This is a genomic window from Arthrobacter sp. YAF34, from assembly GCF_052113245.1.
Lineage (GTDB): Bacteria > Actinomycetota > Actinomycetes > Actinomycetales > Micrococcaceae > Arthrobacter.
This window is the reverse complement of record NZ_JBFRCV010000003.1, coordinates 170,265-226,488: the sequence shown is the minus strand read 5'-3', so window position 1 is coordinate 226,488 and position 56,224 is coordinate 170,265. Positions and strand designations below refer to the sequence as shown.

At 68.4% G+C, this 56,224-nt stretch carries 53 protein-coding genes and 2 tRNA genes (2 of these 55 only partly in view); 34 read left to right on the top strand and 21 right to left on the bottom strand.

What is annotated here, in order from left to right; all coding sequences use genetic code 11:
• Positions 1-932, top strand: the 3' portion of a protein-coding gene (locus AB4Y72_RS05525; protein ID WP_441425139.1) for an AMP-binding protein. 745 nt of this gene lie to the left of the window's left edge; 932 of the gene's 1,677 nt are visible here — the last part of the coding sequence; the start codon falls outside the window, past its left edge; its stop codon occupies positions 930-932.
• 169 nt (positions 933-1,101) lie between these two features.
• Here the strand turns inward: AB4Y72_RS05525 and AB4Y72_RS05520 are convergent, their stop codons facing one another.
• Entirely contained in the window at positions 1,102-2,082 is a 981-nt protein-coding gene (locus tag AB4Y72_RS05520) for a DNA-3-methyladenine glycosylase family protein (protein ID WP_441425138.1), read from the bottom strand.
• Positions 2,083-2,280: 198 nt separating this feature from the next.
• Between AB4Y72_RS05520 and AB4Y72_RS05515 the strand changes: the two genes are divergently transcribed.
• On the top strand, positions 2,281-2,718 hold the full coding sequence (locus tag AB4Y72_RS05515) for a VOC family protein (protein ID WP_441425137.1): 438 nt from the start codon (positions 2,281-2,283) through the stop codon (positions 2,716-2,718).
• 34 nt (positions 2,719-2,752) lie between these two features.
• Here the strand turns inward: AB4Y72_RS05515 and AB4Y72_RS05510 are convergent, their stop codons facing one another.
• Entirely contained in the window at positions 2,753-3,886 is a 1,134-nt protein-coding gene (locus tag AB4Y72_RS05510; RefSeq protein WP_441425233.1) for an SLC13 family permease, read from the bottom strand.
• A gap of 130 nt (positions 3,887-4,016) precedes the next feature.
• Between AB4Y72_RS05510 and AB4Y72_RS05505 the strand changes: the two genes are divergently transcribed.
• From AB4Y72_RS05505 to AB4Y72_RS05485, 5 genes are all read left to right on the top strand, one after another.
• Positions 4,017-5,402 carry a cystathionine beta-synthase gene (locus AB4Y72_RS05505; RefSeq protein ID WP_441425136.1) on the top strand — a complete coding sequence of 462 codons (1,386 nt, stop codon included), beginning with the start codon at positions 4,017-4,019 and terminating at the stop codon, positions 5,400-5,402.
• 17 nt (positions 5,403-5,419) lie between these two features.
• Positions 5,420-6,628: a cystathionine gamma-synthase gene (locus AB4Y72_RS05500; protein ID WP_441425135.1), complete on the top strand. Its 1,209-nt coding sequence runs from the start codon at positions 5,420-5,422 to the stop codon at positions 6,626-6,628.
• 78 nt (positions 6,629-6,706) lie between these two features.
• Positions 6,707-7,255: a winged helix-turn-helix transcriptional regulator gene (locus tag AB4Y72_RS05495; RefSeq protein ID WP_441425134.1), complete on the top strand. Its 549-nt coding sequence runs from the start codon at positions 6,707-6,709 to the stop codon at positions 7,253-7,255.
• Between the two features lie 17 nt (positions 7,256-7,272).
• Positions 7,273-8,604, top strand: a complete 1,332-nt coding sequence (locus AB4Y72_RS05490) for an MFS transporter (protein ID WP_441425232.1) — start codon at positions 7,273-7,275, stop codon at positions 8,602-8,604.
• 101 nt (positions 8,605-8,705) lie between these two features.
• Positions 8,706-10,079: a glycosyltransferase 87 family protein gene (locus tag AB4Y72_RS05485; protein WP_441425133.1), complete on the top strand. Its 1,374-nt coding sequence runs from the start codon at positions 8,706-8,708 to the stop codon at positions 10,077-10,079.
• A gap of 19 nt (positions 10,080-10,098) precedes the next feature.
• On the opposite strand, the gene AB4Y72_RS05480 is transcribed toward AB4Y72_RS05485, so the two are convergent.
• Entirely contained in the window at positions 10,099-11,286 is a 1,188-nt protein-coding gene (locus AB4Y72_RS05480; RefSeq protein ID WP_441425132.1) for an acyl-CoA dehydrogenase family protein, read from the bottom strand.
• Between the two features lie 118 nt (positions 11,287-11,404).
• On the opposite strand from AB4Y72_RS05480, the gene AB4Y72_RS05475 reads away from it, so the two are divergent.
• From AB4Y72_RS05475 to AB4Y72_RS05450, 6 genes are all read left to right on the top strand, one after another.
• Positions 11,405-12,058, top strand: coding sequence for an MOSC domain-containing protein (locus AB4Y72_RS05475; protein WP_441425131.1), 654 nt, complete (start codon positions 11,405-11,407; stop codon positions 12,056-12,058).
• 388 nt (positions 12,059-12,446) lie between these two features.
• Positions 12,447-14,576, top strand: a complete 2,130-nt coding sequence (locus tag AB4Y72_RS05470; protein WP_441425130.1) for a DEAD/DEAH box helicase — start codon at positions 12,447-12,449, stop codon at positions 14,574-14,576.
• Positions 14,577-14,810: 234 nt separating this feature from the next.
• Positions 14,811-14,882 (top strand) — tRNA-Thr (locus AB4Y72_RS05465).
• A 62-nt stretch (positions 14,883-14,944) separates the two neighbouring features.
• Positions 14,945-15,021 (top strand) — tRNA-Met (locus AB4Y72_RS05460).
• A gap of 267 nt (positions 15,022-15,288) precedes the next feature.
• Entirely contained in the window at positions 15,289-16,107 is an 819-nt protein-coding gene (gene yidC / locus AB4Y72_RS05455) for a membrane protein insertase YidC (protein WP_441425129.1), read from the top strand.
• Positions 16,104-16,763: an NAD(P)H-binding protein gene (locus AB4Y72_RS05450; RefSeq protein WP_441425128.1), complete on the top strand. Its 660-nt coding sequence runs from the start codon at positions 16,104-16,106 to the stop codon at positions 16,761-16,763. Before yidC ends, AB4Y72_RS05450 begins: the two co-directional genes overlap by 4 nt.
• 170 nt (positions 16,764-16,933) lie before the next feature.
• Here the strand turns inward: AB4Y72_RS05450 and AB4Y72_RS05445 are convergent, their stop codons facing one another.
• Both AB4Y72_RS05445 and AB4Y72_RS05440 read right to left on the bottom strand, forming a co-directional pair.
• A complete protein-coding gene (locus AB4Y72_RS05445) occupies positions 16,934-19,768 on the bottom strand; it encodes a M43 family zinc metalloprotease (protein WP_441425127.1) in 2,835 nt (944 codons plus the stop codon).
• A 205-nt stretch (positions 19,769-19,973) separates the two neighbouring features.
• Positions 19,974-21,149: an ROK family protein gene (locus tag AB4Y72_RS05440; RefSeq protein ID WP_441425126.1), complete on the bottom strand. Its 1,176-nt coding sequence runs from the start codon at positions 21,147-21,149 to the stop codon at positions 19,974-19,976.
• A 105-nt stretch (positions 21,150-21,254) separates the two neighbouring features.
• Here AB4Y72_RS05440 and AB4Y72_RS05435 point away from each other — a divergent pair, with 105 nt between their 5' ends.
• The 7 genes from AB4Y72_RS05435 (at position 21,255) to AB4Y72_RS05405 (ending at position 27,824) form a co-directional block, all read left to right on the top strand.
• Complete coding sequence (locus AB4Y72_RS05435) at positions 21,255-22,961, top strand: glycoside hydrolase family 13 protein (protein WP_441425125.1); 1,707 nt, start codon at positions 21,255-21,257, stop codon at positions 22,959-22,961.
• A gap of 35 nt (positions 22,962-22,996) precedes the next feature.
• Positions 22,997-23,947 carry an aldo/keto reductase gene (locus AB4Y72_RS05430; RefSeq protein ID WP_441425231.1) on the top strand — a complete coding sequence of 317 codons (951 nt, stop codon included), beginning with the start codon at positions 22,997-22,999 and terminating at the stop codon, positions 23,945-23,947.
• Positions 23,948-24,108: 161 nt separating this feature from the next.
• Positions 24,109-24,972, top strand: a complete 864-nt coding sequence (locus AB4Y72_RS05425; protein WP_441425124.1) for an HpcH/HpaI aldolase/citrate lyase family protein — start codon at positions 24,109-24,111, stop codon at positions 24,970-24,972.
• Positions 24,973-24,996: 24 nt separating this feature from the next.
• Positions 24,997-25,944, top strand: coding sequence for a DUF2797 domain-containing protein (locus AB4Y72_RS05420; protein WP_441425123.1), 948 nt, complete (start codon positions 24,997-24,999; stop codon positions 25,942-25,944).
• 98 nt (positions 25,945-26,042) lie between these two features.
• The gene (locus tag AB4Y72_RS05415) at positions 26,043-26,498 is read left to right on the top strand and encodes a hypothetical protein (RefSeq protein ID WP_441425122.1); all 456 of its coding nucleotides are present in this window, start codon (positions 26,043-26,045) and stop codon (positions 26,496-26,498) included.
• The gene (locus AB4Y72_RS05410) at positions 26,456-27,505 is read left to right on the top strand and encodes an IS3 family transposase (RefSeq protein WP_441425121.1); all 1,050 of its coding nucleotides are present in this window, start codon (positions 26,456-26,458) and stop codon (positions 27,503-27,505) included. Before AB4Y72_RS05415 ends, AB4Y72_RS05410 begins: the two co-directional genes overlap by 43 nt.
• 94 nt (positions 27,506-27,599) lie before the next feature.
• Positions 27,600-27,824, top strand: coding sequence for a DUF3188 domain-containing protein (locus tag AB4Y72_RS05405; RefSeq protein WP_441425120.1), 225 nt, complete (start codon positions 27,600-27,602; stop codon positions 27,822-27,824).
• Here AB4Y72_RS05405 and AB4Y72_RS05400 read toward each other — a convergent pair.
• Both AB4Y72_RS05400 and AB4Y72_RS05395 read right to left on the bottom strand, forming a co-directional pair.
• Positions 27,814-29,511 (bottom strand): SulP family inorganic anion transporter, encoded by a 1,698-nt coding sequence (locus tag AB4Y72_RS05400; RefSeq protein ID WP_441425119.1) that lies wholly within the window; start codon positions 29,509-29,511, stop codon positions 27,814-27,816. The genes AB4Y72_RS05405 and AB4Y72_RS05400 overlap by 11 nt on opposite strands.
• On the bottom strand, positions 29,508-29,903 hold the full coding sequence (locus AB4Y72_RS05395) for an ArsR/SmtB family transcription factor (RefSeq protein WP_441425118.1): 396 nt from the start codon (positions 29,901-29,903) through the stop codon (positions 29,508-29,510). The genes AB4Y72_RS05400 and AB4Y72_RS05395 overlap by 4 nt, the downstream gene beginning before the upstream one ends.
• A gap of 199 nt (positions 29,904-30,102) precedes the next feature.
• Here AB4Y72_RS05395 and AB4Y72_RS05390 point away from each other — a divergent pair, with 199 nt between their 5' ends.
• The 4 genes from AB4Y72_RS05390 to AB4Y72_RS05375 are packed head-to-tail and all read left to right on the top strand — an operon-like array spanning position 30,103 to position 33,506.
• A complete protein-coding gene (locus tag AB4Y72_RS05390) occupies positions 30,103-30,591 on the top strand; it encodes an FAS1-like dehydratase domain-containing protein (protein ID WP_441425117.1) in 489 nt (162 codons plus the stop codon).
• A 2-nt stretch (positions 30,592-30,593) separates the two neighbouring features.
• A complete protein-coding gene (locus AB4Y72_RS05385) occupies positions 30,594-31,046 on the top strand; it encodes a MaoC family dehydratase (protein WP_441425116.1) in 453 nt (150 codons plus the stop codon).
• Positions 31,047-31,059: 13 nt separating this feature from the next.
• Positions 31,060-32,382: an MFS transporter gene (locus AB4Y72_RS05380; RefSeq protein ID WP_441425115.1), complete on the top strand. Its 1,323-nt coding sequence runs from the start codon at positions 31,060-31,062 to the stop codon at positions 32,380-32,382.
• Positions 32,383-32,438: 56 nt separating this feature from the next.
• Entirely contained in the window at positions 32,439-33,506 is a 1,068-nt protein-coding gene (locus tag AB4Y72_RS05375; RefSeq protein WP_441425114.1) for a UDP-N-acetylmuramate dehydrogenase, read from the top strand.
• 55 nt (positions 33,507-33,561) lie between these two features.
• On the opposite strand, the gene AB4Y72_RS05370 is transcribed toward AB4Y72_RS05375, so the two are convergent.
• On the bottom strand, positions 33,562-34,068 hold the full coding sequence (locus AB4Y72_RS05370; protein WP_441425113.1) for a hypothetical protein: 507 nt from the start codon (positions 34,066-34,068) through the stop codon (positions 33,562-33,564).
• Between the two features lie 91 nt (positions 34,069-34,159).
• Here AB4Y72_RS05370 and AB4Y72_RS05365 point away from each other — a divergent pair, with 91 nt between their 5' ends.
• The gene (locus AB4Y72_RS05365) at positions 34,160-35,263 is read left to right on the top strand and encodes a winged helix DNA-binding domain-containing protein (RefSeq protein ID WP_441425112.1); all 1,104 of its coding nucleotides are present in this window, start codon (positions 34,160-34,162) and stop codon (positions 35,261-35,263) included.
• Positions 35,264-35,313: 50 nt separating this feature from the next.
• On the opposite strand, the gene asd is transcribed toward AB4Y72_RS05365, so the two are convergent.
• The 8 genes from asd to AB4Y72_RS05325 form a co-directional block, all read right to left on the bottom strand.
• Positions 35,314-36,456: an aspartate-semialdehyde dehydrogenase gene (asd, locus tag AB4Y72_RS05360; RefSeq protein WP_441425111.1), complete on the bottom strand. Its 1,143-nt coding sequence runs from the start codon at positions 36,454-36,456 to the stop codon at positions 35,314-35,316.
• Between the two features lie 75 nt (positions 36,457-36,531).
• On the bottom strand, positions 36,532-36,750 hold the full coding sequence (locus AB4Y72_RS05355; RefSeq protein ID WP_441425110.1) for an NF038396 family protein: 219 nt from the start codon (positions 36,748-36,750) through the stop codon (positions 36,532-36,534).
• Positions 36,750-37,343: a dihydrofolate reductase gene (locus tag AB4Y72_RS05350; protein WP_441425109.1), complete on the bottom strand. Its 594-nt coding sequence runs from the start codon at positions 37,341-37,343 to the stop codon at positions 36,750-36,752. Before AB4Y72_RS05350 ends, AB4Y72_RS05355 begins: the two co-directional genes overlap by 1 nt.
• Positions 37,340-38,143: a thymidylate synthase gene (locus AB4Y72_RS05345; protein WP_441425108.1), complete on the bottom strand. Its 804-nt coding sequence runs from the start codon at positions 38,141-38,143 to the stop codon at positions 37,340-37,342. The genes AB4Y72_RS05350 and AB4Y72_RS05345 overlap by 4 nt, the downstream gene beginning before the upstream one ends.
• Positions 38,144-38,255: 112 nt before the next feature.
• Positions 38,256-39,233, bottom strand: a complete 978-nt coding sequence (locus AB4Y72_RS05340) for an NUDIX hydrolase (protein WP_441425107.1) — start codon at positions 39,231-39,233, stop codon at positions 38,256-38,258.
• 11 nt (positions 39,234-39,244) lie between these two features.
• A complete protein-coding gene (locus AB4Y72_RS05335; RefSeq protein ID WP_441425106.1) occupies positions 39,245-41,509 on the bottom strand; it encodes an RNA degradosome polyphosphate kinase in 2,265 nt (754 codons plus the stop codon).
• 127 nt (positions 41,510-41,636) lie between these two features.
• On the bottom strand, positions 41,637-42,623 hold the full coding sequence (gene mshD, locus AB4Y72_RS05330; RefSeq protein WP_441425105.1) for a mycothiol synthase: 987 nt from the start codon (positions 42,621-42,623) through the stop codon (positions 41,637-41,639).
• 287 nt (positions 42,624-42,910) lie between these two features.
• Positions 42,911-43,609 (bottom strand): winged helix-turn-helix transcriptional regulator, encoded by a 699-nt coding sequence (locus AB4Y72_RS05325; RefSeq protein ID WP_441425104.1) that lies wholly within the window; start codon positions 43,607-43,609, stop codon positions 42,911-42,913.
• Positions 43,610-43,854: 245 nt separating this feature from the next.
• Here AB4Y72_RS05325 and AB4Y72_RS05320 point away from each other — a divergent pair, with 245 nt between their 5' ends.
• The 7 genes from AB4Y72_RS05320 (at position 43,855) to AB4Y72_RS05290 (ending at position 50,159) form a co-directional block, all read left to right on the top strand.
• A complete protein-coding gene (locus AB4Y72_RS05320) occupies positions 43,855-44,589 on the top strand; it encodes a permease (protein WP_441425230.1) in 735 nt (244 codons plus the stop codon).
• 173 nt (positions 44,590-44,762) lie between these two features.
• Positions 44,763-45,377, top strand: a complete 615-nt coding sequence (locus AB4Y72_RS05315; RefSeq protein ID WP_441425103.1) for an FABP family protein — start codon at positions 44,763-44,765, stop codon at positions 45,375-45,377.
• A gap of 65 nt (positions 45,378-45,442) precedes the next feature.
• A complete protein-coding gene (locus AB4Y72_RS05310) occupies positions 45,443-46,180 on the top strand; it encodes a flavodoxin family protein (protein ID WP_441425102.1) in 738 nt (245 codons plus the stop codon).
• 126 nt (positions 46,181-46,306) lie between these two features.
• Positions 46,307-47,389, top strand: coding sequence for a CAF17-like 4Fe-4S cluster assembly/insertion protein YgfZ (gene ygfZ, locus AB4Y72_RS05305; protein ID WP_441425101.1), 1,083 nt, complete (start codon positions 46,307-46,309; stop codon positions 47,387-47,389).
• Positions 47,386-47,799, top strand: coding sequence for an ankyrin repeat domain-containing protein (locus AB4Y72_RS05300; RefSeq protein WP_441425100.1), 414 nt, complete (start codon positions 47,386-47,388; stop codon positions 47,797-47,799). Before ygfZ ends, AB4Y72_RS05300 begins: the two co-directional genes overlap by 4 nt.
• Positions 47,800-47,938: 139 nt before the next feature.
• The gene (locus AB4Y72_RS05295) at positions 47,939-48,502 is read left to right on the top strand and encodes a PadR family transcriptional regulator (RefSeq protein ID WP_441425099.1); all 564 of its coding nucleotides are present in this window, start codon (positions 47,939-47,941) and stop codon (positions 48,500-48,502) included.
• A 52-nt stretch (positions 48,503-48,554) separates the two neighbouring features.
• Positions 48,555-50,159: an MFS transporter gene (locus tag AB4Y72_RS05290; protein WP_441425098.1), complete on the top strand. Its 1,605-nt coding sequence runs from the start codon at positions 48,555-48,557 to the stop codon at positions 50,157-50,159.
• A 38-nt stretch (positions 50,160-50,197) separates the two neighbouring features.
• On the opposite strand, the gene AB4Y72_RS05285 is transcribed toward AB4Y72_RS05290, so the two are convergent.
• The 5 genes from AB4Y72_RS05285 to AB4Y72_RS05265 all read right to left on the bottom strand — a co-directional run bounded on the left by AB4Y72_RS05285 (position 50,198) and on the right by AB4Y72_RS05265 (position 54,405).
• Complete coding sequence (locus AB4Y72_RS05285; RefSeq protein ID WP_441425097.1) at positions 50,198-50,908, bottom strand: GNAT family N-acetyltransferase; 711 nt, start codon at positions 50,906-50,908, stop codon at positions 50,198-50,200.
• A gap of 95 nt (positions 50,909-51,003) precedes the next feature.
• Positions 51,004-52,029 (bottom strand): 6-phosphofructokinase, encoded by a 1,026-nt coding sequence (locus tag AB4Y72_RS05280; RefSeq protein ID WP_441425096.1) that lies wholly within the window; start codon positions 52,027-52,029, stop codon positions 51,004-51,006.
• A gap of 197 nt (positions 52,030-52,226) precedes the next feature.
• Positions 52,227-52,481: a PspC domain-containing protein gene (locus AB4Y72_RS05275; protein WP_441425095.1), complete on the bottom strand. Its 255-nt coding sequence runs from the start codon at positions 52,479-52,481 to the stop codon at positions 52,227-52,229.
• 3 nt (positions 52,482-52,484) lie between these two features.
• On the bottom strand, positions 52,485-52,748 hold the full coding sequence (locus AB4Y72_RS05270) for a hypothetical protein (protein WP_441425094.1): 264 nt from the start codon (positions 52,746-52,748) through the stop codon (positions 52,485-52,487).
• A 1-nt stretch (position 52,749) separates the two neighbouring features.
• Complete coding sequence (locus tag AB4Y72_RS05265; protein ID WP_441425093.1) at positions 52,750-54,405, bottom strand: PspC domain-containing protein; 1,656 nt, start codon at positions 54,403-54,405, stop codon at positions 52,750-52,752.
• A gap of 124 nt (positions 54,406-54,529) precedes the next feature.
• Between AB4Y72_RS05265 and AB4Y72_RS05260 the strand changes: the two genes are divergently transcribed.
• Together AB4Y72_RS05260 and AB4Y72_RS05255 are read left to right on the top strand one after the other, a co-directional pair.
• Positions 54,530-55,915 carry a PspC domain-containing protein gene (locus AB4Y72_RS05260; protein WP_441425092.1) on the top strand — a complete coding sequence of 462 codons (1,386 nt, stop codon included), beginning with the start codon at positions 54,530-54,532 and terminating at the stop codon, positions 55,913-55,915.
• A 140-nt stretch (positions 55,916-56,055) separates the two neighbouring features.
• Positions 56,056-56,224: the start of a LuxR C-terminal-related transcriptional regulator gene (locus tag AB4Y72_RS05255; protein WP_441425229.1), read on the top strand. The gene runs 464 nt beyond the window's last position; 169 of the gene's 633 nt are visible here — the first part of the coding sequence; the start codon lies at positions 56,056-56,058; its stop codon lies beyond the right edge, outside the window.

The window sequence follows — 56,224 nt, the reverse complement described above, 5'->3', positions numbered from 1 at the left end:
TGCCCTTCTATCACTGCTTCGGCATGGTGATCGGGAACCTGGCGGCGCTCAGCCACGGCGCCGCCACCATCATCCCCGGCCGGTCGTTCTCGCCGGCCGCGGCCCTGGAGGCCGTGCAGGACTTCGGCGGAACCTCCCTGTACGGGGTGCCCACCATGTTCATCGCCGAGCTCGCGCTGCCGGACTTCGCCTCCTATGACCTCTCGACCCTGCGCACAGGCGTCATGGCCGGATCACTGTGCCCGATCGAGGTGATGAACCGGGTCATCACCGAGATGAACATGGCCGACGTCGCCATTTGCTACGGCATGACGGAGACCTCGCCGGTGTCCACGATGACCCGGAGCGTGGACACCATGGCCCAGCGGACCGAGACGGTGGGCCGGACCATGCCCAACCAGGAGAGCCGGATCGTGGACCCGGCCACAGGGGAGACGCTGGAGCGCGGCGGGATCGGCGAACTCTGCACGCGCGGCTACGCCGTAATGCACGGGTACTGGAACCAGCCGGACAAGACCGCCGAGGCGATCGACGCCGAAGGGTGGATGCATACCGGGGACCTCGCCCGGATGGACGCCGACGGCTACATCGTCATCGAGGGCCGGATCAAGGACATGGTGATCCGCGGCGGCGAGAACGTCTATCCGCGCGAGATCGAGGAATTCCTCTACACCCACCCGGACATCCAGGACGTGCAGGTGATCGGCGTCCCGGACGCCAAGTACGGGGAGGAACTGATGGCCTGCGTCATCCTCAAGCCCGGAGCCGCGCCGCTGGATGCCGCCGGGCTCGCCGAGTTCTGCCGCGGCAGGCTCGCGCACTACAAGATTCCGCGCTACGTGGACGTCCGGGAGAGCTTCCCGATGACCGTCTCCGGCAAGATCCGCAAGGTGGACATGCGCCGGGAGGCCGCGGCCCGGCTGGGGCTCTAAACCGCGTTGCTCCTGGGTGGCGGCGCGGGAGGGGCGTCGCGGCGGCTCCGTCCGGGGGCACTTTGGGCGCAATGTCCGACGCCGGCGCCCTGGTTGGCGGTGTGTCCGCGTCAAAGTGCCCCCGGAGAGCGCCTGGGCCGGGAGGGCGCGGCTTGTTGTGCGCGACGGGTCAGTGGCCGCGGTGGTCCTGGATGGTCATCCGCGGGCCGAAGGTTGGTTTCCGGAAGCCGCTCAGCCCGATCATTCGGACCACCCGCTGCCGGTGCCCTGCCCAGGGCGCCAGCAGCCTGAGCATGCCGGCGTCGTCGGTGCGGCGGCCGGTCAGGGCCGCGCCCACGTAGGCGGCCAGGTGATAGTCTCCCACCGCGATCGAATCCGGGCAGCCGTGCGTGCGCTGCACCACCTCCGCGGCCGTCCACACCCCGATTCCGGGGATGGTCTGCAGCTTCGCCGCGGCCTGCGCGGCGGGGAGGGCGGCGAGCCGTTCCAGTGCCGCGGCCGAGCGCAGCGCCCGCATGATGGTCGCCGAGCGTTGCGGGCCTACCCCGGCCTTATGCCATTCCCAGGACGGAATGTGCAGCCATTTTTCGGCCGTGGGCTGGAGCATCAGGTTGGCCGGTGCCACCGTGCCGGCGCCCGGCGCGGCCGCACCGAAGCGGTACGTCAGGTACCGGTAGCCGCGCCGCGCCTCAATGACGGTGACCTTCTGTTCCAGGATGGTCGGCACCAGCGAGTCGATCATCCGGCCGGTGGCGGGCAGGCGCACGGTGAGGTTTCGCCGGCGGGCCTCCACCACCATCCGGGGCAGTGTGGCGTGGAACGCTGGCTCGTCAAAGGCAGTCCAGTCGTCCTCGCTGCCGAGCATGCGCGGTACGGAACCGACGGCGGCAGCGGCGCCGGGGCCCCAGGCCTGCGCATCAACTGCCGGGTCCGTCCGCGGCCCGGCGGTAGCCAGCCGCAGCGTGGCAGGCCCGTCCGGCGTCGTGAACGCGAACCAAACCCCGTCCGGGGCGCTGCGGACGGACGGATCGCCGTGGCCGCGCAGGAGCGTGCCGACGGTCTGCATCAGGTCGAACGGGCCGCCCGGATGCCACCGCACTGAGGCGTCCGCGGCGGCGGCAACGCCTGTGGGGACGTCAGTGATGGTCATCCGAACATGTTCCCATGTCCGCCTGACCGCGGCCGCATCCATCGCATCCGCACCGCCGCCGCACGGGCCGTAGGACCCTTAACCTTCACCGCCGGCGGGGTTAAACTCCCGCTGGGGCGTGCAGCGTCCACGACCGCCTCGTGGCCCGAATCCCTGTACCCCGAATCCCTGTACTCGAATCTCTGTTAGGAGAGTGTGATGGCTGGTGGAGTAGTACATTTCGAAATCCCGGCAGACGACGAGGGCCGCGCCCGGGAGTTCTACAGTTCGGCGTTCGGCTGGGAAATAAGCTCCGTGCCGGAGATGAGCTACGCCATGATCAAGACGACGCCGACCGACGCGACGGGGATGCCCGCCGTTACGGGCTCGATCAACGGCGGCATGTTCCGCCGCGAAGGTGACCTCAGGTCCCCGGTTGTCACGGTGGACGTTGAGGACATCGACGCGACGTTGGAGACTATCAAGTCCCTGGGCGGCAGCACCGTCTCGCCGCGGCAGGAGATCGGCACCACGGGCTGGGCCGCCTACTTCCGGGACACCGAAGGCAACGTTGTCGGTCTCTGGCAGAACGCCCCGCGCGACGCAGGGGCCGGCGCTGGCGAAGGCGGTGCCGCGGCGAATGACATCGGCGCCTGAGGGCGGCAGCCGAGCACCCCCGGGGGCAGCGGCCTTAGTGCATTCCCGTGGTGAGCCACAGCGCCGCGACCGCCAGCGGGACCGTCAGCACGACGGCGACGACGCCGGCCAGTGCGAAGCCGCCCCAGCGGATCTCCACGTTGAGGGAGCGCAGCCGCTCGTGCCACAGCAGTGTGGCGAGCGAAGCCCACGGGGTCACCAGCGGGCCCAGGTTCACGCCGATCAGCAGGGCCGCCAGCCGGGCGGGGGAGCCGCCCACGGGTTCAAGGGCCAGATAGGCGGGCAGGTTGTTGACGGCGTTGGCCACCACGGTACCCAGCCCGGCGAGCTGCAGGAGGGCCGGCAGGCTCTCGCCCGTTCCGGCGATCCCGGACAGGAAGCGGGTCAGCCCGTTGGCGTGCAGGGTCTCCACCACCATGAACAGGCCGGACGTGAGCATGAGCGGGCGCCACGGAATCATGGACCAGCGCAAAGCCGAGCGGCGCCGCCAGAGGAACAGCAGGAGCAGGGCGGCAGCCGCGGCGATCGCCGGGATCTGCACCGGAACCCCCGAGACAAGCGCCGGCAACAAGACCACCATGACCCCCGAAGCCCCGTACAGCAGCACCCGGTCCCGCACCTTGTGCACCGGCTGCGGGCCGTAGTTGCCGCGCAGATCCTTCCGGAACGCCAGCCACAGCAGCACCAGCGGCACCAAAATTCCTACCAGGGCCGGCGCCCACACCAGTGCGGCGAAACCGGCGGGGCTGAGCTTGAGCCGGTCCTGCGCCAGCAGGTTGGTCAGGTTGGAGACCGGCAGCAGCAGGGAGGCCGTGTTCGCCAGCCACACCGTGGTCAGCGCGAAGGGCAGCGGCGGAATGCGGGCGTGGATGGCCAGCAGCACGACGACGGGAGTCACCAGCACCGCCGTCGTGTCCAGCGACAAGAACACCGTGGAGACGGTGGCGAGGGCGATGACGAGGAGCCACAGCAGCAGGACCCGGCCGCGGCCCAGGGCGGCCAGCCGCTCGGTGACCACCCGGAACAGTCCGGCCTCGTCCACCAGCTCGGTGACCAGCGACATCGCCACCACGAACGCCAGTATCGGCACGGTCCGGGCGGCGAGTTCCTGGAAGGCGGGGACCGGCAGCAGCCCGGACGCCAGCGCCGCGCATCCGGCAAACAGCATGCCCGCGGGCAGCGCATAACTCTGGAACTTCTTCAACCGGGCGATCCACTTCACCGGCTAATCGTCGCACCTCAGGGCCCTGGAGCCGCGCCGACGTGCCCGCCTCCCCGGAGACGGTAACTTTGTACCTATGAAGTACGCGCAGTCCGTTCTGGACCTCATCGGCCACACGCCGCTCGTCAAACTCAACCACGTGACCGACGGCATCGCCGCCACCGTCCTGGTGAAGCTCGAATACCTCAACCCCGGCGGTTCCATCAAGGACCGCATTGCGGCCAAGATGATCGAGGAGGCCGAACAGACAGGCAAGCTCCTGCCCGGCGGCACCATCGTGGAGCCGACGTCGGGCAACACCGGCGTTGGCCTGGCGCTCGTCGCGCAGCAGAAGGGCTACCGGTGCATCTTCGTCGTGCCGGACAAGGTCGGCGAGGACAAACGGGCGGTGCTCCAGGCCTACGGCGCGGAAGTGGTGGTCACGCCCACCGCCGTCCCGCCGGACAGCCCGCAGAGCTACTACGGCGTCTCGGACCGGCTCGTCACCGAGATCCCCGGTGCGTACAAGCCGGACCAGTTCTCCAACCCGGCCGCCCCGGCAAGCCACTATGAATCAACCGGCCCGGAGATCTGGAACGACACGGACGGCCGGGTCACGCACTGCGTGATCGGCGCCGGCACCGGCGGCACGATCACCGGCACCGGCCGGTACCTCAAGGAAGTTTCCGCCGGACGCGACGAGGCCGACGGCGGCGTCGTCAAGATCATCGGCGCGGATCCGGCCGGCTCGGTGTACTCCGGCGGAACCGGACGCCCGTACTTCGTCGAGGGCGTCGGCGAGGACATGTGGCCGGCCAACTACGACAAGTCCGTCCCGGATGACGTCATTGCCGTGACCGACGCCGACTCCTTCGCGATGACCCGCCGGCTTGCCCGCGAGGAGGGCCTGCTGGTGGGCGGGTCGTCCGGCATGGCGGTCGTGGCGGCGCTGCAGGTCGCCGCGGACCTGCCGGCGGACGCCGTCGTCGTGGTGATCCTGCCGGACTCCGGCCGCGGCTACCTGGCCAAGATCTTCAACGACCAGTGGATGCGCTCTTACGGCTTCCTGGCCAGCGGGGACGAAGCTTCCGTCGGCGAGATCCTCAAGGCCAAGACCGGTGAACTCCCGGACCTGGTCCACATCCACCCGAACGAGAGCGTCCGCGATGTCATCAACATCATGAACGAGTTCGGCGTCTCGCACATCCCCGTCCTGTCCCAGGAACCTCCCGTGGTGATGGGCGAAGTGCTCGGCGCCGTGGACGAGCGCACGCTCACGGCCAAGCTTTTCAAGGGCGAGGCCAAGCTCTCGGACAAGATCTCCGAACACATGGAGGCCCGGCTGCCCGTGATCGGCTCGCTCGAATCGATCTCGACCGCCCGGGAACTCCTCTCCGACGCCGACACCCTCATGGTGACCTTTGTCGGCGCTCCGGTGGGCATCCTGACCCGCCACGACCTCCTCGCGTACCTCAGCAACTGACCAGTTCAAGGAGTCCCATGTCTCTGCCAGAAAACTCTTCCCCCGCAACCCCGGGGTTCAACACCCGCGCCGTCCACGCCGGCCAGGCCTTTGAGCCGCGCACCGGCGCGGTGGTGCCGCCGGTGCACTTCTCGTCGACCTACGCGCAGGACGGGATTGGCGGCCTGCGCGCCGGATACGAGTACGGCCGCGGCACCAACCCCACCCGTGACTCGCTGCAGGAGCAGCTGGCCGCGCTGGAGGGCGGGACCGCCGCGTTCTCCTTCAGCTCGGGCCTGGCCGCCGAGGACTCCATGATCCGCGCCCTGACCCGCCCGGGCGACCACATTGTGCTCGGCAACGACGCCTACGGCGGCACCTACCGGCTCATCAGCCGGGTCCTGGGGGAGTGGGGCATCGGCAACACCCCGGTGGACATGTCCGATCTCGACGCGGTCGCGTCGGCCGTCGCAGCCGGGGGATCGGCCGCCGGCGGCGGCAAGACCCGCCTGGTATGGGTGGAGACGCCGTCGAACCCGATGATGAAGATCACCGACATCGAGGCCCTCGCCAAAGTGGCGCACGACGCCGGCGCCCTCCTCGTGGTGGACAACACCTTCGCCTCGCCGTACCTGCAGAACCCGCTCGCCCTCGGCGCCGATGTGGTGGTGCACTCCACCACCAAATACATCGGTGGCCACTCCGACGTGGTCGGCGGTGCGATCGTGGTCAACGACCCGGAGTTGGCGGAGAAGATCGGCTTCGTCCAGTTCGCCGTCGGGGCCGTGTCCGGGCCGATGGACGCCTTCCTCACCACCCGCGGCCTGAAAACCCTTGGCGTGCGCATGGACCGGCACAGCGATAACGCCCAGGCGGTGGCCGAATGGCTGCTCGAACGCCCCGAGGTTGAGGCCGTGCTGTACCCGGGCCTGCCCTCGCACCCGGGCCACGAGCTGGCCAAAAAGCAGATGAAGAAGTTCGGCGGGATGATCTCCGTGCAGTTCAAGGGCGGCGAGGCCGCGGCACGCAAGGTGGCCGAATCGACCTCCGTGTTCACCCTGGCCGAGTCCCTGGGCGGGATCGAATCGCTCATGAACTACCCCTCCGAAATGACGCACGCCTCGGTCAAGGGCACCGAACTGGCGGTCCCGGTCAACCTGATCCGGCTCTCGTGCGGCATCGAGGACGTCGAGGACCTGATCGCGGACCTCGAGGCCGCACTCTCCGGCCTGGAAACCGGCAGCTAAGCTCCGCCCCTCACCCCGGCACACTTATCCCACGCGGCCACCCTAGCTTTCTCTAAGAGAGTCAGCTAGGGTGGCCGCATGGCACTCCGATCCGATTGGTCCCAGCGGACCTGCAGCATGGCCCGCGGCCTCGATGTCCTGGGCGACCCTTGGAGCATGCTCGTCCTGCGCGAGGTCTTCTTCGGCAACGGCCGCTTCGAGGCCATGAAGGTCCGGCTCGGCGCGGCCGATTCCGTGCTCACCAAGCGGCTCGCCGGGCTCGTGGACGCAGGGCTGCTCGCCCGGCGGCCCTACGACGACGGCGGCCGCACCCGCCAGGAGTATGTCCTCACCGCCAAGGGCGAGGACGCCCTGCCGGTGCTCAACGCCGTCGTGATCTGGGCGGAAAAACACCTCCCCGCCCCGTCCGAGCAGGCGCACATGTTCGTCATCCACAACGGCTGCGGGGCAAGGACCTCCTCCGCGGACACCTGCACCGCCTGCGGGGAACGGCTGACGGCCGGGAACACGAGCTGGCACAGCCTCACCCGCACGGCCGACCCCGTCCCCCTTGCCTCGGCCGGCACCGGGACGCGTGTCCCGGGCCGCCCCGTCCCGACCCGCCCCGAGAACGGAACCGCCGCTTGAGCGCCCCCAAAACCACCATGAGCCCCGTGCCGGTCCGCCGCCGGATCCACCCGGCGTGGACCGTGGCCGCCGTCGCCTTCCTCGCACTCGTGGGCGCCGCGGGGTTCCGCGCCGCGCCGGGCGTGCTGATGATCCCGCTGCAGAACGAGTTCGGCTGGTCCACCACCGTGCTCTCCGCCGCGGTCAGCATCAACCTCGTGCTCTTCGGGCTCACGGCACCGTTCGCGGCGGCCCTCATGGAACGCTTCGGCGTCCGCGCCGTCACCGCCGCGGCCCTCATGCTGATCGGCGCCGGCAGCGCCCTGACGGTCCTCGTGAACCAGTCCTGGCAGATCCTGCTGACGTGGGGGCTGCTGATCGGACTCGGCACCGGGTCCATGGCGCTGGTCTTCGCCGCCACCATCGCCAACACGTGGTTCGCCAAGAGCCGCGGCCTGGTGATCGGCATCCTCACCGCCGGCAGCGCCGCGGGGCAGCTCGTGTTCCTGCCCGCCATCGCACTCCTGGCCCAGGACCCGGGCTGGCGGCAGGCCTCGCTCCTCATCGCCGCCGGTGCGCTGGCCGTGGTGCCGCTCGTGCTCAAGTTCCTGAAGAACTCACCTGCCGAGATCGGCGTGCTGCCCTACGGTGCCACGCCGCCCGCCGCCGACGGGACAGCTGCTGGGCCCGACTCTGCCGCGTCTGAATCTGTTGCGCCCGAGGTCGCGGAGCCCCGCCGCAACGCCGCGGTCCGGGCACTGCAGGTCCTCAAACGGGCCAGCAAGGTCCGGACCTTTTGGGCCCTCGTGGCGGGCTTTGCGATTTGCGGCGCCACCACCAACGGGCTGATCGGCACCCACTTCATCCCCTCGGCCCACGACCACGGCATGCCGGAGACCACCGCGGCCGGCCTGCTCGCCGTCGTCGGCCTCTTCGACATCGTCGGCACCATCGCCTCCGGCTGGCTCACGGACCGCTTCAACCCCCGGATCCTGCTCGCCGTGTATTACCAGTTCCGCGGGATCGGGCTGCTGGTCCTGCCGCTGCTGCTCAGCGCCACGGTCCAGCCGAGCATGATCGTTTTCGTGGTCATCTACGGCCTCGACTGGGTCGCGACCGTGCCGCCGACCGCCGCGATCTGCCGCCAGGTGTTCGGGGCCGACGGGAGCGTCGTGTTCGGCTGGGTGTTCGCTGCCCACCAGCTCGGCGCGGCGGCCGCGGCCCTGGCCGCGGGCGCGGTCCGGGACGCCACCGGCCAGTACACCTACGCGTGGTTTGCCGCCGCCGCCATGTGCACCATCGCCGCCGTCATCAGTGCTTCCATCCGCAAGGACGCCCGGAAGCCGCAGGCAGTCCCGGTTCCGGCCTAGCCGTTCTGTAGACTGACCCGACAGCGAGGGCGCGTTTGCGCCGCCCGGACGGAACCGACCAAACGGCCAGCGTCTACACCAGCAGCCCGATTGGGGTAATCATGTCAGTGCTCGAATCCGACGAAAGCCCGGCGCAGCCCGCCCCAATGCCCTCCGTTCCGCAGCCGCCCATCCAGCACCTGCTCCGGCTCTCCGTCCTCGTGGCCATCGCCGGGGTGGCCTGGTTCATCTGGGTGTCGCTCGGCGTCTGGGCCAAGCATGGGCTGGACTTCAGCGTCTACTGGTACGCCGGCAAGATCCTCAACGACGCCGGCGCGGCCCCGTCGGACCTCTACTCGGGAAACGTGGACTGGGCCGGCGGACCGAAGCTGATGTTTACCTACCCGCCGTTCGCCGCCCTGATCTTCGGGCTGCTGGCCCGGTTACCGCAGGCGACGGCCCTGGCCCTGTTCAACGCGGCCGGTGCGGCCGTGGCGATCCTGGCCGCCGTCCGCGCAGTCCGGTACTGGAACGCCAAGACCTCCTGGCGCGCCACCTTCCGGGCTCCCGGCAACTGCTGGGCCGCCGCCGCGCTGGTCCTGGCGGTGCTCAATCTCGGTCCCTGGCGCGAAACGCTGGTGTTCGGCCAAATCAACATCCTGCTCATGGGACTGATCGCCGCGGACCTGCTTGTCCGCAACCCGCGCTGGACGCGCGGGTTCCCCGGCAGCGGCTTCCTGGTGGGCGTCGCCGCAGGCATCAAGCTGACACCCCTGGCTTTCGGACTGTACTTCCTGGTCCGCAAAGATTGGCGCGGACTGCTCAACATGGCTGCCGGCTTCGCCGTCACGGTGGTGATCGGCTGGCTGTTGCGCCCCGCGGAGTCCCTGCAGTTCTGGCTCCGGATGCTGCCGGACACGTCCCGGTTGGGCGGAGCAGGCTATGTGGACAACCTCTCGCTCAAGGGCGCGCTGCTGCACTTCGGTGTTCCCGAGGCGCACGTCACCGTGCCGTGGCTGGTGCTGAGCCTGGCAGTGGCGGCCCTGGGCGCCGCAGTCATCAAGGCCGCCAGCGACCAGGGCGCCCGCGTTGTCGCGGTGTCGGCGACGGCGCTCACCATGCTGCTGATCAGCCCGGTCTCCTGGTCCCACCACTGGGTGTGGGTCGCGGCGGTCTTCCCCGCGTTCGCGTGGACGCTGCGGGAAACCCCCCGCCGCTTTGCCGGGTTGCGCTGGACCATGGGCGGCGTGCTGGGCCTCTCGATCCTGGTGTTCCTGTTCTCGCCGAAGACCATCGGCACAGCCCTGGGTGCGGAAAACCTCGATGTCCAGACGCCCGGGTTGTGGATCATGGCCTCCAGCGCCGGGGTCTTCTGCGCCGTGGCCATCCTGGCGTGCTGGCTCGTTGCCCTGCGGCGGGAGTCCCTGGCGCCGGACCTTGAACTGCTGTCCACGCCCGTTACGGACCGGGACATCCGGGCGGCCTCAGCGCTCTGAGCGTCATCGTGGCCGCGGCCTAGCGGAAGGCGGGGAGCCCCGTAATGTGCTGGCCCAGGATCAGGGTGTGGACCTCGTCGGTGCCCTCGTAGGTGCGGACGGATTCCAGGTTGGCGGCGTGCCGCAGCGGGGAATAGTCCAGCGTGATGCCGTTGCCGCCCAGGACGCTGCGGGCCTCCCGGGCGATGCTGAGCGCTTCCCGGACGTTGTTCAGTTTGCCCAGCGAAATCTGCTCCGGCCGCAGCGCGCCTGCGTCCTTGAGCCGGCCCAGGTGCAGGGCCAGGAGGGTGCCCTTTTGGATTTCCAGGAGCATGTTCACGAGCTTCTCCTGCGTCAGCTGGTACCCGGCCAGCGGCTTGCCGAACTGCAGCCGCTCCTGGGCGTAGGCCAGGGCCGCCTCGTAGGAATCCCGGGCGGCCCCCATCGCACCCCACGCTATCCCGTACCGGGCCTCATTGAGGCAGGAGAACGGGCCGCGCAGCCCCTGCGCCGCCGGCAGCAGGGCCTCCGGGCCCAGCCGCACGCCGTCAAAGGTGATGTCGCACTGGATGGAGGCGCGCATCGACAGCTTCTGCCCGATCGGCGTCGCGGTGACCCCCGGACTGCCTGCCGGGACGAGGAAGCCGCGGACGCCGTCGTCGGTCATGGCCCACACCACCAGCACGTCCGCAACCGACGCGAGTCCGATCCAGCGTTTGGCGCCGTCCAGGACCCAGCCGGCGTCGTCGCCGGAGCCGTCGCGGCGGGCAAAGGTCTTCATCGATGCAGGGTCCGAACCGGCCGTGGGCTCGGTCAGGGCAAAGGCGCCGATCAGTTCGCCGGCGGCCATCCGGGGGAGCCACTCCTGCTTCTGGTCCTCGGAGCCCCACTTGTGGATCGCCGTCATGGCGAGGGAGCCCTGCACGGAGACGAACGTGCGGATGCCGGAATCGCCGGCCTCGAGTTCCATCGCGGCGAGGCCGTATTCGACGGCGGAGCGGCCGGGGCAGCCGTAGCCCTGAAGATGCATGCCGAGCACGCCAAGTTCGCCCAGCTCCGGGGCGAGCTCCAGGGGGAACACGGCGTCCTCGTACCAGCCGGCGATGCCCGGACGGATCCGTTGGTCCGTGAAATCGCGGACGCGCTCGCGCACGGCCAGCTCCTCGGCGCTCAGCAAGGCATCGATCGCCAGGACATCGGACACATCAGAAAGGGCCTCGTTGCTCATGCCAGCATCCTACGGCGGCTCCACCTACACCGCTGCGTCCGCCGCGGGGCCCAGGCTTGCGGGGGACCAGCCCCGGCGGAGCCCGGCCACGCATGCCCTGCAGGCCTACACTGGTGCCATGGAAACCGCATCTGTGCTTGCTGTCTGCCGGGTTCACCAGCTACTCGAGGATCCGGGCAGCGTCGGGGTCACCGCGATTGACAAGCGCCCTGTGGACGGGCCGGTGCGGGTGCACAAACTCGGCCTGCGCGGCGATATCCAGGCGAGCAGGATCCACCACGGCGGCGAAGACCAGGCCCTCTACGCGTATTCGCAGGACGACGCCGACTATTGGGCTGCCGAGCTCGGCCGGGAACTGCCGCCGGGCATCTTCGGCGAAAACCTGCGGATCACGGGTCTCAGCGCCTCCAACGCCGTGATCGGCGAACGCTGGAAGATCGGACTGGACGTCGAGGTGGAGGTCACCTCCCCCCGCATCCCCTGCGCCACGTTCCAGCGGCGGATGGGGGAGCCGCACTGGGTCAAACGGTTCAGCGAGGCCGGCAGGGTGGGCGCCTACCTCCGGGTGGTCCGGACCGGCAGCGTCGAAACCGGAAACAACATTCACCGGATCTTTGTCCCCACGCACGGCGTGACCATCGCGAAGTGGTTCGCCGACCCCACGATGGAGGACATGGAGGCCCTGCGCGACGCCGACGCCGACGGCGAGATCCGCCTCCAGCCCGAGTACCACGAACGTTTCGAGCAACTCCAGCGCCAGTTCGGGGCCTAGGCGTACCGCGCCGGTGTGCGCAAGCTCACCGGCCGCCGTCGGCCCCTCAGCTACCACTGTTCTGATTCATGCCCTACACTTGAAATATCCCCCACTCCGGAAATCCCTTATTCCTGCCCAATTCTTGAGGCAGGACTGGCAAGTGTTGGGGCCCGCAACTGTGATGCGGGCATTTTCATAGGGAGAGCCGGCAAAAGAAAACGCTGTACAGACTGCTGGGATAGCAGCCAAGAGATGCAGCGGGAAGTCCTGCCACGGGATTGCGAAAGCGCCGGACTTCTGTGACCCGCCGGTCAACCGTACGCCCGGCATTTCGTGTCACGCGTACTGCGGCTCCGCTCACCTCGGGTTGTGCCGCTTGGCCCCTATGGATGAGGAAATTTCACCTATGCCCGAAAATCAGAACAACTCCGTCGACACCGAACTCGCCACCGAGAACAGCCAGGCCGACGTCGAGACTTCTGAAACGGCTGCCCCCGCAGCCGGCTACGCCCCGGAATTCACCGAGGCTCCTGCGAACGTTGAAGCGCCGGCCGCCGAGGCCGCCCCGCAGGCTGACACCAAGAATGAAGCCAAGACTGAGGCCGCGTCTGCCCCGTCCAAGGACGAGGACACCGAGGACGAGGGCGTCAAGTTCGTAGACCTCGGCATCGACGGCCGCGTCCTGGCCGCCCTGCAGGACGTCGGCTACGAGAAGCCGTCCCCCATCCAGGCAGCAACCATCCCGCTGCTGCTCGAAGGCCGCGACGTCGTGGGCCTGGCCCAGACCGGTACCGGTAAGACTGCAGCATTCGCAGTACCGGCACTGTCCCGCCTGGCCGAGCTCCACGACCTCAACGGCCCGTCCCGCAAGACCCAGGCCCTGGTGCTGGCTCCCACCCGTGAGCTCGCCCTCCAGGTCGCCGAGGCCTTCACCTCCTACGCCAAGCACATCGACGACTTCACCGTCCTCCCGGTGTACGGCGGCTCCGCCTACGGTCCCCAGCTCGCCGGCCTGCGCCGCGGCGCCCAGGTTGTTGTCGGTACCCCCGGCCGCGTCATCGACCACATCGCCAAGGGGTCCCTCGACCTGTCCGAACTCCAGTACCTCGTGCTGGATGAGGCCGACGAGATGCTCCGCATGGGCTTCGCCGAAGACGTGGAGCAGATCTTCCAGCAGACCCCCGCGGGCCGCCAGGTTGCGCTGTTCTCGGCCACGATGCCGAGCCAGATCCGCCGGCTCTCCAAGCAGTACCTGAACAACCCGGCCGAGGTCCAGGTCAAGTCCAAGACCACCACGGGCGCCAACACCCGCCAGCGCTACCTGCAGGTCATGGGCCCGCACAAGCTTGACGCGCTGACCCGCATCCTCGAGGTCGAAGAGTTCGAGGGCGTCATCGCGTTCGTCCGGACCAAGATGGCCACCGAGGACCTCGCCGACAAGCTGCGCTCGCGCGGCTTCCAGGCCGCCGCGATCAACGGCGACATCCCGCAGCAGCAGCGTGAGCGCACGGTCGAGGCCCTGCGCGACGGCAAAATCGATATCCTGGTCGCCACCGACGTCGCCGCCCGTGGGCTGGACGTGGAGCGCGTCAGCCACGTGGTCAACTACGACATCCCGCACGACACCGAGTCCTACGTCCACCGCATCGGCCGCACCGGCCGTGCGGGCCGTTCCGGAGACGCGATCCTGTTCATGACGCCGCGCGAGAAGTACCTGCTGCGGTCCATTGAGAAGGCCACCCGCCAGCCGGTGGAGCAGATGCACCTGCCCACCGCCGAGACCGTCAACACGCTGCGCCTGGGCAAGTTCGCCGAGCGCATCACGGAGACGCTGGCGTCCGAGGACGTCGCGGCCTTCCGCGACCTCATCGCCTCCTACGAGGAAGAGCACAACGTTCCGGCCGCCGAGATTGCCGCCGCGCTGGCCGTCATGGCCCAGGGCGGACAGCCTCTCCTGGTCAAGGAACTGCCGGCCGCGCCCGAGTTCCAGAAGCGCGAGCGCTCCAAGGACGGCTTCGGCTCCCGCGGGCCGACCCGCACCCTGACTGAGGGCAACGCCACCTACCGGATCGCCGTCGGACGCCGCCAGCGCGTCATGCCGGGTTCCATCGTGGGCGCCATTGCCAACGAAGGCGGCATCTCCTCGGCCCAGATCGGCGGCATCGACATCCGCTCGGACCACTCCCTCGTGGAGCTCCCGGCGGACCTGAGCGCCGATCAGCTGAAGGCCCTGTCCCGCACCCGGATCGGTGGCGAGCTGATCCACCTCGAGCTCGACAACGGCCGCAAGCCCGCCGGTGACCGCGGCGCCTACCAGGGCAACCGCGGCGGCGACCGCGGCGGCTACTCCGGTGGCAGCGGCAACTTCAAGGGCAACGGCGGCTTCAAGCGCGAATTCCGCAAGGGCGACGGCGAGCGGTCTTCCGCTGACCGTGGCGGCCGCTCCTTCAGCGAGCGCTCCGAGCAGCGGAGCTTCGGCGCCGACACCCGCAAGCCCCGCAGCGAAGGCGGCTTCAAGCCCCGCAACAAGTGGTAACCACTAGCACCGTCTGAGAACGGGCCGGCTCTGCTGAGCCGGCCCGTTCCGGTTTAAGCATTCCGCTCACGTGTTCGCTTCGTCACACCCCGCGCGGACTACCCCTCGGGGGTGCCGTTTTAGGCTCCCCGGGGTGCCCCGGAAGCCCGGATTTCCGCCACTTTCAGCGGGTCCGACGTCGTCCGGCTGCCGATTTGTTGGTGGGCGAATCTTCCGGTAGAGTATTTACTCGTTGCCCCCCTAGCTCAGTGGTAGAGCGCGTTCTTGGTAAGAACGAGGTCACCGGATCGATTCCGGTGGGGGGCTCTGAATGAGGGCCTGTGTCAAGGCGGTTTTTGACCGGCTTAGCGCAGGTTTTCCTCATTTATGGCGGTGTAGCTCAGTTGGTTAGAGCGCACGACTCATAATCGTGAGGTCGGGAGATCGAGCCTCCCCACCGCTACCAGACAAGACCCCCGGAATCCTTGAGATTCCGGGGGTCTTTCTGGTTCCCGGACAGGATCGCCTGAGCCGGGTTAGGGGTTAGCGGAGTTAGCGGCCAAAGGGCGGATGCGGTCCGGGGGCACTTTGACACGGACACGCCGCGGACAGCAGGTCCAGGGGCCGGGATCGTGTCCAAAGGCGCCCCGGTCGGCGCACGGCGTTGCCCGGAGCTGCCACGCGAGGCAGTGACAAGCGCCCCCATTCGTCGTAGCTTGGCTGCATCTGACGGATGGGGATAACGGTGGACCTTGTGGGATCGATCTTGGCCCCGTTCAAATGGCTGGTCTCGGCCATCATGGTGGGCTTCCATGACGGGCTCAGTGCGATCGGCATGCCGGCCGCCAGCGGCTGGACCTGGACCTTGTCCATCATCGGGCTGGTGCTGGTCATCCGCGCCGCCCTGATTCCCGTCTTCGTCAAGCAGGTCAACGCCCAGCGCCGGATGCGGCTCCTGCAGCCGGACCTGAAGAAGCTCCAGGAGCAGTACAAGGGCAGGACCGACCCGCCGTCCCGCCAGGCCATGGCGCAGGAACAGATGGCGCTCTACAGGAAGCACGGCACCAACCCGTTCTCGGCCTGCCTGCCCATGCTGATCCAGCTGCCGTTCTTCTTCGCGCTCTTCCAGGTGCTCTCGGGCATCAGCTCGGCCGCCGGCCAAAACCAGGGGATCGGTGCCATGAGCGCCGAACAGGTCAAGCAGTTCGACGAATCCACCATCTTCGGGGCTCCGCTGTCCGCGTCCCTGCTCCACGGCAGCACCGCAGGCGGCGACCAAACGGCCGTGTGGATCCTGTCCATCGCCATGATCCTGGCCATGACGGCCTCGCAGTTCATCACGCAGAAGCTGATCCTGGCCAGGACCTTGTCCGAGGAAACCGTAGCGAATCCGCTCATGGCCCAGCAGAAGGTCATTCTTTATAGTCTGCCGGTCGTCTTCGGCGTCGGCGGCGTCGTCTTCCCTATCGGCGTCCTGATCTACTGGACCACCACCAACCTGTGGACCATGGGGCAGCAGTTCTTCGTCGGGTGGGACAGAATAGGTCCATGACGCGCATCGCAATCATCGGCGGCCACGGCAAAGTGGCTATGGAACTGTCCAGGAACCTCGCAGCGGACGGGCAGGAGGTCACGTCCTTCATCCGCAACCCGGACCACGCGGCCGACGTCGCCGCCTCCGGCGCCACGCCCGCGGTTCTGGACGTGGAGAATTCGACGACGGCGCAGATCGCCCAGGCCCTGCGAAACCACGACGCCGTCGTGTGGTCCGCCGGGGCCGGCGGCGGCAGCCCGGAGCGGACCTACGCCGTGGACCGGGACGCCGCGATCCGCTCCATGGATGCCGCGGCGGAGGCCGGCGTCGGACGCTATGTCATGGTGTCCTACTTCGGTGCGGGGCCCGATCACGGCGTCCCGGCGGACAACGGCTTCTACGCCTACGCGGAAGCCAAGGCCGCCGCGGACGCCTACCTGCGCGGTACGGGTCTTGACTGGACCATCCTGGGCCCGGGGACCCTCACGGACGGACCCGGCAACGGAATGATCGACGTCGACCCCGCCGATACGTCGGAGGGCACCGACACCGCCCGCGCCAACGTCGCCCTGGTGGCGGCTGCCGTCCTCGGGCTGCCCGTCACGATCGGGCGCACCATCGAGTTCCGGGACGGCACGCTGCCGCTCTCCGCTGCCCTGCAGCTCGACGCCTAGCAGTCTTGGCCGGCGCGTTGTCCTAGGGCCCCACCCTGGGGCCACAGTTCATCGTGGGCTGCTGCCGGCCACCGCGGTGGCCGGCAGCAGCGTGGCTCATGCTCCCAGAGTTCCTCGGATTCCCAGGACAGTTGCTGCTCTCACGAGGCCAACCGCATCGGGTTAGACGGTCAGGGGGTTACGACGCTGCCTTGAGCGGCAGACCACGTGATCGTTCCGTTTTGAAAGCGCTGGCTGCAAATGCCGCTGACCGTGGTGCAGTCCTCGGCTGAAGCCGGATAGCCAAGCCGGCCCCTCTCGTACCCAAGGCTGCCCCAGGTGGCGCGAATGGCACCCCAGGTGGCGAAAGCGCCCACGCCCGGCGCCCAGTGGATGGTGCCGCCCTGGAAGGTCTGGTAGCAACCGCCACCCAGGAGGCCGCAGATTTCGTTGCTGGTCGGGTAGCCGAGTTTGCCGTTTTCGTAGTTCAGGCTTGCCCACGTGGCGCGAATGGCGCCCAAGGTGGCGAAGGCCCCGGTGGCGGTTGATCGGTGGATGGTGCCGCCCTGGAACGTCTGGTAGCAGCCGCCCCCCAGGAGGCCGCAGGTTTCGTTGCTGGTCGGGTAGCCGAGTTTGCCGTTTTCGTAGTTCAGGCTTGCCCAGGTGGCGCGAATGGCGCCGGAGGTGGCGAAGGCTCCGGTGGCGGTTGATCGGTGGATGGTGCCGCCCTGGAACGTCTGGTAGCAGCCGCCCCCCACCAGGCCGCAGGTTTCGTTGCTGGTCGGGTAGCCGAGTTTGCCGTTCTCGTAGTTCAGGCTTGCCCACGTGGCGCGAATGGGACCGGAGGTGGCGAAGGCGCCGGTGGTGGTTGATCGGTGGATGGTGCCGCCCTGGAACGTCTGGTAGCAGCCGCCGCCCACCAGGCCACAGATTTCGTTGCTGGTCGGGTAGCCGAGTTTGCCGTTCTCGTAGCTCAGGCTTGCCCACGTGGCGCGAATTGGACCGGAGGTGGCGAAGGCTCCGGTGGTGGTTGATCGGTGGATGGTGCCGCCCTGGAACGTCTGGTAGCAGCCGCCGCCCACCAGGCCGCAGGTTTCGTTACTGGTCGGGTAGCCGAGTTTGCCGTTTTCGTAGCTCAGGCTTGCCCACGTGGCGCGAATTGGACCGGAGGTGGCGAAAGCGCCCACGCCCGGAGCCCAGTGGATGGTGCCGCCTTGGAACGTCTGGTAGCAGCCGCCGTTGACCAAGCCACATGTTTCGTTGCTGGTCGGGTAGCCGAGTTTGCCGTTTTCGTAGCTCAGGTTTGCCCACGTGGTGCGAATGGCGCCCCAAATGGCGAAGGCACCGGTGGCGGGCGACCACTGGATGGTGCCGCCTTGGAACGTCTGGTAGCAGCCGCCGCCCAGCAGGCCGCAGGTTTCCTTGCCAAGCGGGTAGCCGAGTTTGCCGTTTTCGTATCCCAAGGAGCCCCAGGAGGCACGGATCGCACCGACAGTGGCGACTGCGCCGGTGCTAGGCGTCCAGTGGACAGAGCCGCCTTGGAAACTTCTGTAGCACCCGCCAGCCTTTAGGCCGCACGCGACGGCGGAAGTCGGGCTACCCAGCGCAGGTGTGGCTGCAGCGACAGGGGCGATGGCTTTCCCGACTATCGAGAGTAGCGACTCAACCGTAACGCTTGCGGACGTGGAGGTGATCGCGTCAATAGATACCCGAGTGCCGGCGTGGGTGGTGAAGGTCTGCCCCGCTTGCCAGGCCTGGTTGCCACTGTAGTAAGCCGAATAGTATTTCACCGTGTTCGGCGGCAGGGCTATTGACCCGGCGCCCCAAGGCTGCACGATTTTGACGCCTTGGTTGCCGTTGACTGCGGTGGCAGCGTCGTTGCCCACGGGGAGTCGGAGTTCCAGGTAATAGGTCTCGCCGCTTACGGCGTCCGTGAATTTGACGGCCCGGTTGTTGTCCGTTCCGCTCCAGGCCTTGAGGGTGTAGGAGCTTTTCCCGGCCACTGTGCCGACGTTGAGGATCTCCTGACCATTGCCGAAGCCGCCGTATTCCCACATGGGTGAGCTGATAACTGGTTGACTTTGTTGGGAAGCACCCATCAGGTCGAGAGTGTCCCTATATTCCTGCCACGCGCAGTTCGGATCCGCAAACGAGCCGTCCGGGTTGGAAGCAACGTCCACGGCGCCGTCTGTGCAGTTAAGGGCGTTGGCGTGCATAAGTCCGAAGACGTGCCCGAATTCGTGCGTCAGGACGCTGTTGGTCAATGTCGCCGGGAGCGGCATGATGACCCGCCCGCTGAGGCCCTGGTAACTCCAGCCGGCGCCGTACGCGCCGTCGGACAGGGTGGGCGTGGACACGAAGACGACGAGGGCGGTAGTGGGGCTGGGCGTCCACCCGAGTTCCCCGGCGATCGTGTTCATCATGTCCGGGTATCGCTGCGTCGAGGTGGCCTTGCTGGTGCGGCTCTCCACCGTGGCCACGGTCATCGACAGCCGGCCGTTGGACATGGCCTTCCAATAGTTGCTGCTGGTGGTGATGGCAGCCTGTGCCGCTGCCTGCGGGATGGTTGCCTTCTTGTCGGCCAACTGGACCAGGACGAGGCGCACTTTGATGATGCCGGAGCGGGAAAGCGAGAAGGACTCCGTGGTCCGTGCCGTCGCCGAGGCGCCGGCAGGGGTGCCCTTCTTGCCGACCGGGGGCGGGTTCTCGAAAACGAACGGCTCGTCGGAGCCACCCACCGGGAGCGACTCCGCTGTCGTGAGCGGCGGGCTGACGCTGGCAGGGGCGGAGGGGCTTGGCGCCGGCTGGACTGTCTCCGCGACGGGAACCGGAGCAGGGCTGGGAGCCGGGGCCGCCGTGAGGGCCGGCGTCGGGGCTGCCGAAGCTGATGCGGTGGCCGTCGCTGGTGCCGTAGCGGTAGCCGTCGCGGCGGGCGCCGGCGACTGTTCGGCGTGGGCGAGCGCCGTGCCGGTCGCCGGGACCGAGGCCAAGGCAAGGACAAACGCGGCAAATAACGCAGTCTTCATCCGTAAAGAGTTCACGTTTATCTTTCATGAGACGGCCGCCCAGCCGACGTGTCAGCTGAACGGCCGCAAGAGACCAAAGTGAGGTCAGTCTACGGATGGCAGGCCGCAATATCGGGAAACCTGCGCCAAACTTGCGACTCGCGTATCCAATCGTTGCCGAATCTTGAGCAACCGCTCTTGGGAAAAGTAGCCACCCGGCAAGCGCTCAGCCGGCCGGCGCGAGCTCCAGCGCATTCGCCTCGACGTAGTCCAGCGCGTGCCGGACCGCGCCGACCGTGACGATCGCGTCGCCCAGCGGTGAGACCGTCACCCGCGGCGGGGTGGCGGTGAAGCGGGGGAGACACGCCGTGATGCCCGGCAGCAGGGCGCCGGCGGATTCGGCGACGGCGCCGCCGATCACCACCTGCTCGGGGTTGATCAGGCTCGCGATCGAGGCGATGACGCGCGCCATGCGTTCCGACATCCGGTCCAGGATCGCCAGCGCCGCCGCGTCTCCTGCGGCCGCGTCCTCGAAGACGCGCGGCGCGCTTGCGGGGCCGCCCGCGGACGGGCCGCCGCCCGCCGCGGACCACTGCCTGGCCAGGGCCGCGATGCCGTCGCTGGAGCCAACGCCCTCCACCATGTCCAGATAGCCCATCTCGCCGGCAGCCCCGCCGCGACCGTGGAGCAGCCGCCCGGATTCCATCACCCCGGCGCCCAGGCGTTCGCCCGCCAAAAGCACCACCAGATCGTCCACGCCCGCCCCGGAGCCGCGCCAGCGCTCACCGAGCGCGGCCAGGTTGGCGTCATTCTCCAGCAGCACCGTCCAGCCGTGCAGGTCCATCAGTGCCGAGCGTAGTCCGACGTCGAACAGGCTCCAGAACCGCTGGGTCACCAGCACGTTCCCGTCCCGGTCCACCGGTGCGGCGATCCCGGCACCGACGGCCAGGACCCTGGCCGGATCGGTTCCCGCGGCCTCCAGGGCCTGGCGGCAGGCGCGATCAATGACGCCGATGCGCTCCTCCGCAGGGATGTCCGCCGCGCGGAAGCTCTCGCTGGACCGGCCGATGACCGTGCCGCGCAGGTCGGCAACGGCGGCGGTGGTGGTCGCGGCGCCGATGTCGAGGCCCAGCACGAACCCGGCCTCCCGGTTGAAGGCAAACCGCCGGGCCGGGCGGCCCTTCCGCGGACTGCCTGCGTCGGTGCGGGGCTGGTCCAGTTCCACGATCCAGCCGCGGCTCATCAGGTCCTCACACACGGCGATCACCGAGGCGCGGGTCAGTCCGGTCAGGGCCATCAGCTCGGAGCCCGTGGCAACGTCGGCTCCGCGGATGTGCCGCAGCACGGCCTGGGCGTTGACGCGGCGCAGCAGCTGCGGCGTGGCGGCGGCTGCGTGCGGCATCACTTCTTGACCTCTTTCGATCCCGGACCCATAATTGTTCAGGCAATATATTTAGCTTGTATCTAAAATACCAGAAGCTCATTCCCGGCCCCGAAGGATCATCCCTTGTCCAACACCGCCACGCTGGCAACCCTGTCCGGTTCCGACCTCGCCGCCGACCCCAACTGGTGGCGCCAGGCCTCGGTGTACCAGATCTATCCCAGGAGCTTCTCCGACTCCAACGGTGACGGCCTGGGCGACATCAAGGGCGTCACCGCCAAGGTGCCGTACCTGAAGGAACTCGGGATCGACGCCGTCTGGCTCTCCCCGTTCTACCCCTCGGCGCTGGCCGATGGCGGCTACGACGTCGACGATTACCGTGACGTGGACCCCAAGCTGGGCACCCTGGCAGACTTCGATGAGATGTCTGCCGCGCTGCACGCCGCCGGCATCAAGCTGATCGCGGACATCGTCCCCAACCACTCCTCCGACCGGCACGAATGGTTCCGTGAGGCCCTGGCGTCCCCGAAGGGCTCCGCCGCCCGCGAGCGCTACATCTTCCGCGACGGCCAAGGCGAAAACGGCGAGGTCCCGCCGTCGGACTGGGAGTCGGTGTTCGGCGGCCCCGCGTGGGAGCGCATCACCGAACCCGACGGCACTCCCGGGCAGTGGTACATGCACATCTTCGCCAAGGAGCAGCCGGACCTGAACTGGGCCAACCGCGAAATCCGCGACGACTTCCTCAAGACACTCCGGTTCTGGTCCGACCGTGGTGTGGACGGCTTCCGCGTTGACGTCGCCCACGCCCTGACGAAGGACCTCACCGAGCCGCTCATCTCCAAGGTGGAACTGAGCGCGGCCAACACCGGCACAGACGGTTTCGCGGATGGCTCGCACCCGTTCTGGGACCGCGACGAAGTCCACGAGATCTACGCCGAATGGCGTGAGGTCTTCAACGAGTACAACCCGCCGCGCACCGCCGTCGCCGAAGCCTGGGTGCATGAGTCCCGCCGCGCCCGCTACGCCAGCCCGCAGGGCCTGGGCCAGGCGTTCAACTTCGACCTCCTGCAGGCCGACTTCGACGCCGGGGAGTTCCGCGAAATCATCACCCGGAACCTCGCAGACGCCACGGAATCCGGCGCGTCGTCCACATGGGTCTTTTCCAACCACGACGTCGTCCGGCACGCCACCCGCTACGGCCTGCCCAAGGGCGGCGGCAAGCACGCCCAGGGCCAGGACGGCAAGGGCTGGCTGCTGGCCGGCGCCCCGCCCGAAGAGCTCGACGTTGAACTCGGGCTGCGCCGGGCCCGCGCCGCCACCCTCCTGATGCTGGCCCTGCCGGGATCCGCCTACCTGTACCAGGGCGAGGAACTGGGCCTGCAGGAAGTCGCGGAGATCCCCGACGCCGAGCGCCAGGACCCCACCTTCTTCCGGAACAAGGGCGTGGAGATCGGCCGCGACGGCTGCCGCGTGCCGCTGCCGTGGGCCCCGGATGGGGCCTCGTTCGGTTTCGGCGACGGCGGAGCGCACCTGCCGCAGCCGGCCTGGTTCAGCCGCTACGCCGTCGCGGCACAAGACGGCGTGGAAGGGTCCACGCTGGAGCTCTACCGGCAGGCCCTGAAGCTGCGCCGCGAACTGCAGACCTCGGAGGAGCTGCAGTGGCTGGAGTCCGGCGCCGCCGACGTGCTGCGCTTCAGCCGCCCCGGCGGCTGGCAGGCAGTGACCAACTTCGGTGACGCACCCGTTGAGCTGCCCGCCGGTGAGGTGCTGGTCAGCAGCGGGCCGCTCGACGGCGGCATGCTGCCTGCCAACACCACCGTCTGGCTGCGGTGAGCCCCGCAACGACCGCTGCACCCGACGCGGCCGCGGTGACGCTTGGCCAGGAGCTCATCTACGGCTGCATGGGACTGGGCGGCAGCTGGTCGGCGGAGCCGTACTCGGCCGCGGATGTGGACGAGGCGGCTGCCGCCGTCGAAGCGGCCTTGGGCGCAGGCATAACGCTCTTTGACCACGCGGACATCTACCGCAACGGCAAGGCCGAGGCCGTTTTCGGCGAGGTCCTCTCCCGCGTCCCCGGGCTGCGGGAGAAGATCCGGCTGCAGACCAAGTGCGGCATCCGGCTCAACGAGCAGGGCCTGGAGGCGTATTACGACCTCAGCCGGGACGGCATCCTGGAACGGGTGAATGAAAGCCTGGCCCGGCTCCGGACGGACTACGTCGATGTGCTCATGCTGCACCGCCCGGATCCCCTGATGGACCCGGCGGAAGTCGCGTCCGCCGTCGGGCAGCTCATGGCCGAAGGCAAGGTGCGGGCCATTGGCGTGTCCAATATGTCCGGGCCGCAAATCGAGATGCTGCAGGACCGGCTTGAGGCCCCCGTCGTGGCCAACCAGCTCGAAATGAGCCTGCTGAAGCGGGCCTGGCTTGAAAGCACTGTGCTGGTCAACCATGCCGAGGGCACGGACTACAGCTTCCCGCACGGAACGGTTGAGCATTGTGTTCGGCGCGGCATAGGGCTGCAGGCGTATGGCTCGCTGGCCCGCGGTCTGTACACCGGGGCGCCGGCCGCCGAGCCGACGCCGGCGGAGGAGGCGACCGCCGCCCTCGTGGCCGCCCTGGCCGCGGAGAAGGGAACCACGGGGGAGGCGATCGTGCTCGGCTGGCTCATGAAGCACCCGGCCGGGATCGCACCGGTGATCGGCACCGCCAAGCCCGACCGGATCCGCGCCTGCGCCGGTGCCGCCGAGGCGGCCGCCGCCATGACCCGCGCCGAGTGGTATGGCCTCTGGGTGACGGCCAGGGGAAGCAACATCCCCTAGCCTGCATGTCCCCAACCAGTTGGCAGATGAGGCCGTTATGAGCGCTGAAAACGGCTCCTGCTGCCAGCTGGTTGGGCGCGGATGTGATTTTGGTCGTAATGGTCACCCCGGAGGGCCGGATCGCTTAGCCGCAAACGCCTCCGGGCGGATAGCGTAGATGCATGACTTCTACCACCACCGCCGAATCCCTTCGGCCCCAGCGCAACATCCCGGCCGACATTGCCCGCTCCTGGCTGCTGGTCAACGCGATGAAGCCCGAACTCTTTGACCAGTCCGCCGTCTCCCGGGCCGATGCGATCATCCTGGACATCGAAGACGCGGTGGACCCCTCGCAGAAGGACGCCGCCCGCGCCAACGTGGTCAACTGGCTGACCGCCGGAGGCAGCGCGTGGGTCCGGATCAACGACGCCACCAGCCCGTTCTGGGCCGACGACCTCGCCGGGCTGCGCGGCACCCCGGGGCTGCTGGGCATCATGCTGGCCAAGACCGAATCGGCGGACCAGGTCACGGAGAGCTTCCACCGGATGGACGGCAAGACGCCGGTCATTCCCTTGGTCGAGTCCGCCGTCGGCATCGAGGAAGCCAACAACATCGCCAAGGCCCAGGGTGCCTTCCGGCTGGCCTTCGGCTCGGGCGATTTCCGCCGCGACACCGGCATGGCGGCCACCCCGGAGGCCATGGCCTACCCGCGCGCCAAACTGGTGGTGGCCAGCCGCGTCGGGAACCTGCCGGGCCCCATCGACGGCCCCACCGTCGGCACGAACCACCCGATCCTGCGCGAACAGACCGGCATCACCGTGATGATGGGGATGACCGGAAAGCTCTGCCTCGCGATCGACCAGACGCCGGTCATCAACGAGGTCATCAGCCCCACCCCGTCCGACGTCGCCTGGGCCACGGACTTCATGGCCGACTTCGAAGCCAGCGGCCGCGTCATCCGGGACGGCTCGGACCTCCCGCGCCTGGGCCGCGCCGAGAAGATCATGAAGCTCGCGGTAGCCTTTGGGGTGCAGCCGGCCCTGTAGCGGCCCACCATGTGAGGAGACCCCGTGACCGATACCCGTTATCTGGTTCACGGGGTCTTTTGGGACGGTCCTGCACCTGCCGGGCCAGGCGCGGCGTGCGGCGGCGGCCTGCCGGTGATGCGCCTGCAGGATCCCTCCGGGACCGTCACCGACCTGGCGCTCGACGCCGGCACCCGCCTCGGGTTCCGGCTCGCGGCGGCCGGGAAGTTCTGCCTCGGGCACCACAAGGTGCACGGCCCGGCGGACCGGGACCACGTCCTGTGCCCGGCCCGGGCCGCCGCCACCAACGGCAGCCAGTGCGAGCCCTGCTTCGTGCGGGACGACTCCCGGCTGATCCACGACTTCCACCGCGGCGGCCGGGTCCCGCCTGGCCTTCGCGCCTATCTTATGCAGCCGCACTGGCTCTACATTGCCACCTTTGCCGGCGGTGCCAGCAAGGTCGGAACCGCGTCCCAGCTGCGTAAATGGCATCGGCTCGCCGAACAGGGTGCCGTGACCGCCCGCTACGTCGCCCGCGCCGACGACGGCCGCGTGGTCCGCGTCCTGGAGGATCTAGTCACCCGCGAAGCCGGGCTGCCGCAGCAGGTCCGCGCTGCCGCCAAAGCGGCTGCGCTCGTGGCGCCGCTGGCCGCCGTCGAACTCGACACCCGCAACCGGCGGCTGGCCGGGGAGACCCGGGAACTGCTCGCCGGTGCCGGCGGGGAGGGCTTCGAGGTGGTGGATGAGCCGTGGGTCCGGCCGGACCTCGCTGCCGACGCCTGCACCCCGGCCGCCCGGCATGCCTACCCCCACGATCTGGCGGCCGGAGCGCACGGATTCCGGATCGTCTCGCTGAGCGGCAGTGTTGCGCTGGCGGCGCTGGATGGCAGCGAGCTGGAATTCGTGGTGAACCTGGCGCAGCTCAAGGCACGGATCATCGAACTCGGCGACCACGGCTCGGACATCCCGGCCGTGCAGGAAGCCTTGTTCTGACGCTGGAATTGCCCCGCGAGGCGCAAAATACCGGACGCGCCCGGTATTCCCTGTGTGTCAGCCTGTTGTGTGACACCTTCGGCGGGGAAGGAATCCTGATGGAAATTCCGACACGTCCGAGTAAGTTGCATCGGTTCTCTGCTCAGCAGAAGTGGGATTTGCTGCTGGAATACGACAAATGCCTGGACTGGGGTTCCAAGTCTGAATTTTGTCGAAGGGTCCAGGTGAACTCCGGCACGTTCCGTGATTGGCTGGTTGCCCGGGAAGAGGGGCGGCTCCTGCCGCCGGCGGCTCAGGCCGTTTCAGGTGAAAGGAGCCGGTGGATGACAGCGCGTGAGCGGGACGAGCTGAAGCGTCTCAGGACTGAGAACGAGCGGCTGAAGAAGAAGTTGGAGAAGTCGGAAGCCGCGGTGGAGATCCTGGGAAAAGCTGCCGCGCTCCTGGACGCGATGGCCAGGAGCGCGGCAGCAACCGACCCGCACTTGGAGGAACCGGAGCCGGGTCGGCCGGAATGGCTGAACAAACCCGGCGACGGGACCTCCTCTTCGGAGTAATCACGGCGTTGCACGCTGCAGGCTACGGAGTCCGCAGATCCTGCACCCTCCTCGGGCTCTCCCATGAGACCTGGTACCGGCACCGGAGAGGCAATGAGCGCCCTGGCACGATCATCGCTCACCGTGACCGGGCATATCCGAACCGGATCAGCCCCGAGGATGAGGGGAACCTGCTCCGGCGAATCAATGACGAGGAGCATTCCGGTCTCTCAGTCACCCAGGCCGTGAGACGGATGGCTGACGCCGGGGACATCTGTTGCTCGATGGCCTCGGCCCACCGGATCGTCCGCCGTCACGGCCAGAACGGGGACCGGCGTCGTAGATCCGGCGGTGCCGCAACAGGATCCCGTGCGAAGCCCGTATGCCAGGCCACGGCTCCAAACCAGCTGTGGTCCTGGGACATCACCATGCTTCGGGGCCCCGGCAAACAGCAGCTCAAGCTCTACACCATCATTGACGTGTTCTCCCGCAAAGTCATGGGCCACCGGGTCGAGCAGGTCGAGGACTCGGCACTTGCCCAGGACCTCATCCGCAACGCCGTACTGGCGGCCAGTGCCACCCCGCAAGTGCTCCACGCCGACAACGGAGGGCCCATGAGGTCCGCCCGAACCTGGGAACTACTGAGGACACTGGGAATCCGTCCCTCGCATTCCCGCCCGAGAGTCTCCAACGACAACCCCTACAGCGAATCGCTGTTCAAAACCGTGAAGTACTCACTCGAGTTCCCGGAACGCTTCACATCGATCGAGCACGCCAGGACCTTCGCGGACTGGTTCTTCGATGATTACAACCACCACCACCTGCACAGCGGCCTGAACTGGTTCACTCCAGCGTCGGTCCACGACGGCACCGCAGCAGAGGTCCGGGACCGGCGCCAACAGGCGCACGAAGACTACTACCGCCAGCACCCCGAACGCTTCCGCAAACCGCCAGTCATTGCCGGTCCGCCCCAGGAAGCCTGGATCAACCAACCAAACGAAACCCTCAAACTGTCACAGACAGCTTGATCTATTCCGTATTCCGGCGTCGCCAGGCATTTTGCGTGTCGCCAGGAAATTTGCGGCTCGCGGGGCCGCCCGCACGCCCCGGTAGACTGGCACGGTGCTGAATGAATTCTGGGCCACCGCGTCAACCACCTACAAGGTGCTCGTCTTCGGCGCCATGGGCCTGATCGCCGTCGGCATCGTCCTCAACGTGGTGGGCAACAGCACCGGCAACCAGGCTCTCGCCGTGGCCTCGCTCCCCATCATCGGTTTGGGCCTGATCCTGCACCTTGCCGGGGTAGTCGTCCGGGGCCAGACGATCCGGAAGAACCTCAAGCGCTAGCGGCGGCGTTCCGCACCACATGGCTCCGGGCATGCTGCACGGCTCCCGCCAGGGTGGTGAACAGGTGCTTGTGGTGCCGCAGCGAGCGGATGACCCCCACATTGGTCACGAGCGCCAGGTGCTGCGGCTGGACACCTTTGAGCAGGACCGTCACACCGCGCAGCTCGAGCGCGGAGATCACTTCGACCAGCATGTGTGCGCCCGTGGCGTCCAGCATCCGCAGCTGGGACAGCCGAATGATGGCCACCTGGATGTCTTTTACCTGGCTGATCTCCTGGAGGACCCGCTCCGCGGCGCCGAAGAACATGGCACCGTCCAGCCGGAAGATGGCGATGTGCTCGTCCCCAGGGACCGAGGGCCCTGGCAACTCCTCGCGCCGGACCCCACTCAGGGACGCGAAGGTCCGCAACGTGAACACGGCCGCCGCGGCGAGTCCAATCTGGATGGCCACGATGAGGTCGAAGGCAACCGTAATGAGGGCGGTGATCACGAACACCGCGGCATCGGCCCGCGTGGACCGGAGGATCGCGGTCACCGTGTGCCGGGAGACCATGCGCGTGGCCGTAACCATGAGGATGCCGGCCAGCGCCGCCAGGGGGATCCTGCCGACGAGCTCCGCCGCCAGATAGATGATGGCCAGCAGTACCACGGCGTGCACTATCGCGGCCAGCCGCGTCTTGGCTCCGGAGCGGACGTTCACGGCGGTCCGGGCGATCGCGCCGGTGGCGGGCATGCCGCCGAAGAATCCGGCAGCGATCGAGGCCAGCCCCTGGCCGGTGAGCTCCCGGTCCGGGCTGTACGGGCCGGACGGTCGGCCGTCGGGACCGACCATGCCGGAGGCCACCCGGGCCGAGAGCAGGGATTCGATCGCCGCGAGCGTCGCGATGGAGACGGCCGGCATGAGCAGGCCGCCCACGGCCGCCGGATCAATAAGAGGCATGGAGGGCGCCGGCAGCGAGTGCGGAAGTGCGCCGATCCGGGGGATATCCAGCCCCAGCGCCTCTGCCGCGACCGTAGCGAGCAACACCGCGATCAGGCTCGCGGGCAGGGCCTTGTTGAGCCTGGGCAGCAGATACATTACAGCCGCGACGCCCGCCACCACCGCGAGCGTTTGCAGCACGGTCGGCACGGTGGCCTGTGACGCGCTCTCGACGGCCGCCAGGAGGGTGTTGTGGCCCGGCGTTGCCTCGGTGCCCGTGGCCAGCGGAACCTGCTGGAGGAAGATGATGGCGGCAATGCCCAGGGTGAAGCCCTCCACAACCGGCCAAGGGATGAACGCGACGGCCCGGCCCAGCCCGCTGGCCCCCAGGATCATGACGAGCAGCCCCGCCAAGACCGAGAGCAGGGCAACGCTGCCGACGCCGTGGGCGGCGACCACCGGCGCCAGAACCACCACCATGGCGCCGGTTGGACCGGAGACCTGGACATTGGATCCGCCCATGACGGCGGCGACCATCCCGGCCACCACCGCGGTGATGAGTCCGGCCTCCGCCCCCACCCCGGAACTGACGCCGAAGGCCAGCGCCAGTGGGAGCGCCACAATGCCGACCGTGATGCCGGCGAACAGGTCCGTCTTCCAGGCGGAGCGCAGGAGCTCGTAGTCGCGGCGGGAAGGCGCAAACCGGGCGAGGCGTCCCAGGGCCTTGCGGGATGCCCGAGCCGGGCTCGACGCGGGGGCCGCGGTCACGGCGCCGTGCCGTCGAGGTGGCCGGCAGTGTCGAGGTGGCCGGCGGGCAGCCCCTGGGCGATCCGCAGCTGTTCGCTGGAGCTGGCCAGGCTGTCCAGCAGGAAGACCCGGGCAATCGCGAGCAGCTCCGAGATCTTGGGATGGGCCAGCCGGTAGGTCACCACGTTTGCCGACCGGACCGAGGTCACCACCCCGTGCCGCCGCAGCGTTGCCAGGTGCTGGGACAGGTGCGAGGCCTCCAGGCCCGTCTCCGCGAGAAGGTAGCTGACCGGGGCTGCCGTGTCCGGCGCAGCTGCCAGGAGCTCAAGGATCCGGATGCGGGCCGGGTGGGCGAGGGCCTTGAACAGGTTGGCCTTGATTTCATACAGGGGCGTCTGCGCGGGGGAGATCATAGGCGGCCGGTGCTTTCCCGCACGGCGGCCCGGCGGGGACGAGCCGTTGCGTGGATTGATGGAATGATGTTTCTATCATATCGTGCCGGTCAAGGGCCGAGGCGGCCGCAGACCCGGTACCCGCCGGCGCCCGCCCGGCCACAACGCGCGCCCCTGTCATGAATCCGGGCCCCCGCGGCCGTGACGATAGGCTGGAACCATGACTATCAATCCGGATCTGCAGGGGCGCAGCTACCCTGCCGCAGAGGTGTATGACGTCGGCCGCGAGAAGATCCGCGAGTTCGCCCGCGCTGTCAAGGCCACCCACCCCGCCCACTTCGATGTCGCCGCCGCCAAGGCACTGGGCCACGGCGACCTCGTCGCGCCGCCGACGTTCGCCATCATCGTCGCTCAGCGCGCCGACGCGCAGCTGATCGAGGATCCGGCGTCCGGAATCGATCTCTCCCGCGTGGTTCACGCCGACCAGCGGTTCACCCACCACCGCCCGATTGTCGCCGGCGACCGGCTGGTCGCCGAGCTGCACGTCGACGGCGTGCGCGCGATGGGCGGCGGAGCCATGATCACCACACGCTCGGAGATCTTCGCGCTTGCCCCTGGAGCAGACGGCGATTCCGGCGCCGCTGCCGGCGTCCGGGAGCCCGTCGCCACCACCACCTCGTCCATCCTGGTCCGCGGAGAGGGACAGTAGCCATGAGCACAGCATCTTTTGCTCCCAAGTTCGCGGAACTCACGGTCGGCCAGGACATCGGCAGCCGCAGCATCACCGTTACCCGCACCGACCTCGTTAGGTACGCCGGCGCCTCCGGGGACTTCAACCCGATCCACTGGAACGAGGCCTTCGCCACGGCGGTGGGCCTGCCGGGCGTGATCGCCCACGGCATGTTCACCATGGGCGCCGCCGTCCAGCTCGTGACCGACTGGGCCGGCGACCCCGCCGCCGTCGTCGACTTCCAGACCCGCTTCACCAAGCCGGTGCCCGTCGCTGACACCACGGGGACGCCGGAGCCGGGCGCCGTGATCGAGGTCAGCGGGGCCATCGGCGCGCTCGACGCCGACGCCGGCACCGCCCGCGTCGACCTCACGGTCGTCTCGGCTGGCCAGAAGGTCCTGGTCAAGGCCCAGGCCGTCGTCAGGCTGGCGTAGCCAGGACGCTCCTGTGACGGCAAAGGAGACCAAAGACCTCTTCGTCCCGGCCGCCGAGATCACCCACTGGCGGAACGCCGTCGTGGTGGCCTACGCGGCCAGCGGCATCGCGTTTTCCACGTGGGTGTCCCGGCTGCCGGCCATCCGCGACGGACTGGACCTGACTCCCGGCACCATCGGACTGCTCCTGCTCTGCATGACGGCGGGGTCCTTCCTGTCAGTGTCCGCCTCGGGCCTGATTGTCCTGCGGCTCGGCTCCAAGCGCACCATCCGGATCGGCAGCATCATGGTCGGGTTCGGGCTCATGCTCGCGGGCTTCGGTACCACCGTGCTCGCCAGCCCGGTCGCGGTCGCCGCGGGCCTGGTAATCATCGGGCTGGGCACCGCCAGCTGGAACACCGCGTCCAATGTCGAAGGCGCCGCGGTGGAACGGGCCGTCCGGCGGCACATCATGCCCCGGCTGCACGGTTCCTTCAGCCTGGGCACGGTGGCGGGAGCCGGGCTCGGTGCCTGGGCTGCGGCCGCCGGGATCCCCGTCTTCTGGCATCTGGCGGCGGTGGGTCTCCTAGTGGCCGGCTCGGTGACCACCGCCGCGGCGTGGTTCCGGGCGGACATCACGCCGGTCCAGGCGGAGCGGCCCTTCAAGGCCTCCGGGACCGATACCTTTGAAGATCCCTCCACCGGGCCCATTCCCATCGTCCGGCAGACGGACGCCGTCCTCGAACAGCCCCTGGACAACAAACGCCAGATCGCCCAGGCCTGGCGGGACCGGCGCACCCTGCTCCTCGGCGTCCTGGTACTGGGCCTGGCCCTGGCCGAAGGGGCGGCGGGGGACTGGGTGGCACTGGCCCTGGCGGACGGCCATGGCCAGACGGACGCCGCCGGGGCCGCCGGCTACGGACTGTTCGTCACCTTCATGACCGTCGGCCGTTTCGCCGGCACCGTGGTCCTGGACCGTTTCGGCCGCGTCCCGGTGATGCGCTGGTGCGCCGCACTGGCCGTGCTGGGCCTCGGGCTCTTCGTGTTTGCCCCGGTGCCGTGGCTGGCCTACGTTGCCCTGGCCATCTGGGGACTCGGCGCCTCGCTTGGCTTCCCGGTGGGCATGTCCGCCGCCGCGGACGATCCCGTCAAGGCCGCTGCCCGGGTGTCCGTGGTGTCCACGATCGGCTACGGTGCGTTCCTCTGTGGGCCGCCGCTGCTGGGGCTGCTGGCCGAGCACGTCGGCATTCTCCACTCGCTGCTGGCCGTCATGGCGATGCTGATCGTCAGCTTCCTGCTCTCGCCGGCGGCGCGCAAAATCCCCGTGCCCGCGCCCGTGCCGGGACACCACAGATAGCTACGTGCAACCAACGCCGGCTTAGGCGCGCCGATGATCCCAGCTAGGCTGGTCAGGTGACCCAGATTCAGCTCTCCACCCTGACCACCGCCGCCGTCGGCGGCCCCGCCGGCACCTACAGCGAGGCCCGCAGCGAGGCCGAGATCATCGACGCCGTCCGGGCGGCGGACGCGGCCGGCCAGCCGTTGCTGATCCTGGGCGGCGGTTCCAATCTGCTGGTGTCCGACGACGGGTTCCCGGGCGCGGTCCTGAAGATCGCCTCGGAGGGCATCTCTGTCAACGCCGAGGATTCCTGCGGCGGCGTGTCGGTGGTGGTGCAGGCCGGCCACAACTGGGATGCATTTGTCGACCACGCGGTCAGGCACGCGTGGTCCGGCGTCGAGGCGCTCTCCGGGATCCCCGGCGCCACGGGCGCCACGCCCGTGCAGAACGTCGGCGCCTACGGAGCCGACGTGTCCCAGACGATTGCCGCGGTGCGCACCTGGGACCGGGAGCGCAACGCGGTGAAGACCTTCACCAACTCCGAACTCAAGTTCGGCTACCGTGACTCCGTCCTGAAACAGACCACCGTCAACGGCTCGCCGCGCTATGTGGTGCTCACCGTGGAATTCCAGCTCCCGCTCGGCAGGATGAGTGCCCCGGTCCGCTACGCCGAACTCGCGCGGGCGCTCGGAGTCGAGCAGGGGCAACGGGCGTACTCCAATGACGTCCGGCGCGAAGTGCTGCGGCTCCGCGCGTCCAAGGGCATGGTCTGGGACGCGAACGACCGGGACACCTACTCCACGGGGTCCTTCTTCACCAACCCGATCGTGCCGGGCGAGGTTGCGGAGCGGCTGCCGCAGGAGGCCCCGCGGTACCCGGGCGGCGGCGACGGGCTGACCAAGCTTTCGGCGGCCTGGTTGATCGACCAGGCCGGGTTCGCCAAGGGGTTCGGGCTGGACCCGGAGAGTGTCTCGGGCGGCCGGGCGTCGCTATCGACCAAGCACACGCTCGCCATCACCAACCGCGGCGGGGCGAGCACGGCGGACATGCTGGCTGTGGCGCGCGAGGTGCGCCGCGGCGTCGTGGAACGGTTCGGGATTGAACTTCACCCGGAACCGCTGCTGATCGGCGTCGAGCTCTAGGGAAGAACCGGCCTCACAGCCACACGGGGCCCCGGCGGGCGTCCTCGCCCGCCGGCTACCGGCCCGAGTGGCGGGGGGCCACCTTGCTGAAGAGCATGAACGTGAAACCGGAGGCTGCGGCGCCGAGCAGGAAGACCTGGCAGAACGCGACCGACTGAACGCTGGGCCCGCTCTGCAGGACCAGCCCGGCGCACGCAAACGCCACGGCACCGGCCAGGAACGCCAGCGAGCCGAGCAGGAAGGCCTGTACGGTCGCCGGGAACTCGCCGGACTGCTCGAGCCAGAGCTCCTGGCCGCGCGGGCCAGCGGGTCCGGGCTTCACCTTGTCCTGGAGCCGGGCACGCGGCTGCATCGCCGCCGCCGTGACGAACGCGCTCACAGACACCGCCATGCACGTTCCGGCCACCAGCTGCAGCGTACTCATCACGGGCGAAAGCCGGGTTCCGCTGGCAATTGCGACGGCGAGTCCGGCAGCCATGCCGGCGGCGCTGGACGCCCAGCCCAGCAGGGCCAGCTTCCGGCACAGGGGCCGCAGCAGCGGCCACACCCCACTCATAGTCATGCATCAAGGGTAAGGAAGTCCGCTGGACGGCGGCTGGGAACAGCCGGGCAACACCCCGGCAGAGTGTGTACGGGCGTCCTACGATGGCTCCATGGCAGCTATCACAGGCATCCGACTGAGCCCCGGAATCATCGGCAGGCTGCGGCTGGCCGCCCAGGGCTTGCTGGGACCCGGGTTTCCGGGCGTCCCCGAAGCGGTCCGCGGCATGACGGCGATGCAGGCTCAGGACCTGCAGTCCGTGCTCTGGGCGGTGGGCCAGCGGGTGCAGGGCGCCAGCGTTGAGGACGTCCGCATCGCCCTGGACCGGGGCGACGTGGTGCGCTCCTGGCCGATGCGCGGCACCTTGCACCTGCTGGCTCCCGAGGACTTGAAATGGATGCTGTCCATTACCGCAGGCCGGGTGATCCGGGGCCTCGCGGGGCGTCACCGGGAACTCGAAATTGCTGCCGCGGATGTCGACGCGGCCGCGGCAGCCGCGTTGCGGCTGGTCTCCGGGGGAGCCGCCAGCCGTGCGGAGCTGTTTCAGGCCTTCGAACGGGCCGGCCAGTCCACTGCAGGCCAGCGCGGCATCCACTTGCTGGGGGTTCTCTGCCAGCGGGGATGCCTGGTGCAGGGGCCGCTGGCCGGCAACCAGCAGCTGGTCGTGGCCTTCGACGACTGGATCACGGAATCGCGGGCCCTGGACCGCGCGGATGGCATTGCTGAGTGGTTGCTGCGCTATTTCCGCAGCCACGGCCCCGCAACGGAGCGTGATTTCTCCTGGTGGGCCGGCATTCCGCTGACCGATACCCGGGCGGCCCTGGCCCGGGTATCGGGCCAGCTGGCGGAGCTGGAGTTCGGGGGCACCAGCTACTGGCTGTCGCCCGAAACGGCCGCGCTGCTCGACTGCGGCGTCCCCGGCCAGCGCACCGTGCTGGCGCTGCCGGGCTTTGACGAATTCCTGCTCGGTTACGCGGACCGGTCCCTCGTGCTTCCGCCGGAGCACGCGGACAAGATCGTCCCCGGAGGCAATGGGGTGTTCAAGAAAACCATCGTGGCGGGCGGAGCGGTGCTCGGCACCTGGACGGCCCGGGCGGGCGGCCGGCCCCCTGTCGTCGTGCCCCAGCCGTTCGATGCCGTTAACGGGCTGCGGCCCGCCGCCCAAAGGTCCTTTGAGCTGCAGGCCGCAAAATACCGCAGGTACCTTGGTTCCTGACGCGGTTCCTGACGGAGTTTTGAGAAGCTTTGCGAAAGGAGCTTCCGCGCCTAAAGGGTCCCGGTGGCGATCCGCAGCATGCGCCGCAGCGGCTCGGCGGCCCCCCAGAGCAGCTGGTCACCGACCGTGAACGCGCTGATGTACTCGGGGCCCATTTCCATCTTGCGGATGCGGCCCACCGGGATGTCCAGGGTGCCCGACGCCGCCACGGGGGTGAGCTCGGCCATCGAGGCCTCCTTGGTGTTCGGCACCACGCGGGCCCACTCGTTGTCCGCGTCCAGGAGCTTCTCGATCTCGGCCACCGAGAGGTCTTCGCGCAGCTTCAGGGTCAGGGCCTGGGAGTGTGAACGCATCGCGCCGATCCGGATGCACAGGCCGTCCATGATGACCCGGTTATCCGCGGACGTGCCGAGGATCTTATTGGTCTCCGTTCCGGCCTTCCATTCCTCCTTGGACTGGCCGTTGCCGAGGTCCGCGTCGATCCAGGGGATCAGGGAACCGGCGAGGGGAACGCCGAACTGCGTGGCGTCGATGCCGGTCCGCTGGCGTGCCAGGACCTTCCGGTCGATCTCCAGGATGGCCGACGCCGGGTCGCTCAGTTCGCTGCTGACCTCGGCGTTGAGGGTCCCGAACTGGTTCAGCAGTTCACGCATGTGGCGGGCCCCGCCGCCGGAGGCGGCCTGGTACGTCATGGAGGTGCCCCACTCGACGAGGCCGTTCTTGAACAATCCGCCGAGGCCCATCAGCATGCAGGACACGGTGCAGTTGCCGCCGATGTAGTCCTTCACCCCGCCCGAGAGACCGGCGTCGATGACGTCGCGGTTGATCGGGTCCAACACGATGATGGAGTCGTCATTCATGCGCAGGGTCGATGCGGCATCAATCCAGAGGCCGTCCCAGCCCCGGCCGCGCAGCTCGCCGTGGACCCGCTTGGTGTAGTCCCCGCCCTGGGCGGTGACAATAATGGGCAGCTTCGCCAGCGTCTCGACGTCGTACGCGTCCTCAAGCGTGCCGGCCGCGCCCGCGGCGGCACCGGCCACGGCAGGGGCTGCGCCGCCCGCGTTCGAGGTGGAGAAGAAAACCGGGTTGATGCTGGCGAAGTCGCCTTCGTCCTGCATGCGCTGCATCAGGACGGAACCGACCATGCCGCGCCAACCGACCAGGCCGACGGACGGGGAAGCTGCTGTAGTCATGGGCCCAGTTTAGACTTCACCGGTGCCTGGCGGGCAGTCGGTTACGTCACGGGGCCCCGGAGCTTGCAGGGCGCGCTAGTCGCCGCGCGGCTCTGCCAGCAACGCCGCCTTGCGCCGGCGCAGCGCAAAGACCGCCCCGAACGTGAAGACCTGGGTCACTACCACCAGCACGATCGCCCCCACGATCTTGTTGCCGCCCAGGATCATGGTCAGTCCCACGATGGCCGAGAGCAGCGCCAGCAGGGGCAGAAGCATGTACCCCAGGACAAAGAGCGTTTCGGGTTTCCGGAGCACTATTTGGCCTCCGTGCGGCGCCACAAGGTCATGCGGTAGCTGGTGCCGTTGGCCGACGCCAGCCACCCGTTGGCCGGGAGGCTGGCGGAGGCGGTCCAGTCGTAGCCGAGATCCGGCGCGAACGTATCACCTTCCGCGGTTGCGTCGATCGTGGTCACAACCGCGACGTCGGCCAGGTCCAGTGCCTGCGCGAAGATCTCCCCGCCGCCGATGATCCAGACCATCTCGTGGCCGGGGGCGAACTGCGACTCCAGGAGTGCGTCGTCGAGGGACTTGACGGCGATGGCGCCCTCCGCGCCGGGCGTCCCGCCCCAGCCTTCCTGCCGGGTGATGACGATGTTTGTCCGGCCCGGCAGGGGCCGGTACTTATCGGGGAAGGATTCCCAGGTCTTGCGTCCCATGATGACCGGGTGGCCCGTGGTGAGGCTGCTGAAGTGCTTCATGTCCTCGGGCAGGTGCCACGGCATGGCGCCGTCCTTGCCAATGACTCCGGTGCTGGTCTGGGCCCAGACCAGTCCCAGGCCGGTGGTGGAGGCGCGGAGTTGCTCAGTGAAAGCGCCGGGCTGGGCGTCCGGGGTGTTTTCTGTGCTCATACGGCTATCGGGGCCTTAATCGTCGGGTGGTGCTGGTATCCGACCACTTCGAAGTCCTCGAGGGTGTAATCGAAGATGGAATCCGGCTTGCGGGCAATTTTCAGCTGGGGGTAGTCGTAGGGCTCGCGGGCGAGCTGCTTGAGGACCTGGTCCATGTGGTTGTCGTAAATGTGGACGTCCCCGCCGGTCCAGACGAATTCGCCCGGTTCCAGTCCGGTCTGCTGCGCGATCATGCAGGTCAGCAGGGCGTAGGAGGCGATGTTGAACGGTACGCCCAGGAAGGTGTCCGCCGAGCGCTGGTACAGCTGGCAGGAGAGCTTGCCATCTGCCACGTAGAACTGGAAGAACGCATGGCAGGGGGGCAGGGCCATGTCCTTGAGCTCGGCGACGTTCCAGGCCGAGACGATGTGCCGGCGCGAGTCGGGGTTGGACTTCAGGTTCTTGATAAGCTCGGCGATCTGGTCGATGTGGCCGCCGTCGGGCGTGGGCCAGGAGCGCCACTGGACACCGTAGACCGGCCCGAGTTCGCCGTCGGCGTCGGCCCACTCGTCCCAGATCGTCACGCCCTGGTCCCGCATCCACTTGACGTTGGTATCGCCGCGCAGGAACCAGAGCAACTCCACGGCCACGGACTTGAAGTGCACCCGTTTGGTGGTGACGAGCGGGAAGCTCTTGCTCAGGTCAAAGCGGAGCTGGCGACCGAACACGCTGAGCGTGCCGGTTCCGGTGCGGTCCGATTTGTGCGTGCCGTGCTCAAGGACGTCGCGCAACAGGTCTTCGTAGGGCGTAGGAATGCTCACGGTTCCAGTCTAGAGGTCCGGTCCAAGGGCGTTGCAGTGTGAAGGAACAGTTCAGGAAACGCCGGGCCGGTGCGGGATCCCCTGAGGCCAAGGTCCCGCGAGGTTCAGGACCTCAGTCGTCGAAGGGCTTGAACCGCTCCACGGCAACGACTTTCGTCTTGCTGCCGTGGGCCACGTGGCACACGATGATCTCGCCCGGGGCCAGGAACGGGTCCGAGGACGGCAGCAGATCCCGGAGCCGGGAGTTCATGTGTTTGCCGAGTTGCTTCAGGACGGTCGGCAGTGCCGGGCGGTGAGTACAGAGGGCCACGGCCCGCTGCTTGTCGAACAGTCCCTCGACGACGGCGGCCGTCTTCTGGGGGTTGCGGCCGTGCCGGTGCTCCGTGAGGGCCTCGTTGAGCTTCACCTTGGCGTCGGCCGCCTTGGCGTACGGTGCGATGGTGGCCACGCACCGCAGCCACGGGCTTGAGACGATCCGGCCCGGCTTCCACGCCTGCAGGAGCCGTCCCACCGCCTGCGCCTGGCGCATGCCGGTGGCGGCCAGCGGCCGGTCGCCTTCGGCCTTGGTCCACGAAGAACGGGGCTTGGCCTTCGCGTGCCGCACGATCAGCAGCGGCCAGGTCTCGAGTTCCCCGCGGTCGTTGGCGTTCACGAGGTGCTGCAGGGGCTCGATGTCGCTTGGGTTGCTGAGGAGTCGGGCGGCCTTCTCGGGCGCGCACCACATGATGCTGTCCACTTCCCGGCCGTCGGGCAGCAAGGCAGCGCCGTCGGCGTGGACCGCCCAGTAATGGACTACTTTAAGTCCGGCGGGTACGTGGTAGTGGATGGGCGGGAGCGGGATTCCCAACGGAGCGGTGAGCCCTATCTCCTCCTCCACCTCGCGGACGGCGCACTCCGGGATGGTCTCGCCGGGGTCAATCTTGCCCTTCGGCCAGGACCAGTCGTCATACCGCGGGCGGTGAATCAGCAGGACCTCAAGTTGGTCCTTGTTTGCCGAATTGAGGCGCCACGGGATGGCGCCCGCCGCCGTGACGGCGATCTCTTCGCCCGGGTGGTCGGTCTGGTCCGCAACCAGTGCATCACTGCTCACACTCACGGCCCCTACCGCAGGCTGGTGGTGCGTTGACGCGAGCGGGACGCCAGCAACCAGGACTGGACGTCCTCGAGGTTCCGGCCGTCTTCCGCGAGATGGTGCCGGGTCCATTCCCCCTGCTTATCCAGATGCCAGCTGGCGGTTTCCGGATCCATGTAGCGCTTGAGCAGGTCCAGGACGTAGCTCGTGTCGTCGCCGCTCGTGAGCTGGACCAGGGCTTCGACCCTGCGGTCCAGGTTCCGGTGCATCATGTCGGCCGAGCCGATGAAGACCACCGGGTCGCCCGCATTGGCGAAGGCGAAGACACGCGAGTGCTCCAGGAACCGGCCCAGCACCGAGCGCACGGTGATGTTTTCGCTCAGGCCGGGAACGCCGGGCCGCAGCGAGCAGATGCCGCGGACTATGACATCCACGGGCACCCCGGCCTGGGACGCGCGGTACAGGGAATCGATGATGGCCTCATCCACCATCGAATTGACTTTGATCTGGACGCGGGCGGGGATGCCGGCCCTGGCGTTCCTGATCTCGGTTTCGATCCTGTCGATCAGCCCGGACCGGACCGAGCGCGGCGCCACGAGGAGCCTCTTGAACGTGGATTTCGGCGCGTAGCCGGAGAGCTGGTTGAAGAGCTTCGAAAGGTCTTCGCCCACCTGCTCGTTGGACGTGAGCAGGCCCAGGTCTTCGTAGTAGCGGGCCGTGCGCGGGTGGTAGTTGCCGGTGCCGATATGGCAGTAGCGGCGCAGGCCGTCCACTTCCTGGCGGACCACGAGGGAGAGCTTGCAGTGGGTCTTGAGGCCCACGATGCCGTACACCACATGGACGCCGGCCTGCTCCAGTTTCCGGGCCCACGAGATGTTGGCCTGCTCGTCGAAGCGGGCCTTGATCTCCACGAGCGCCAGGACCTGCTTGCCCGCCTCGGCGGCGTCAATCAGGGCATCGACAATCGGTGAGTCCCCGGACGTGCGGTACAGGGTCTGCTTGATGGCCTGGACTTTCGGATCCGCAGCCGCCTGCTCCAGGAAGGCCTGGACGGACGTGGAGAAGGAGTCATAGGGGTGGTGGAGGAGGATGTCCCGGCGGCGCATGGCGGCAAACACGTTCGCGGCCTTGGCCGTTTCCGATTCGTTCAGGTGCCGGGAGGTGTGCGGGACGTGCTTCGGGTAGTGCAGGTCTGCCCGGTCGATTCCGGCAATGACAGAGAGGCCGCGCAGGTCAAGCGGTGCCGGGACGGAGTAGACCTCGGATTCCTCCACGCCGAGCTCGCGGATCAGCAGCGCCCGGATGTTCGGGTTGATGTCAGTGGTGACCTCGAGCCGCACGGGAGGGCCGAACCGGCGGCGGAGGAGTTCCTTCTCCAGTGCCTGCAGGAGGTTCTCGGCGTCGTCCTCTTCGACCTCCACGTCCTCGTTGCGGGTCACGCGGAAGGTGTGGTGCTCCAGGACCTCCATGCCGGCGAACAGCTGGTCCAGGTGCACGGCGATGACTTCTTCCAGGGCGATGAACCGTGCCACGCGCCCGGGGACGGAGCCGGCGCGGGCGCCGTCGATGGAGATCAGGCGCGGAAGCTGGTCAGGGACCTTGACACGGGCGAAGAGCTCTTTGTCGCTGACCGGGTTGCGGACCACCACGGCCAGGTTCAGGGACAGCCCGGAAATGTAGGGGAACGGGTGGGCCGGATCCACGGCGAGCGGGGTCAGGATCGGGAAGACCTTTTCCGCAAACATGGCGCTGAGCTGGTCTTTGGCCTGGGAGTCGAGTTCCTCCCAGTGCATGAGGTGGATGTGCTCGTACGCCAAGGCGGGCCGGATCTGTTCGGCGTAGACCCGGGCGTGGCGTTGCTGCAGCCGGTGCGCCTCCTCGCCGATCTGCTCCAGGACCTGCATGGGGCTCAGCCCGGCGGGGGAGGGGACGGCGAGACCCGTGGCGATCCGCCGCTTCAGCCCGGCCACGCGGACCATGAAGAACTCGTCCAGGTTGGAGGCGAAGATGGAGAGGAAGCTGACCCGCTCCAGCAGGTACAGGTTGGGGTCCTCGGCCAGTTCCAGGACTCGTTCATTGAAGGAAAGCCAGCTCAGCTCCCGGTCCAGGAACCGGTCGGGGCTGATTTCGCCCTCAGGTTCCAGGTTCGGGGCGAACTCTGGAATGTCGATCCGGTCCTGGGTGGCACGTGAGGCCGGCACTTCCGAGGAGCCAAAGCGGGCACGCGCCGGGCGCGCCCCCTTTTCCGGCGTAGCGGGTTCAGACGTGGATGTCCGGGCAATTTCCCGTGGCATGATGTCTCCTCAATGCTGGCGCGATGTAGCTCCAACCTTACAAGCAATCACGGCCCGATGACCCGGATTGCGGCCCGGACGGCCCGGTTATCCGCCGACTTGACTAACGCCTGCCCGCCGGCGCCCGTCACTGTTGCTGCTGCGGGAGCGGCGCGTACATGACGTCGACATCCCAGCGGGTGAAGCCGAGCCGGCGGTACAGGGAGACGGCGGGGATGTTGTCGGCGTCGACGTAGAGCATGACGGCGCGGAGTCCGAGGTCCTGCAGGTGCTTGATGCCGGCGATGGTCAGGGCCTTGCCCAGTCCGGAGCCCTGGGCCTCCGGGGTCACGCCCACCACGTAGACCTCGCCGATCGCGGGGTGGTCGCCGTGCCGCGGGTGCACCTTGGTCCAGTGGAATCCCAGGAGCCGGTCCGCCGGGTCCACGGCCAGCAGGAAGCCCGCCGGGTCAAACCACGGCTCGGCCATCCGGGCGTCGAGGTCCGCGCGGGACATGTTCCCCTGCTCCGGGTGGTGGGCGAAGGCGGCTTTGTTCGCTGCGAGCCACGCGGCCTCGTCCCGGCCCGGAGCGAAGGCGCGCAGCTTCACGCCCTCCGGGAGGCTGACCCCCGGGAGCTCCGCCGTTGCCGTCATGAGCCTCATCTTCCAGAGTTCGCGGACGGCGCCGTAACCGTACCGGGCGGCCAGTTCCGCCGCGGCCTCGTGGTTTCCGTGCGACCAGGCGTTCAGGCCGGCGAAACCGCGAACGTTCCGCAGTTGTGTCACGAGGCGGTCGGCCACGCCCTGGTTGCGGTAGCTGGGGTGGACGGCGACCTCAAGAACGCCGGTGCCGTCAGTGGCCTCGATGACGACGGCGACGCCGGCCAGATCCTGACCCGTTGAGGGAGCGGATGTATCGGACGTGTCGTCTTGGGCGTACAGGGTAAGGGCCAGCACCGAATGGTTGCCGGCGTCCGCCGCGCGCAGCGTAACGAGGGTCTGCTCGGACAGCGGAGGATTGCCGTCCGACTCTTCCGCGGCGGCGACCAGGGCCGCGACGTCCCGCAGCAGTCCGCCGTCCACGGGTCCTTTGACAGTATGGACGGGCCAGTTTTCCGGGTGTGCAGGGCTCATGGTGCAAGGCTATCGGGTGCCGGCCCGGCGGCGGCCGATTTTGCCGAAGTCCGGACCGTCACGTATAGTCGTTATCTCGTCCGGCGTTGAGCCAGATGCGAGGGGGATCCACCACTGGGGTGGCCTCGATACGTTCGACCCGTATGTCCTCCACTGAAGCCGCATTCATTCTTGGGTGCAGCGGGAAGGCCCCGGACTCTGGAATCCAGAGTCCGGGGCCTTCTGCGTTAACTTCTGCTGTGCCGTGCGGTGGTTCGCCGTCCGCCCGCGGAGGGCGGGATTGCCGCTCAGGCCTCGGTGAGTTCGTCCTCGGGCTGGCGGGCCAGGGTCAGGCGGTAGCCGACGTTGCGGACGGTGCTGATCAGGTTTTCGTGGTCGGCGCCCAGCTTGGCCCGGAGCCGCCGGACGTGGACGTCCACGGTGCGGGTGCCGCCGTAGTAGTCGTAGCCCCAGACTTCGGTCAGCAGCTGCTGGCGCGTGAACACCCGGCCGGGGTGCTGGGCCAGGTACTTCAGCAGCTCGAATTCCTTGAACGTCAGGTTGAGGGCGGCGCCGTTGACCCTCGCGGTGTAGCTGGCCTCGTCAATCACGACGCCGGCGGCCCGGATTTCGGTCGGGGCCTCATCCTGCTCGGGAACCGCCCGTGCCACGCCGAGGCGGATCCGGGCCTCGACCTCTGCGGGCCCCGCGGATTCCAGGAGGATATCGTCCACCGCCCACGCCGAGGACACGGCGGCCATGCCGCCCTCCGTGAGGATGAGCATCAGCGGGGCGCTGAGGCCGGTGGCCTTGAGCAGTTGGGTGAGGGAACGTGCGCCGACCAGGTCCTTACGGGCGTCCAGCAGGACGATGTCACAGGGGTCGGTCTCGAGCAGGGCCGTGGGTTCGGCCGGAAGGATGTGCACCCGGTGGTTCAACAATTCCAGAGCAGGCAGGACGTCCACGGATGTTCCGGTGCTGTTCGTCAAGAGCAGGATGTGCGACATTGTTCCTCCAAGGGGTGTCCGCGCATCATTGGGCGTCTGTGGTGCTGCTCTCGAGTATACCTAAGGGCCCCTTTCCGGCCATGGTTCCGTCGCCTCCTGCCAGTCCCTTTGCGACACATAGAGTTCATATAGGGCAGGATTGAACCGTCAGGGCCCGCGGCCCGTTGAAATTGAGCCGAGTCGAATTGGGGTCCGCAGTGAGCGAAGGTACCACCATGGCGGGTCTGCCGAGGGCGAGCAGACCCGTGAAGCTGTGGAGCGTCGGGATCATCGGCCTGGCCGGCCTGGCCGCCATTGTTGCCGGCGCCTACTCCTCGCCTGAGGTCCTTCTGGCCGCCGCAGCCCTCAGCGCAATCGGGGTCGGCATCGGCTGGCCCTATTTTCTCGGCATCCCGGCCAAAAAGACCCTCGCAGTCCTGATCGGCCTGCCCGGTGTCGGGGCGGCGGTGGCCGCGACATACCTTCCGGCACCCGGCTTCCTGGACTGGACGCCGTCGTTCATTGCGGTGGGGGTCATGGCCATCTTCGTCGTGCAGCTGCTCCGGGGTACCGGCCAGGCCCAGCGACTCGAATCCACGCTGGGCTCATGCGCGGGTGTCCTGCTGTCCTGCCTGGGCGCCGGCTGGATTGCGAGCTCGCGCTTCAACGGGGTCCGGGAGATGCTCCTCGTGGCTGCCATCAGCGCTGCGGTCGCCTTGCTGGCCGGGCTGATCCGCTGGCCCGACCGGATCGTGGCACCGCTGGGTATCATCGGCGCCGGGCTCGCCGGGCCGCTGGCCGGGCTGGTGTTCTCCGACATCGCCGTGCTGCCTGCCGCCCTCGCCGGTGTGGTGGTGGGGGCGGTGCTGGTGAGTTTCCGCCGCCTCGTCATCCTCAGCGGTGAGGGCCTGAACATTTTGGCGGCCGTGGGAATGGGGCTGGGGCCCGTGTCCGCGGTCGGATCCCTGGCGTACTTCATAGACAAACTACTCATCTTCTAAGCGTTAGGATGGCATCATGTCCGTACTTGCATATGAGATCTTCTTCCTTGTCCTGCTCGGCGTGGCCGGCCTGTCCATGGCGTGGTTTGCCGGCTTCGTCGTCTACCGCCTCTTCAGAGGCCAGAAGTAACCCCCACACGTTCCAGACCCCGTAGTTTCCAGAGGTAGTTGCTGTGCCGATTGAAATTCCTACAGATCTGACCCCCGAAATCGTTCCGCTGTCCTGGCTCATCGGTGAGTGGGAGGGCCGCGGCCGGCTGGGCGCCGGGGACGAGGACTCAGAGCACTTCCTGCAGCACGTCTCGTTCACGCACAACGGCCTGCCGTACCTGCAGTACCGCGCCGAGAGCTGGCTGACTGACGACGAGGGCACCAAGCTGCGGCCCCTGACGGTCGAGACCGGCTTCTGGGCGCTGGAACGCAAACAGCGCGAGGAGGACGGCGGCCCCGGCCTGATCCCGGCGGACATCGTCCCCGTGCTCAAGAGCGCCGATGAGGTCGAGGCGCTGCGCAACAGCGACGGCGGCTTCGACATCTCGGTCTCCATCGCGCACCCTGGCGGGATCTCGGAGCTCTATTACGGCCAGATCAAGGGACCCCAGATCCAGCTCAGCACCGACCTGGTAATGCGCGGCAGCCACTCCAAGGAGTACACGGCGGCCACCCGGATCTTCGGGCTCGTGGAGGGGAACCTGCTGTGGCGCTGGGATGTGGCCACCGGTAAGGAATCGGCGGCGGGCGGCGGGCTGGAAGCCCACGCGTCGGCCATCCTCGCCAAAGTACACTAAACGCACGGTCTCACCGCTTTCCCGTTGTCTGTATCGCCTGTCTGCATCGACCAAGGAGAGACACCGTGAACGACCCAGTGACCAGCCGTGACGCCAGCTCCACCAGCTACGCCGACCTCAAGGCCGTGTACTTCAACGGCACGCTCAAGAAATCCCCGGACGTGTCCAACACCCAGGGCCTGATCGAGGTCAGCCGCAGGATCATGGAAAAGCAGGGTGTCACCACCCGCGTGATCCGCACCGTGGACCACGACATCGCCAGCGGCGTCTACCCGGACATGCGCGAACACGGCTGGGCCACCGACGCGTGGCCGGAGCTCTATCCGGCGGTCCTGGAAGCGGACATCGTCGTCGTGGCCGGGCCCATCTGGCTGGGGGACAACTCTTCGCAGACCAAGAAGCTCATCGAACGCCTCTACGCCCACTCCGGGCAGCTGAACGCGAAAGGCCAGTGGGCCTTCTATCCGAAGGTGGGCGGCTGCCTCATCACCGGCAACGAGGACGGAATCAAGCACTGCGCCATGAATGTCCTGTACAGCCTGCAGCACATCGGGTTCACGATCCCGCCGCAGGCCGACGCCGGGTGGATCGGTCCCGTGGGGCCGGGGCCGAGCTACCTCGACGAGGGTTCCGGGGGGCCGGACAGCGATTTCACCAACCGCAACACCACCTTCATGACCTGGAACATGCTGCATCTGGCGCGCATGCTCAAGGACGCTGGCGGCATTCCTGCCTATGGCAACCTTCCGGACGCCTGGAAAGCCGGAACCCGCTTCGACTTCGAAAATCCGGAATACCGCTGACCGGCAATGGCGGACACAGAGCCCCGGCGGATCTGAAGATCCCGGCAACCCCGGGTTCAGGGCCACCCCCGCGGCCCTGGCGGCCGCGGCCGGAATACGACCACAGTTAAGGATGTTCCTTTCAATATGACTATCAAGAGCCCCCTGTTGTCGCGCCCGGCCGCCGTCGAGGGCGGCGGCGGCGACGCCGGCGTCGCCGCGCACTACGGGGAACCGCTCCGGGAGCAGCGGGCCCTGGCCGCCGGCACCGCGGTCGTCGATCTCTCCAGCCGCGGCGTGGTGACCGTCAGCGGGCCGGACCGGCTCAGCTGGCTCAACACCTTGTCTTCCCAGCAACTCACCGGCCTGGCGCCGGGACAGTCCACCGAACTGCTGCTGCTCAGCGTCCAGGGCCGGATCGAATTCGACGCCCGGGTGGTGGACGACGGCGCCACCACCTGGCTGATCGTCGAAGGGGCCGAGGCGCCCCCGCTCGCCGAATGGCTCACCAAGATGAAGTTCATGCTCCGGGTCGAGGTCGCCGATGTTTCCGCGGACTGGGCCGTGCTTGGCTCGACCCGCCGGATCGGCGAGTGGTCCCAGCTCGTGGTCTGGGAGGACCCGTGGCCGCATGTGGGTGCGGGCGGCTATTCCTATGCCGTGGTGGGCGAGGACTCTCACCCCGGCCTGGAGCGGCCGTGGTTTGAGTACCTGGTTCCCGCCGCCGAGCTTGCCGCCACAGTGGGGGAGCGCGCCCTGGCCGGCACCCTGGCCGCCGAGGCGCTGCGGATCGCCGCATGGCGTCCCCGGTGGGGCGCCGAAACGGACGACAAGACGATTCCGCACGAGCTCGACCTCCTCCGCACCGCCGTGCACCTGGCCAAAGGCTGCTACAAGGGCCAGGAGACCATCGCCCGGGTCCACAACCTGGGCCACCCGCCGCGGCGGCTCGTTTTCTTGCAGCTTGACGGCTCCCAGCACACGCTGCCCGCCGTCGGCAGCGAAGTGCGCGCCGGCGACCGCAAGGTGGGGGCCGTGACCTCCGTGGGACAGCACTACGAAATGGGCCCGGTGGCCCTGGCCGTCATCAAGCGCTCGGTTGCCCCCGACGCCGTCCTGACCGTCGCCGACGGCGACGAGACGTATGCCGCGGCGCAGGAGCTCATTGTGGCCCCCGACGCCGGCCAGGTGGTGGGCCGGCAGACCGGCTTCCTGCGGGGTGCCCGATGAGCGCCGAGTCCAAAGTGAACGAACCGGGTGCCGCTCCCGACGACGAGACGCTGGCGCTGGCCCACGCGCTCCTTGATGCGGCCCGCGAGGGCAACTCCGGCGTGCTCGGCAGCTATCTGGCTGCCGGCGCGCCGGCCACACTGACAAATTCTTCCGGCGACTCGCTCGTCATGCTGGCGGCCTACCACGGCCACGCCGGCACGGTCCGGCTGATCCTGGACCACGGCGGCGATCCCAACATGGCCAACGACCGCGGCCAGACCCCGCTGGCCGGGGCCGTCTTCAAGGGCTACACGGACGTGGCCCGCGAACTGCTGGACGCGGGGGCTGACCCGGACGCCGGGACCCCCTCCGCGCGGGCGGCCGCGCAGATGTTCGCCCGGACGGACATACTGGCCCTCCTCGGTTGACCCCGCCGGGGTCCCGGCGGGGCGGGCGGCTGGGCTGTCGGGTTGGCCGGCTTGGCCGGGAGTGATTGCCCCGGATTATTCCACGTGGAATAATCGCTGTGGAGTAATCAAAGGAATGCACGGGGGAGGACAACGCGCCATGGCCAAGGCATCCGTCTTGACACCTCTCGGTGTCGCCGCGCTCTCCCTGCTCGTGGAGGAACCCATGCATCCCTACGAGATGTATCAGCTCCTGATCGCCCGTCACGAGGACCGCCTGATCAAGGTCCGGCCCGGGACGCTCTATCACGCCGTCGGGCGGCTGGAGGAGCACGGTCTCGTCGCTGCGACCGGAACGGACCGGGAGGGCAACCGCCCGGAGCGCACCACGTACATGATCTCGGCCGCCGGCCGGGAAGCGCTCACCGCGCGGCTGCAGGACATGCTCGCCACCCCGGCCAACGAGTACCCGTCCTTTCCTCTGGCCATCTCCGAGGCCTACAACCTGCCGGCCGGCGTCGTCGTCGAACTCCTCGACCGGCGGCTCACGGCGCTGCAGGAGCAGCTCGACTTCCTGGACTCCGGCGAGGAACTGCTCCGGAAGAAGGGCGTGGAGCGCAAGTACTGGATCGATGTCCAGTATCAGCAGGACCTGCTGCGGACCGAAGCCGCATGGATCCGCCGCCTGCAGAACGAACTCAGCACCGGGGAGCTTCCGTGGTGACCCCGGCCCGTCATTGCCCATCCAGCATCCGCACCAGCCCCAAAGGAACCCCATGGAAAACGTAGCCCGGCCGTGGCCGGCACTCTGGTCCCTGGTGATCGGCTTCTTCATGATCCTGATCGACACCACCATTGTCTCGGTGGCCAACCCCAGCATCATGAAGGGCCTGAACACCGACATTAACTCGGTCATCTGGGTCACCAGCGCCTACCTGCTCGCCTATGCCGTGCCGCTGCTCATCACGGGCCGGCTTGGCGACCGCTTCGGACCGAAGAAGCTCTACCTCTCCGGACTCGTCGTTTTCACCCTGGCCTCACTGTGGTGCGGCCTCTCCGGTGATGTCCAGACCCTCATTGCGGCGCGCGTGGTCCAGGGCCTCGGCGCCGCCATGATGACGCCGCAGACCATGGCCGTCATCACCCGGATTTTCGCGCCCGACCGCCGCGGTGCGGCCATGGGCATCTGGGGTGCCACGGCAGGCGTCGCCACCCTGGTCGGACCGATCCTCGGCGGCGTGCTGGTGGACGGCCTCGGGTGGGAATGGATCTTCTTCATCAACGTCCCGGTCGGCATTGCCGGCTTCATCCTCGCGATGCGGTTCGTCCCGACGCTGAGCACCCACCCGCACAAGTTCGATATACCCGGCGTGCTGCTCAGCGCCCTTGGCCTCTTTCTGCTGGTCTTCGGCATCCAGGAGGGCGAGACCTACGACTGGGGCACCATCGTCGGCCCCATCACCGTCTGGGGCCTGATTATCAGCGGCGTCGTCGTCCTGGTTGTCTTTGTCCTGTGGCAGAAGTTCAACAAGGGTGAACCGCTGCTGCCACTGTCCCTGTTCAGGGACCGGAACTTCTCGCTCGCCAATATCGCGATCACCACCGTCGGCTTCACCGTCACGGCGTTCACCTTGCCGCTGATCTTCTACTACCAGATCGTCCGCGGCCTGACTCCCACCGAGTCTGCGCTCATGATGGTGCCGATGGCGCTGATCTCGGGCGGCCTGGCCCCCGTCGTCGGGCGGATCATCGACAGGGTCAACCCGAAATTCATCACCGCGACGGGCCTGGTCCTGATGTCCGTGGCGCTGTTCTGGAACTCGCTGCTCATGCACCCGGACACGCCCATCTGGCTGTTCCTGCTCCCCAGCGCGGTGCTGGGCTTCGCCAACGCGGGCATCTGGGCCCCGTTGAGCTCCACGGTCACGCGGAACCTGCCGCCGAGGCAGGCCGGCGCCGGCTCGGGCGTCTACAACACCACCCGCCAGATCGGCGCCGTGCTCGGCAGTGCCGCCATCGCCGTCCTGATCCAGGCGCGGCTGGTGGCCGAGCTTCCCGCCCGTCCCGGATCAGGCGGAGAGGCCAGCCCGATGGGCTTCGGCGGGGCCTTGCCCGAGCCGCTTCATGAGGGGTTCTCGACGGCGATGGGCCAGGCCATCCTGCTGCCGGCGGCTGTCATCCTGCTCGGCGCTGCCGTGGCGCTGTTCTTTGCCAAGCCCAAGCCGGTCCAGGGCTGGGGCGAGCCGGCTGCCGCCGGCGCAGCGGCCCCGGCTGAGTCAGGGGGCCATGGGGCGCCGGCTGCAGATGCGGCCGCCGGCTCAGCCGCTGTTGCCGACGTAGACAGGTCCGGCGTAGACAGGGCCGGCGCAGAGCGCCGCTAGAGCGCGCGCCCAGAGCGCGCCCCGCGCGGGCATCCGGATCAGCCCAGCAGCACGCTGGTCTGGATGCCGCCCGCGGATAAACCCAGGCTGCGGGCCAACGCCAGGGACCCCTGGTTGCTGACCTCGGAGCGCCACTGCAGCGTCAGGCCTGCGGCGAGGGCCTCGTGCGCGGCTATCGAGGCGGCCAGCTTGCCCAGCCCGCGGTGCCGCCATTCCGGTGCGACCAGGACCCCCAGATGGGCCAGCAGGCCCTCCCACTCGGTGTACGCGCCGCAGGCCACGGGTGTCCGGTGCCCGTCGTCCAGATGCATGACGGTGAAGCGGTGTTCGAGGTCCGCGAGGCCCACCTCGTTGACATCATCGGGCGGGCAGAACGTCTCCAGTTCGATCGCTTCCGGGTTCCCGTGCGAGACGGTCAGCTCTTCAGAAGGCTGCTGCAAGGGGAGATCGTCGGCGAAGAAGAGCGCGGCGGCTCCCAGCCCGTGGCCACCATGGGCGCGGGTGATGGTCAGCAGGGTCACGTGCTGGGCAAGTTCCCCATCGGAGAGGCCAGCCGCGGCGTCCAGCGCCCATTGCGGGCCCACCAGGGCGGAGTTGCCGAACAGCCGGACAAACTGCACCGACCTGGCTGCCTCATCGGCCCGGGTGAGCCGCTCACCGGCGGCGGCCGCGAAAGCGCCGTCGTCGAAACCCAAGCGGCGGGCCCATGCGAGCTGGACTATTTCAGCGGAACCGGGCTCGAGAGTCATGCATCAACCCTACCCACCGCCGGGCCTGGGCCCCTCGCGGCATGCCAGCCCGGGTATGCCGCGACGCACCCGTTCGCAGTGAGCCCGCGGCCGGCTTAGCCAAAGAGGACGGCGGCCTCGTCATAACGGGTCTGTGGCACGGACTTGAGGTTGCCGAGCGCGGCGTCGAAACCGACGTGGACGATGTCCGTGCCGTGCAGCGAAACCATCGTGCCCCAGCGCTGCTCCACCACGGAATCAATGGCCGCCATGCCCAGGCGAGTGGCCAGGACACGGTCGAACGCCGTCGGGACGCCTCCACGCTGGATATGGCCGAGGACGGTGGCCCGGGTCTCGATGCCGGTGCGGGCCTCGAGCTCAGGCGCCAGCATCTCGGCGATGCCGCCGAGACGGGGGCGGCCGAAGGTGTCCAGCCCGCGCTCCGAATGTGGGGACTCCTGGCCCTCCGGCACGAAGCCCTCGGCCACGACAACCAGCGGGGCGCGCCCACGGTCGCGGGCGGAGACGACCCACTCGGCGATCTGTTCCATGGAGGCCTTCTGCTCCGGAATCAGGATGGCGTGGGCGCCCGAGGCCATGCCGGCGTGCAGGGCGATCCAGCCCACGTGCCGGCCCATGACCTCGGCGATCATGCAACGGTGGTGGGATTCTCCCGTGGTGCGCAGCCGGTCGATCGCCTCGGTGGCGATTTCCACGGCCGTGTCGAAGCCGAAGGTGTAGTCCGTGGCATCGAGATCATTGTCCACGGTCTTGGGCACGCCCACGATCTTAAGGCCGGCGTCGGTGAGCCGCTTTGCCGCGGCCAGGGTGCCCTCGCCGCCAATGGCGATGATGGCGTCGATCCCCAGCCGGTCCATGTTGGCTTTGATGACTTCGGGGCCGCCGCCGTTCTCGAACGGGTTGGTGCGGGACGTGCCAAGGATGGTGCCGCCCTGCTTGGCGATGCCCCGGACCGTGGTGCGGGGAATCTCGACGATGTCGCCCTCAACAACCCCGCGCCAGCCGTCCCGGAATCCCACGAACTGCTGGCCATGGACGGCGATGCCCTTGAGGACGGCGCCACGGATGACGGCGTTGAGTCCGGGGCAGTCTCCGCCGCTGGTGAGGATTCCAATTTTCATGTCTTGGCTCAAATCCTGGTTTGAAGGGTTACAGGCAGAGCGCCACGCTGAGCTCACCTAGAGTCTAGTGGCGCGTGTGGGGCAGGACACAAACGGTTACATGAGGGTGCCCCCGCGGTGAGGCGGGGGCACCCTTTCGAGCTGGGACCGTGTCCACCCAGCTGGTTTCGGTCCTGCAGGGCCGGCCTGCGACCGGGCTAGGGCCGGGAGGATCGCTTCGCGAGGAAGGTTTCCAGGACGATTGCGTTGCGCTGGTCCGGAAGGAGCAGCCACGCCGTGAGGTACAACACGAAGGCCGGCCCGGGCAGCAGGCTCAGGAGCAGGTAGGCGATCCGGACCCAGGCCACGTCCACGTTCAGTTTGGCGGCGATTCCGCCGCAGACCCCGCCAACCCAGCGTTGCGGACCACGTTTAAGGCCGAAGCCCCGGATGGTGTCGAAGAATTTATCCATGGTTCAAGACTTCCCTGAAGTTGAATTATTGTCACGCCTGCGGGCCGAGAGCACCCCGCCGACAATGAGGGCGGCGCCGGCCCCGATCATCAGGCCGATCAGGACATAGGTGCCGTTAAGGGCCACGATCCCGAGTCCGGAAATGATGATCAGCGCCGCCAAGGCCAGCACTGTCAGCCCCCACACCACGGTCCCGACGCGGACGGGGGCGCCGCCCGGTTCCTGGCCGAGCTCGGCGGCGGCTGAATAGTCGTCATAGCTGCTCATGTCAGTTGCCTTCCTTGATGGTCACGTTGCTGACGGTCCCGGAGATCTTCACAACCATGCGGGCGCCGGGCTTGGTGGTGTTGTAGTCGCTCTGCTGGTTCATCATGCCGCCGTGGTCCTGGCCGCCCTCGTGGAGGTTTCCCATGGTCATGTCCGCCTGGATCTGCACGGGGACCGTGCTCGGGATAACGACGGTCAGGTTGCTCGCGGTCGCCTGGATGGGCACAACGACATCCGAGGCCAGCGGAGGATGCAGCGGCGCTTTGGTCAGGTCCAGCGTCCCGGTGCCGCCGGTGATCTCAAAGCCGCCGGTAGCCTGTTCAACGCTCGACGGCGTCCAGTCGGCGTTCTGCCAACGGAGCCGGTCGCCGTGCGGGACCACGCTGAAGATTCCGCCGATCAGCAGGGCCACCACGGCGAAGAAGCCCAGAATCCCCGAGGACCGGCCCCGCAAGCCCGCAAACAGGATTCCCAGGCCCAGGATGCCCGCGGCGATCGCCCAGACCAGGGCATTGCCTGAATCGCCGAGGTCGATCACGTGGGCGGCGTCGAGGGCCTTGATGCCCCCGCCCACCAGGAGGGCCGAACCGACAGTGATCGCGACGGCCGGAGTGCCGGGGCCAAAGTGGCGCGGCGCGGCCGGAGGAGGAGTGGGCCCGGGCGGAGTGGGTCCGGATGGCGGGGGCGGGCCCCAGGCCGGGCCAGCGCCGGAGATGGCGTCCTCGTCGACGGGCTGGCCATAGGCGGGGGCACCGGCCGGCGGGAAGCCTCCGGCAGCTTGCTGCCCGGCGCCGGCTCGGGCCGGGGCTGCAAAAGTCGCGGCTCCGGCAGGGCTGCTGGACTCGTAGCGCGACGACACGGGAGTGGCCCCATCCCGGCTCTTGTTGCGTTGGGTCAGGTAGTAGACGAGATAGATCGCACCGCCCACCCAGAAGACGGTCCAGACGAAGGCGCCAAAGCCGAAGCGGTCCCAGCCCCAGACGCCGGTGCCCAGGCTGGGGAAGCCGATGACGGTGGTGATCAGGGCGCCGGTCATGCCGGCGGTCCACCGGCCCGCGGCAGCCTCCTGGACGTGAATGCGACCGTCGGGTTCGGGCAGCAATGCCCAGGCGAGGCCGTAGGCAAGCACGCCCAGTCCGGCGAAAATGGTCAGGACGATCAGGACGCCGCGGATGATCAGGGGGTCGACGCCGAGCCGGTGGGCAATACCGCTGGCCACGCCGCCGATCCAGCGGTCGCGTCCGCGGTAGATGCCCTGGCTGCGGATCCAGTCGAAGAAATTCTGCCCCTGCCGTCTGGGCATCTGTCCGCCCGGGTACGGCCCGTCCGGGTACGGCCCGCCCTGGGATGGATCCGCGCCGTGGAACGGCGGTGGGGCGTACGGGCCTTCCGGGTCGCCGGCCGGGTAGAGCCGCGGGGGCTCCGGGGACGTACCGCCGTCGGGCCCGAAACCGGCAGCAGCGCCGGCGGGCCGGCCTGCTGCCGGGACGCCTGTGGCGGGCTGGCTCGCGTCGGGAAGGTCCGGGGCGGGCTGGCTCGCGTCGGGAAGGTCCGGGGCGGCCTGGCTCGCGTCGGGAAGGTCCGGATCTGGTCGATCCGTCTGTGGCAGGTCTGCGGAGGCCTGGCTTTCATCGGGGTGCGGAGTGTGAGGGCTCATGCTTCGATCCTGCCCGTTCCCCGGGGCGGGCTCTATTGGGGAACACCCTGAACGGCCCCTGAGTGACCCCCGGTTCGGCCCGCAAACGCGTCCGGGGAACCCCGATCCGTGCTTGGATTGATCCATGACGACCCCGCCCGCCCGCCCGCCGCTGGTCCGCAGCAGCGATCGCGTGATTGCGGGCGTGTGCGCAGGCCTCGCCGCGCACTTGGGCTGGCCGGTGCGCATGGTCAGAATCGGCATGGCGGTGGCTGCGCTCGCGGGCGGCGCCGGAGTCGCCTTTTACGCCTGGCTCTGGATCATGGTGCCCACGACGGATGAAAGCGCCGGGCGAAACGCCCGCCGGCCGGCGTCGCCCATCGCCCCGGCCGTCAGCGTCCCGGGGGACCTCGACGCCGCGGCTTCCGCGGGTACCTCCGGGACTGGCGGAACTCCCGGGACGGCGCCGCGAGGGGCCCGGCCGTCCAGGGCCCCCGGCATGCGGTTCGGCAAAGAGATTCTGCTCGGCGCCGGCCTGCTGCTGGCGGCCGGGATCCTGATCGCCCGGCTCCTTGGTGTTGACGTGCCGCTGGGGACCCTGATCCCGGTCGCGGCAATCCTGGGCGGCGCCGCGATCGCCTGGATGCAGCTCGACGAGACCCGGCGGGCTGGTCTCGTCGACAAGACCAAGGCTGACCAGGCCGGTGGCTGGGCGCGTCTCGCGGCCGGGCTGGGCCTGGTGGTGGCCGGAGTGCTGGTGATGGTGTCCGGCTCAGGGTCCTGGGAACAGACCTGGCTTGCCCTGCTGGCGTCGGTGGCGGTGCTGGGAGGCGTGGCCCTCGTACTGCTTCCCTGGGGGCTGAAGTTCTGGCGGGACCTGGAAACCGAGCGCGCGGGGCGTGTCCGCGCCACCGAGCGTGCCGAGATCGCCGCCCACCTCCACGATTCCGTGCTCCAGACCCTCGCCCTGATTCAGCGTCGTGCCGGCAATGAGCACGACGTGATTCGGCTGGCCCGCGCCCAGGAGCGCGAACTGCGGGGCTGGCTGTACCGGGACGCCGGCAATGACTCCGGCCAGTTGTCCGACGGCGTCAGGGCCGCGGCCGCCGAGGTGGAGGACCTGCTGGGGCACCCGGTCGAAGTGGTGGCCGTGGGGGACTGCGCCATGACCCCGCGCCACGAGGCCCTCGTGCAGGCAGCCCGGGAGGCCATGCTGAACGCCGCCCGCCACGGCGGCGGCGCCGTGTCCGTCTACCTTGAGGTCACTGACGCAGCCGCGGAGGTTTTCGTCAAAGACCGGGGGCCAGGCTTCGACCCCGATTCGGTTCCCCCGGACCGGCTCGGCGTGCGGGAATCGATCATCGGGCGGATGAGCCGCCATGGCGGCACCGCCGCCATCATCAGCAGCGCCGACGGCACCGAGGTGCGGCTCCGGCTGCCCGTCACGGCCGCCGCATCTGCAGGAACCGCCAGCACTGCCGGAACTGCCAGCACTGCCGCCAACAACACCAATGGAGAGGCCAGTCCGTGACCAGCCCAGAACCAGGACACCCCTTGCCAGAACGCCGTGTCTCAGAAAGCCGTGCCTCAGAAAGCCGCGGACAGGAAAGCACGGCGCCCGTAGGCGCGCTGCCGGGAAGCCCGGCGCCCGCGGCCCTTGGACGGGTCCGGGTGGTGATCGTGGACGACCACGCCATCTTTCGCTCCGGGTTGAAGGCGGATCTGGACCCGGACATCGTCGTCGCGGGTGAGGCCGGCACCGTGGAAGAGGCAATCGCCGTCATCGCGGCCCAGCGGCCCGACGTCGTGCTGCTTGACGTCCACCTGCCCGGCGGCCGCG

Bases quoted from the DNA above. Each gene is read 5' to 3' on its own strand.
- asd (WP_441425111.1), bottom strand. From the start codon at position 36,456: ATGACTACAGCAGCTTCCCCGTCCGTCGGCCTGGTCGGTTGGCGCGGC.
- AB4Y72_RS05485 (WP_441425133.1), top strand. From the start codon at position 8,706: ATGTCAGTGCTCGAATCCGACGAAAGCCCGGCGCAGCCCGCCCCAATG.
- AB4Y72_RS05440 (WP_441425126.1), bottom strand. From the start codon at position 21,149: ATGCCGCACGCAGCCGCCGCCACGCCGCAGCTGCTGCGCCGCGTCAAC.
- AB4Y72_RS05475 (WP_441425131.1), top strand. From the start codon at position 11,405: ATGGAAACCGCATCTGTGCTTGCTGTCTGCCGGGTTCACCAGCTACTC.
- AB4Y72_RS05260 (WP_441425092.1), top strand. From the start codon at position 54,530: ATGACGACCCCGCCCGCCCGCCCGCCGCTGGTCCGCAGCAGCGATCGC.
- mshD (WP_441425105.1), bottom strand. From the start codon at position 42,623: ATGAGCCCTGCACACCCGGAAAACTGGCCCGTCCATACTGTCAAAGGA.
- ygfZ (WP_441425101.1), top strand. From the start codon at position 46,307: ATGACTATCAAGAGCCCCCTGTTGTCGCGCCCGGCCGCCGTCGAGGGC.
- AB4Y72_RS05515 (WP_441425137.1), top strand. From the start codon at position 2,281: ATGGCTGGTGGAGTAGTACATTTCGAAATCCCGGCAGACGACGAGGGC.
- AB4Y72_RS05425 (WP_441425124.1), top strand. From the start codon at position 24,109: ATGACTTCTACCACCACCGCCGAATCCCTTCGGCCCCAGCGCAACATC.
- AB4Y72_RS05270 (WP_441425094.1), bottom strand. From the start codon at position 52,748: ATGAGCAGCTATGACGACTATTCAGCCGCCGCCGAGCTCGGCCAGGAA.
- AB4Y72_RS05410 (WP_441425121.1), top strand. From the start codon at position 26,456: ATGGCTGAACAAACCCGGCGACGGGACCTCCTCTTCGGAGTAATCACG.
- AB4Y72_RS05385 (WP_441425116.1), top strand. From the start codon at position 30,594: ATGAGCACAGCATCTTTTGCTCCCAAGTTCGCGGAACTCACGGTCGGC.
- AB4Y72_RS05445 (WP_441425127.1), bottom strand. From the start codon at position 19,768: ATGAAGACTGCGTTATTTGCCGCGTTTGTCCTTGCCTTGGCCTCGGTC.
- AB4Y72_RS05280 (WP_441425096.1), bottom strand. From the start codon at position 52,029: ATGAAAATTGGAATCCTCACCAGCGGCGGAGACTGCCCCGGACTCAAC.
- AB4Y72_RS05495 (WP_441425134.1), top strand. From the start codon at position 6,707: ATGGCACTCCGATCCGATTGGTCCCAGCGGACCTGCAGCATGGCCCGC.
- AB4Y72_RS05295 (WP_441425099.1), top strand. From the start codon at position 47,939: ATGGCCAAGGCATCCGTCTTGACACCTCTCGGTGTCGCCGCGCTCTCC.
- AB4Y72_RS05275 (WP_441425095.1), bottom strand. From the start codon at position 52,481: ATGGATAAATTCTTCGACACCATCCGGGGCTTCGGCCTTAAACGTGGT.
- AB4Y72_RS05500 (WP_441425135.1), top strand. From the start codon at position 5,420: ATGTCTCTGCCAGAAAACTCTTCCCCCGCAACCCCGGGGTTCAACACC.
- AB4Y72_RS05350 (WP_441425109.1), bottom strand. From the start codon at position 37,343: ATGAGCACAGAAAACACCCCGGACGCCCAGCCCGGCGCTTTCACTGAG.
- AB4Y72_RS05490 (WP_441425232.1), top strand. From the start codon at position 7,273: ATGAGCCCCGTGCCGGTCCGCCGCCGGATCCACCCGGCGTGGACCGTG.
- AB4Y72_RS05290 (WP_441425098.1), top strand. From the start codon at position 48,555: ATGGAAAACGTAGCCCGGCCGTGGCCGGCACTCTGGTCCCTGGTGATC.
- AB4Y72_RS05335 (WP_441425106.1), bottom strand. From the start codon at position 41,509: ATGCCACGGGAAATTGCCCGGACATCCACGTCTGAACCCGCTACGCCG.
- AB4Y72_RS05480 (WP_441425132.1), bottom strand. From the start codon at position 11,286: ATGAGCAACGAGGCCCTTTCTGATGTGTCCGATGTCCTGGCGATCGAT.
- AB4Y72_RS05450 (WP_441425128.1), top strand. From the start codon at position 16,104: ATGACGCGCATCGCAATCATCGGCGGCCACGGCAAAGTGGCTATGGAA.
- AB4Y72_RS05390 (WP_441425117.1), top strand. From the start codon at position 30,103: ATGACTATCAATCCGGATCTGCAGGGGCGCAGCTACCCTGCCGCAGAG.
- AB4Y72_RS05365 (WP_441425112.1), top strand. From the start codon at position 34,160: ATGGCAGCTATCACAGGCATCCGACTGAGCCCCGGAATCATCGGCAGG.
- AB4Y72_RS05395 (WP_441425118.1), bottom strand. From the start codon at position 29,903: ATGATCTCCCCCGCGCAGACGCCCCTGTATGAAATCAAGGCCAACCTG.
- AB4Y72_RS05265 (WP_441425093.1), bottom strand. From the start codon at position 54,405: ATGAGCCCTCACACTCCGCACCCCGATGAAAGCCAGGCCTCCGCAGAC.
- AB4Y72_RS05505 (WP_441425136.1), top strand. From the start codon at position 4,017: ATGAAGTACGCGCAGTCCGTTCTGGACCTCATCGGCCACACGCCGCTC.
- AB4Y72_RS05300 (WP_441425100.1), top strand. From the start codon at position 47,386: ATGAGCGCCGAGTCCAAAGTGAACGAACCGGGTGCCGCTCCCGACGAC.
- AB4Y72_RS05510 (WP_441425233.1), bottom strand. From the start codon at position 3,886: ATGCTGTTTGCCGGATGCGCGGCGCTGGCGTCCGGGCTGCTGCCGGTC.
- yidC (WP_441425129.1), top strand. From the start codon at position 15,289: ATGGGGATAACGGTGGACCTTGTGGGATCGATCTTGGCCCCGTTCAAA.
- AB4Y72_RS05520 (WP_441425138.1), bottom strand. From the start codon at position 2,082: ATGACCATCACTGACGTCCCCACAGGCGTTGCCGCCGCCGCGGACGCC.
- AB4Y72_RS05285 (WP_441425097.1), bottom strand. From the start codon at position 50,908: ATGACTCTCGAGCCCGGTTCCGCTGAAATAGTCCAGCTCGCATGGGCC.
- AB4Y72_RS05415 (WP_441425122.1), top strand. From the start codon at position 26,043: ATGGAAATTCCGACACGTCCGAGTAAGTTGCATCGGTTCTCTGCTCAG.
- AB4Y72_RS05370 (WP_441425113.1), bottom strand. From the start codon at position 34,068: ATGACTATGAGTGGGGTGTGGCCGCTGCTGCGGCCCCTGTGCCGGAAG.
- AB4Y72_RS05470 (WP_441425130.1), top strand. From the start codon at position 12,447: ATGCCCGAAAATCAGAACAACTCCGTCGACACCGAACTCGCCACCGAG.
- AB4Y72_RS05325 (WP_441425104.1), bottom strand. From the start codon at position 43,609: ATGTCGCACATCCTGCTCTTGACGAACAGCACCGGAACATCCGTGGAC.